This is a genomic window from Actinoplanes sp. CA-015351, from assembly GCF_050955685.1.
GTDB lineage: Bacteria > Actinomycetota > Actinomycetes > Mycobacteriales > Micromonosporaceae > Actinoplanes.
The window spans coordinates 3,424,937-3,482,607 of the sequence record NZ_CP192102.1; the positions used below are offsets into that span (position 1 = coordinate 3,424,937).

Here is a 57,671-nt window from a genome sequence, read left to right on the forward strand (position 1 = left end):
GTTGCGATGGTCGTCGGATGCCTGCTGGCGTCGCTGCTGGCGTTGTCGTTGCGGCCGCTGCTGTCCGCCGCGGAGGACGGCCGGGCATCACGCCGCGTTGGCGCTGATCCAGCCGTATAGCACCGCGGCAAGCACGAGGATAAGCAGGAAGGCGAAGCGCATCAGCGCGAAGAACGCGCCGTTCGCCTTCTTGCGTGCGCCCGCCAGGTCGGTGCCCTTGGCCTTCTTGTATCCGGCGCGAGCGCCCTTGTTGCCGTCGATCAGGCGAGCCAGTCGCATCCCGATGAAGAGCGCGATGGCTGCACCGAGGATGAATCCACCCATCCCAGGCCTCCCCTGTGGCTCGATCATCAGCCTTGCGCCCAGCCATCACGGGTGTCAATGCACCGTTGGGGTACGTGTCGCCAAACGGACAGCCGTCAGGTGAATCTGGGCGCCACGTCGCCGATCGCCTGGTCGAGGATCTCCAGGCCGAGATCCAGCTCCTCGGTCGTCGACGTCAGCGCCGGCGCGATCCGGAAAACACCGCCCATGCCGGGCAGCTGCACCACGTTCATGTGCAGGCCCAGTTCCAGGCAGCGCTGCGTGACCGCCGCGCCCATCTCGTCCGCCGGTCGCTTGCTCTGGCGATCGAGCACCAGCTCCAGCCCCACCAGCAGACCCCGGCCGCGCACGTCCCCGACCACGGCGTGCCGGTCCGCGATCTCGATCAAACCCTTCCTTGTGTACGCCCCCAGCAGGGCAGCCTGCTTGTCCAGCTGATCGGCCTCCAATACATCGAGGACGGTGTTACCGACCGCGGCCACGAGAGGGTCGGAGACGTGGGTGGTGAAGAACAGGTATCCCCGCTCGTGCGCGGTCTGCTCGATCTCCGGGCTCGTCACCACCGCGGCGAGCGGAAGGCCGGCGCCGAGCGTCTTCGAGAGCGTGAGGATGTCGGGCACCACGTTGTCCCGCTGGAACGCGTACCACTCGCCGGTGCGGCACAGGCCGGTCTGCGCCTCGTCGAGGATCAGCAGGCCGCCGCGCTCGTGCACCTTGTCGCGCAGCGCCGCCAGGTATCCGGGCGGCAGGTCGATCACCCCGCCGGAGCTGAGGATCGGTTCGACGATGCAGGCGGCGAGGCTGCCCACCGACTGGGCGTCGAAGAGTTCGAACGAGAACTCCAGCTGCCGCCGCCAGTCGAGTTCCCCGTCCGGTGTGGTGAAGTCCGGCCGATAGGCGTTGGGGGTGGGGATGGCGAAGTTCCCGGGGGCCGCCGGACCGTACCCCTTGCGCCCTGAGCTGTAGGTGGCGCTCGCCGCCGCCTGCGTCATGCCGTGCCACGACCGGCCGAAGGAGATGACCTCGTGGCGCCCGGTGACGAGTTTCGCCATCCGGATCGCCGCCTCGTTGGACTCGGCGCCGGTGGTGAGCAGCAGGACCTTGCTCAGCGGCTCGGGCAGCGACTCGGCGAGCCGGCGGGCCAAGTCGACCACCGGGCGGCTGAGCATGCCGCTGAACAGGTGGTCGAGGGTGGCGGCCTGCCGCTGGATGGTGGCGACGACCGCCGGATGCGAATGCCCGAGGATGGCGCTCATCTGCCCGGACGTGAAGTCGAGCAGGCGGCGGCCGCCGGCGGTGTGGACGAAGCTGCCCTCGGCACGCTCGATGATCTCTGGGACGAATCGTCCCGCCCCGATGTAGCGGACCAGGTGACGCTCGGCGTCGGACCAGAAGTTGTCAGCCATGAATCGACGCTAAATGCCGATCGCTGGGAGCGTCCATCTCACATTTCTCAAGGCTCTGTTAAGCAAACCAGTACAGTCGCTGACCGTGCCCCTCAATCCGTGGCGGTTGCGCCTGCTGGCCGACCTGGCGACGTACGGCACGGTCCGCGCTGTGGCGCAGCGCGGCAACCTGAGCCCGTCCGCGGTGTCCCAGCAGCTGGCCACGCTGGAGCGGGAGACGCGTACCGCGCTGATCGAACGCACCGGCCGCCGGGTCCGGCTCACCGCCGCCGGGGTGCTGCTGGCCGGCCGGGCCCGGGAGATCCTGGCCGCCATGGACGCCGCCGAGGCGGAGCTGCGCGGCCTGGCCGACGAGCCGGCCGGCACCGTCACGGTCGCCGCGTTCCAGAGCGCGGTCCACGCCCTGGCCGAACCGGCGGTGGCGCATCTGGCGGCCCGGCATCCGGACGTCTCCGTGGTCCTGCTGGAGCTGGAGCCGCACGAGAGCATGCCGGCCCTGCGCCGCGGCGACGTCGACCTCATCATCACGACGGCCGACTTCGCCGGCGCCGAGCTGGACCCGGCGATCGACCTGGTCCCGCTCGGCGAGGACGCGATCGTGCTGGTCCTGCCCGCGGAGCATCCCTTGGCCGGCGCCGAGGCGGTGACCCTGGAGTCCTGCGCCGACCAGCGGTGGAGCTTCGACGTGGCCGGCTCGTACATGTCCGAGCTGGCCACGAGGCTGTGCCGGGAGGCGGGATTCGAGCCCACGGTGATCTGCCGGTTCAACAACTACATGCTGGCGTTGCAGCACGTGGAGAACGGCCGCTCGATCGCCCTGCTCCCGAAACTGGCGGTGGACCCGCGTTACCGGGTGGCGACCAGGCCGTTGAGCCCGCCGCTGACCCGCCGGATCACCGCGGCGGTCCGCCGCCCGTCCACCCCACGCCCCGAGGTCACCGCGGTGCTGACCGCGTTGCGTACCCGCGAGGCCTGACCAGCGCCGCCGCAGCCGCCGGTTAGCTGCGATCTTGGCAAGCTCCGCCCGCATTTCGACCCCTCGACTTTCGCCATTTGCGCGGAGCCCGTAGGTCACGGGTCGTCCGGTGCGGCGCGGGTCAGGCAGTTTCGTGGCACGGGCCTCAGATATTTGCGGCTTTGTTCTGGCCGGCCAGAACGCAGGATTCACTGGTGCCGGATGGCCTGAGATGCCCGAATCTCGTAGAGGAACCACGCCGGCACCGGCTCGATGACCGGCTGCGCTGCGCACCAGCCGGACCAGTCGGGCCGGTCGGGGCCTGTCGCGCGGCGAAGCCTGTCGCAGGGTGGGTCAGGTCGCACGTAATGCCATCGTGTGCCCGGGTCAACGCCCTGGCCGTGGTGAGGTCACACGGACCGCGACTGTGCGACCCCGGCTACGCCCCACCGAGCGTGCGTGCGCTTCCGTCCACGCGTCACGTAGCTCCGAGCCCACGGTGGGCCGTCACCCCGGTTCTCGTAGCCGACCGTGATCAGCCGGCTCTCCGCGCCACATCGGCATGCTGAACTGGCGAAACTCGAGCGACCCGAGCTCGCCAAGATCTGCCAGGGTTGCGGATCGGCGCGTTGACAAATAGCCCGGGCCTCTCCGTTTGCCCGCTGAGATCCCGAGTCACGGACTACGGATCTTGGAGTCGTCGCGGCGAGCCGTAGCTCAGACGCGTAATCCGGGCCCCAGAACAGGTCTGGACTACGGCTCAGGCCATCGAGCCGTAGTCCAGACCTGTAATTCGGGTGCGAAAACCTATCTGAGCTACGGCTCGCCCGCGACAACCCCGCCACCAAGCAAGCGGCACCGGCCGGCCCGGGGTCGGCCGGCGCTTGCGGTCGCTGACAGGTCTCCACCACGACCACGAGCAACAGCTGAGCAACCGTGGTGTTCAGCCGGACGCCGGCTGTCGCGTATGGCTGCCGGCTGTCGGGTACGGCGACCATGGCGTACAGCCGTTCGGGCCGGGCCGTCGGCCTCTCAAGAAATCCGGCAGCCGGCCGCGATGGGTGGGGCGCGCTGCGGCCTGGAGTGGGCATGGGTGGTCGCGGCCGGGGGCTGACGGGCGGCGTGGTTGCGGTTGGGGCGCCCCGGACGCGTACCGAAAAGGAGCGGAAGCAGGCCGCTGAGGGTGACCGAAAGATTTTGTGGGGCGGGATGTCAAGGTGGGACGGATGGCTCCGACCACCGGGCGAAGGTTCTCTCACGTGAGGAGTGAGTCATGAAGTTCGTCATCAGCATGATTATCAATCCGGCGCTGCTGGAGGCGTTGACCGACGAGGAGCAGGCGGCTATCGGTGCCGGCCACGAGGCGTTCATCGCGGGGCTGAAGGAGTCCGGCGAGCTGATCACCACGCTCGCTCTGATCGATCCGTCGCAGGCCGCCGTGGTCACCGTGCGCAACGGGCAGACGGTGGCGACCGACGGGCCGTTCGTGGAGGCTAAGGAGTTCCTGGGCGGCTTCTACCTGGTCGACTGCGAGAGCCGGGAACGGGCGATCGAGCTGGCGGCGCGGATCCCGGACGCGAAGATCGAGGGGTTGGGCGTCGAGGTACGCCAGGTGATGTTCGCGGACGGGTCGCTGGAAGCGTGACCACGGTTTCGGGCGCGGTGTGACGGCCCACGCCTTCGAGGACCTGCTGCGGGAGATCACGCCGCAGGTCCTCGGCGCGCTGGTGCGGCGGTACGGCCAGTTCGACGGCGCTGAGGACGCGGTGCAGGAGGCCGTGGTCGCGGCGGCCGTGCAGTGGCCGGCTGAGGGGGTCCCGGACAATCCGCGCGGCTGGCTCATGACTGTCGCGTCCCGGCGGCTCATCGACCGCATCCGCAGCGACCAGGCACGCCGTGAGCGGGAAGAAGCGTTCCGGGTGGAGCAGCCGGACATTCCGGACACCGACGACACCCTGGAGTTGCTCTTCCTCTGCTGCCATCCGGCCCTGACCCCGGCGTCGCAGATGACGCTCACCCTGCGGGCCGTCGGCGGGCTGACCACCGCGGAGATCGCCCGTGCGTTCCTGGTGCCGGAGGCGACGATGGCGGCGCGGATCAGCCGGTCGAAGCAGAAGATCAAGGGGAGCGCCTTCGCCGTCGACGTCAGGCGGCTTCCGGTCGTGCTGCACGTGATCTACTTGATCTTCAACGAGGGGTACACCGCGGTGGACCGGGTCGACCTGGCCCGGGAGGCGATCCGGCTGGCCCGGCTGGTCCACGCACAGCTGCCGAAGGACGGCGAGGTCACCGGCCTGCTGGCACTGATGCTGCTCACCGACGCGCGCCGGGCCGCGCGGGTGACGCCGAGCGGTGACCTCGTTCCGCTGGACGAGCAGGACCGCTCCCGGTGGGACCGCGCCATGATCACCGAGGGTCTTCAGCTGGCCCGGACGTCGCTCGGCGCGGAGGCGCTGGGGCCCTATCAGATTCAGGCCGCGATCGCGGCCACGCACGCTGACGAGGGCCCGACCAACTGGCGGCAGGTGTACGCCCTCTACCTGATCCTGGAACGCCTCGCGCCCAACCCGATGGTGCGGCTGAACCGGGCCGTGGCGCTCGCCGAGATCGACGGGCCGGCCGCCGGTCTGGCGCTGCTGGCGACCCTCGACGACGACCCGCGGCTGGCGGGCCATCATCGGTTGCTCTCGGTGCGGGCGCACCTGCTGGAGAGGACCGGCGACACGGCCGCGGCTCTGCGGTGCTACCGCGAGGCGGCCAAGGGTACGGCCAACGCGGCTGAGCGGCGTTATCTGGAGGCCAGGGCCGCGAGGCTGCGATAGGCGTTCGTCCCTCGCTCGCGACGGCGGGTCAGCCAGAGGATCACGGCTGCGTACGCCAGGATCATCGCGACGTCGATGGCCGCCATCGACCAGGGCAGGTCGGCGGCGGTCTCGTCGATGGTCAGCTGGCCGAACGCGGCGGCTACCACGCTGCCCAGCAGGTTGTTGCAGACGTGCAGGGCGATCGCCGCCTCCAGGCCGCCGGTGCGGATCGTCAGCCAGCCCGTCACGACGCCGAAGATGAACAGGTCGGCGAAGCCCCACGGGGTGCCCCAGCCGTGCAGCGCGCCGAAGATGACGGCCTGCGGGAGGATCGCCACCCACGGGCTGCGGAACCAGGCGCCGACGCTCTGCAACAGCCAGCCACGGCAGACGTACTCCTCGGCGGCGGCCTGCACCGGGACCACGAGCAGCAGAACGATCGTTGCGGTCGCGAACGGGCCCCAGCCCGCGAAGTCAGTGGCGTCGTCGGGGGAGGAGCCGGGCAGCGAGGCCAGGAACGCCACCGACAGCACGGCCACCGCCGCCACGCCGAGGCAGATCAGCAGCCAGCGGATGCGCAGCCGCCCGGCGACCGACGACAGCGTCCCGGCCGGGCGGCGCTGGAACCAGCGGGCCGCCAGCAGCGTCGCCGGTAGGAACACCGCGATCATTGCGAACGCCACCGCCAGGTCGGTGAGCGGCCCGAAGCTCGGGAACCCGTCGACCTCGGGCTTGCCGGCGATCTCGGCGGCAAGCGTGACCATCAGATAGCCGCCGTTACCCACCACCAGTCCGGTGACGACGATGAACAGAGTGCCGAGAAGGGTGCGCCACCAGGAAGCGGGCCGGGCCAGGTGATGGTAGGAAGTCATGGGCCAAATCCTGTCCGCGCGGGCACCTCCCGGACATCTGGCCGCGGTCGGAAACCGGCCCCTAACCATGGATAGAGAAGCGGCCTCTACTGTGGGGCCACCATGTGGATCCTGCCCGCCCTGCTCGCCGCCGCACAGATCGTTTTCTGGCCGGTTCTACCGCTGCTGCGCGGCGATCCGGTGCCGGCCGGAGCCGCCGTGGCGGTCGTCGCCGCGACCCTGGTGACCGGCGCCGGGCTGGGCTTGCGCCGGGAACGCCCGCTGCCGGCCCTCGCGGTCGTGGCCGCCGGCATCACCGGGGCGACCCTGGCCGCGCCGGACGGGCATTACCTGTTCGTCGAGGGTGACGCCATCACGATCATCGCGGTCGCCGACATGATCGCGCTCTTCAGCGTCGCCGTCCGGGAACCGGCCCGCACCACGCTGCTGTCCGTCGCCGGCCTGGCGATCTGGCAATCGGTGGTCACCTGGGAGGGAGTGTTCGGTTCGATCATCATGGCCGGTGTCTACGTCGTCGTCGCCGCACTCGGCCGGGTCCGCGGCAGGTGGAACTCCGACCGTGCCGCGGCCGCCCGCCGCCTCGAAGCCGCTCGCCAGGCACACCGCGAGGCCGCCGACGCCGAACGGCACCGCCTCGCCCGTGAACTCCACGACCTGACCGCCCATCACCTCACATCCGTGGTGGTCAACGCGCAGGCCGCGCAACTGCTCGGCGATCAGCGCCCGGAACTGCGGGACGAGGCGTTGCGGTTCGCCGCGCGTACCGGCCGGGACACCCTCGGTGCGCTGCGCCGCCTCGTCACCATCATGCCGGCCGGCTCGGAGGCCGACGAGACCGTGCCGATGCTGTCCGATCTGGCCCAGGACTTCAGCACCCTCGGCCAGCAGGTCACGCTCAGCCTCCCGGACGGCGAGCCACCCGCCGACATCGCCGAGGCGATGCATGGCATCGCGCGCGAGGCGCTCACCAACACCCTGCGTTACGCGCCCGGCGGTTCGGTCACGCTCCATTTCGGGTACGCGGAAGCCGGCGCTGAGCTGCTCGTCGAGGACCGTGGCCCGGGCGCGGGCACGGCCGGGGCGACAGGGCTGGGCGGTGGACGCGGCGTCACCGGGATGCGGGAGCGGGCGGCGGCACTGGGCGGGACTTTGCGGGCGGGTCCGCGTACCCAAGGGGGTTGGGTTGTCAGCGCGCAGGTGCCGCGCGGCGTTCCCGGCGCCGCTGGCCGCCGGTTCCTAAGGCTGGCGGCCAGTCGCGGCGTGCTCGACACGGGGTTGATTCTGCTGGTCCTGCTGCTGCCGCTCGGCGGCCTGGCCTCGGAGGTGCTGCCGGCGACGGTGTGGTGGCCGGTGCTGGTGGCGATGGTCGTGCACGCGGCGCCGCTGTGGTGGCGTCGGCGTTTTCCCTGGCAGGTGCTCGGCGTGGTGATCGCGACGGCGTGGCTCGGCCCGCTGCTGTACTTCACCGGTGTCGTGTCCCAGGACCTCGGATGGCTGTTTTTGTTCAGCGCCGGCGCGGAGCTGGTCGCGGTGCACGCCGCCGGTGATCGCGGTGGGCGGCCCGGTCTGACCTGGATCGCGCCGGCGGTGACGGTGTTCTCGGTGCTGGCGCTCGCCACGATGATGGGATCAGGCTCGGCGGGTTTTCTTGATTTCGTGCTGCTCACCGCCGCTTTCACGATTCTTGTCGGTGTGGTGCTTGCTCCGGTGATGTTCGCGTCCTGGTGGTCCGGTGTCGCCACCCGGCGGCGCCGTGAGCTGCGCCGGAACCGTGAGGAAGGCGGGGTGGCGCTGGCGATGGCCGGCGCCGAGACTCAGGCGCTCGCCGAGCGGATCCGGATCGCGGACGGGCTGCGCGCGGAGGTTCTCCGGCATGCTGCGGAGCTGCCGGCGGCTGCTGAACGTGGCGATTTGAACGCTGTGCTGGGCGCGGCACGGCAGGCTCTCACCGCCATGCGATCGTTGCTCGACGGGATGTCTTCGTCGTCTTCGTCGTCGTCTTCTGCGTTGTCGTCTTCTGCGTCGGGGGTGCCGTCATCACTGTCCGGGTCCTGATCGTCGACGACCAGCTGATGGTCCGTGCCGGTCTCTGCGCCATCGTCGGCTCGCAGCCTGATTTCGAGGTGGTGGGGGAGGCCGGCGACGGCGCGGCCGGTGTCGGCCTGGCCGCGTCGCTGGAGCCGGACGTGGTGCTGATGGACGTGCGGATGCCGGGCGTCGACGGCATCACGGCGACGGCCCGGCTGACCGCCGGACCGCGGCCGCCTCGGGTCCTGGTGCTGACCACGTTCCACCAGGACGCCTATGTGTTCCAGGCGCTGCGGGCCGGTGCGTCGGGGTTCCTGCTCAAGGACGCCGAGCCTGCTGAGCTGGTGGCCGCGATCCGCACGGTGGCGTCCGGCGAGGCCATGCTGAGCCCGGCGGTCACCCGTCGCCTGATCGACGCGTTCGCCGCGGGGGCGATCAGCGAGGCGGCCGCGCCGGATCCGCGTCTGGATACGTTGACGCCCCGCGAGAGGGAGGTGCTGATGGCGATCGCCCAGGGCCGTTCGAACGCCGAGATCGCCGAGGATTTGGGCATCGGCACCGGAACGGTGAAGACGCACGTGAACGCCCTACTGGCCAAACTAGGCGTCCGAGACCGGGTCCAGGCCACGATCGTCGCCTACGACCTGGGCCTGGTCCGCCCTCGCTGACCACCCAGCAGCAAGCCCGCTGGCGTTCGCCGAGGCGGCAGATCTTGTGACGTTGCGCCGCCCTCGAGTTTCGCCATTTTGGCGTTCGTGTTCCGCAGGTCGACGCTGCTGGCCCGTTTCGTCCCGCTCTGCGGGGCGGTGAACGCGGTGAGCGCACGCGCAGGTGTTGTGTGTGAGTTCACCGCCCTCAAGCGCGCCGAGACAACCGTGAGAGCCAGCCCGTTCAACCGGCTGGCCGTCACTGCTGTCTCAAACGCTCGAAGCAGCAGTGACAGCCAGCTGGACTGAATCTTGAGCATCGCCCCGCCCCGGCGGGATACCTGATTCCGTTCCGGAGCGTCTTGACCTGCGGAACACCCAACGCGAAATGGCGAAACTCGAGCGCCGCCCGGCCAACCCGAAACTCACCGCGTCGCCGGGGCCCCGGTGCTCATCACCGAGTCGCCGGGGTCCCGTGGCTCATCACCGCGTCGCCGGGGCCCGGCGACTCCGCAGCGAGAGCCAGCCACTGCCGATCTCGCCGACCAGCTAACGCTCGGCCTCGCCCCCGCGAGCCGTAGCCCAGACCCGGAATGAGCGGGCCATACCGTGCCTCACCTACGGCTGACGCCGCTCGGCCGTAGCCCAGACCCGTAACAGCGTGCCAATAACGTGCCGGAACGACGGCTCGCCCCTCCCACGCACCCGGCGGCGCGCCCGCCGGGAGCGCCGCAGCGAGGCCCGGCATCCGGGTATGCCGTAATGCGGCACGGCCTCGAGCTGCCGCCGGCCACGGTACGGCCAGGGCCACGCAGGCAGCGTGAGCGGCGCAACGGCCCGAACGCGCGCCCACTCCGCCCCGGGAGCCGGAGCCGGGGCGGGGGCGGTGTCAGGTGGGGTCTTCGGTGACGGTGGGGCGGGTGAAGAGGGTTGTCGCGATGGCGGTGACGGTGGCGGCGATGGCTACCCGGACCCAGAAGTGCTGCAGGGGGCTGTCGGCGAACTGGTCGGAGCGGGCCATCAGCGTCAGCGCCAGGTGCACCGGAAGTGGGATCAGGATGTAGGCAATCCAGGGCTTCAACATGGGAAGAAGTCTTCCGGCGCTGCGACGGCGGCGGATCTGGCCGGGGGCGGAAACCGGGCTATACCTCAGGGCATAGAGGTCCAGCGGCGTTCGATGGTTACCAGGGTTCCGGTTGAGGTGGCGGTTACGCGTACGTCGCCGTAGGCGTTCATCAGGATGGCGCCCCGGCCTCGGTCCCGGGCCGGCGGGCGGGCTCGCCAGCCGCCGAAGTCCTGGATCTCGACGCGTACCAGTTCGCCGGTTACCCGCAGGCGCAGGCGTACCTCGGGGCGGCTCGGGCGCTGGGCGTGTTCGACAGCGTTGTTGATGGCTTCGGTGGCCGCCACCTGGAGGTCGTAGAGCAGGTCCGGGTCGACCGCGTCGCCACGCATCGCCGTCTGCAGGTCGCGGCGGGCCGACGCGGCGGCGGCCGGGCCGAGCGGATAGGACCAGGTCGTGTCGATCTCGGGCAGGCTGGCGGCCGGTGCGGCGGCCGGGTGGCGGCGGATCGCGACGACCGCGACGTCGTCGTGCTGGGGCTGCGGGATGTCGGCCAGGACCGCGTCGATCAGGGCGGTGACCGGGCGGCCGGCAACGAACTCCCGGTCGCAGCGGGCACGGAGGCGTTCCAGGCCTTCGTCGATCGGTTTCGGGAAGTCCTCGACCAGGCCGTCGGTGTAGAGCAGCAACTGGCCGCCCGGTTCCAGCGTGTCGGTGTTCTGCCGGTACGACGCCCGGGTCAGGCCGAGCGGCGGCCCGACCCGGCCGGGGAGCAGCCGGGCCGGTACGCCGGGCGCCGAGTGCACCGGCATCGGGTGGCCGGCGCTGCACCACTCGAAACGGCCGGTGCGCGGGTCGAACCTGATTATCAGCAGGGTCGCGAAGAACGGGGTGTGCAGCCGGCCGACCAGCGTGGCCACCCGGGCGATCACGTGCGCCGGCGCGGGGTCCTCGACCAGGTACGCCCGGACAGCATTACGAATCTGCCCGGTCGTGACGGCCGCGCCGAGTCCGTGCCCGGCCACGTCGCCGATGCTGACAACGAGGCTGCCGTCGGCCGTCTCGGCAACGTCGTACCAGTCGCCGCCGACCCGGCCTGATGCCGGGCGGTACGCCGTGTGCAGGTCCCAGCCGTCCCGTTCCGGAACACTTTCCGGCAGCACCGCCTGCTGAAGGGTGACCGTCATCTGCCGCTCGTGCTCGAGCTGCCAGCTGCTCTGGGCGAGCGAGGACAGCATGTCGGCCAGCGGCGTGAGGATGGTGCGGGACTGCTCGGTGGGCGGCGCGTCGGGGTCGATACGGACGGCGATGCTGCCGATCCGCGTACCGTCATGGCCTTTGATCTCGGCTTCGACGAGGTCGAGCGCGAGGTCGAGCGGGGCGCCGGCGGTGAAACGCAGCACCGGCCGGTTGCCACCGGCGTCCAGGACGGTGACGGCGGAGACGCCGTTCAGCAGGGCACGCGCCTGGTCGGTGGCGGTCTGGAACGCTTCCTCCAGAGCGCGACCGGAAGCGATCACCGCGGCGGTGTCCGCGAGCGCGGTCAGTTGTTCGGTGTGCGCGGCGCGCAGGCTGGCGAGTTCGAGGATGTTGCGGATCCGGGCGATCAGCTCGCGGGCGTGGAACGGCTTGACCACGTAGTCGTCGGCGCCGGCCGCGAGGCCTTCGACACCGGACTCCTGGCCGGCCCGGGCGGAGAGCATCACCACCGGCAGGCTGCGGGTGGCCGAGTCGCCACGCAGCTTGCGGACCAGGGCGAATCCGTCGAGGCGCGGCATCATCACGTCGGTGACCAGCAGGTGTGGCCGGATCCGGCCGATCGCTTGCAGTGCGGCCTCGCCGTCGGTGGCGGTCTGCACCTGCCAGCCCTCGGCGGTGAGCAGCCGGGACAAATAGGCGCGCATGTCGCTGTTGTCGTCGGCGACCAGGATCCGGATGCCGCCGGTCGCGGAGTCCGGCGAGGTCTCGTCGATCCAGCCGGCCGTCTCGGTCGCGGCCGCCCGCGCGGCGTCCAGCGGCTCCGGCGCGATCTCCCCAGAGGGAACCTCGGCCGAAGCGGACCCGAACGGCAGCGTCACCGTGAACGTCGTCCCGTCGCCCGGCGTGCTGACCACCCCGACGTCGCCGCCGGCCAGCCGGGACAACTCGCGGACCAGGGCCAGCCCGATCCCGGTGCCTTCGTGGCTGCGTGAGCGCGCACCGCGTACCCGATGGAAGCGGTCGAAGAGCCGGGGCAGCTCGCTCGCGTCGATCCCGATGCCGGTGTCCGAAACTGATAGGCGAATCACCGAGTCGTCGGCCTCCAGGCGTACCCGGATCTCGCCGACGAAGGTGAATTTCAGAGCGTTCGACAGCAGGTTCGTGACGATCCGCTCCCAGTGGCCCGGGTCGACCGCGACCGGCGCGGGCAGCGGGGGGCAGTCCACCACCAGGCGCAGCCCGGTGCGCTCGATCGCCGACCGGAAGACGCCGGCCAGCTCCGACGTGTACCGTGCCAGATCCACCACGTGCGGGCTGGCGCCGGACTGGCCGGATTCGATGCCGGTGAACGTCAGCAGCTCGTTGACCAGCGAGAGCAGCCGGGTGGCGTTGCGCCACGCCGTGTCCACGCGGGTGCGCTGCGCGGTGCCGAGCGGCTCGGCGCGGTCCGCGAGAGCATCGCCAAGAGGACCCAGCATCAAGGTCAGTGGGGTACGGAACTCGTGGCTCACATTCGTGAAGAAATCCGTCTTCACCCGATCCAGCTCGGCCAGCGCCGCTGCCCGATCACGCTCCTGTTGGTACGCCTGAGCGGTGCCGATCGCCGCCGTCACCTGCTGAGCCAGAAGTTGCAGGAACGAACGGTACGTCTCGTCCAGGGCGCGGCTCGGGCTGACCCCGGTGACCAGGGCGCCTCCGGGCAGGGGGTGGGTGACCGCGGTGCGTACCAAATCGTCCCAGGGACCACCGGTGAGGGTGAGCGGAACGCTGGTGATCTCGGTGGTGTCGCCGCCGGCGGCGGCGCGCAACCCCCAGGGGTCGTCCTCCGCGGCGTCGAGCAGGAGATGGCGCGGCAGGGCCGGCTCGTCCGCGCCGGCCAGGGCGTGCCGGCGCAGGACATTGCCGTCACGCAGGTAGATCGCGGCGAACGGCACGTCGAGCGGATGCTGGGCGAGCACCTCGGCGAGCCGGGCGCAGGTCCGCTCGACACCGGCCGGGCCGTCGCCGTCGGGCAGGGCGAGATCGCGGAGCAGCCGCAGCCGGCGTTCGCCGACGACCTGATCGGTGACCTCGCTGCACACGGTCAGGACACCGACCGTGACGCCGTCGTCGTCGCGGGCCGGCGCGTGCGAGACGCTGAAGTACGCCTCCTCGCGGTACCCGGACCGGTCGAGCAGCAGTTGCAGGGCGGGCACCCAGCTGGCGACGCCGGTGGCCATCGCGTCGTCGATCAGCGGCCGCAGCACGTCCCAGCCTTCGGCCAGGGTCTCCCGGACGTCGAGGCCGAGCGCGGCCGGATGTTTGTCGCCGATCAGGCCGGAGTACGCGTCGTTGTAGAGCTGGGTGAAGTCTGGGCCCCAGAGCAGCAGCATCGGGTACCGCGACGAGAGCACGATGCGCACCGCTGCCTTGAGACTCTGCGGCCAGGCCTCGATCGCGCCGAGAGGTGTTCCGGTCCAGTTGAGGCGTGCCATCAACCGGCCGGTTTCGCTCGCGGCCCCGAACAGGTCCTCGGCCGGCGTCATTCCCGCACTCAATTCCGCGCCAACCCCATCCCCGCCCAATACCCAGCCGCTGGACTCTTGCACACCACCCGGCGATAGTGCCTCGCCAGGGTCGTGTGTTGCCAGCTCAGCGACTTTGAAAAGATCAGGCGGCGAGCCGGTGCGCCTGCTCGAGCATCGCGTCGATCCCGGCCGGTGGCAGCGGGCGCGCGAAGTGGAAGCCCTGGACGAAGCGGTACCCCAGCTCGAAGAGCCGCTGCGCCTGCTCGATCGTCTCCACACCCTCAGCGACGGTACGCAGGCCCATCGTCTCCGCGATGCCGGTCAGCGCGATGGCGATGGCCTCCTGCTGAGGTGTGCCGTTGAGGCCGTCGACGAACGACTTGTCGACCTTGATGATGTCGACCGGGCAGGTACGCAGCAGCCCCAGCGACGAGTGCCCGGTGCCGAAGTCGTCCAGGGCGATGCTGACGCCCAGCTGCGACAGGGCGGTGACCGTAGCGAGGGCACGGCCGCCGCCGAACACGGCCGTCTCGGTGATCTCCACGGTCAGCTGCGCCGCCGGGACGCCGTGCCGGGCGAGCGCCGACGCCACGACGTCGACGAGACCGTGGTCGAGCAGCTGACGTGCCGAGACGTTCACCGCGATGGAGCGCAGGGCGTCGGGCCCGTGCCGGCGTCGCCAGGCGGCCGCCTGCGCGCACACCTCGTCGATGATCCAGGCGCCGAGCTCGACGATCAGCCCGGTGTCCTCGGCGACCGGGATGAAGTCGGCGGGGGAGACGATCGTGCCGTCCGGCCGGGTCCAGCGGATCAGCGACTCGACGCCGGTCATCCGGCCGTCGGGAAGCTCGACGATCGGCTGGTAGAGCAGGTGGAACTCGCCGGCGGTGAGCGCGCGGCGCAGGTCGGCCGCGATGGTCGCGCGCTGGGTGAGGCGGCGTTCCAGCGACGCGTCGTACCGGACCTGCTGCTGGCCGGGGCTGATCGTCGCCTCGCGCAGCGCCAGCTCGGCCCGGCGGAACAGGTCGTCGGTGCCGTCGGCGATCCCGATCGACAGGTCGACGACGACCTCGTGGCCGGCTGCCTCGATCGAGCCGTCCCCGATGACGAACTCGGGGTGTCCGGGCAGGAGCACGCCGAACTCGTCCCCACCAAGACGAGCCACGACGGCATCAGCGGCGGCACTTTTGGCAGCGCTTTTGGCAGCGCTTTCGGTGGCGCCTTCGGTGGCACTTTCGGCGGCCAGGCTTTCCAGCCGCTGGCCGAAAGCGATCAGCAGCGCGTCACCCACCTCCGGTCCCAGGCCGTCGTTGATCGACCGGAAGTCCTTCAGGTCGATCAGCACCACCGTGTGCGGCTCGGTGACGGCGGCCACCGCGGCGGTGAAGTACCGGCGGCTGTACAGCCCGGTCAGCTCGTCGTGCATGGCGTGGTGGGCGACCGAGTCCAGCAGCGTCGAGTTCTCCGAGAGCGCCATCGCCTGCCGGGCCACCACCAGCAGCAGCAACAGGGCGGTGCCGGCCACCTGGACGGTGCTCAGATGGCCGGTACGCAGGAACACGGCGGCGACCAGCACACTGGTCAGGCCGGTGGCGACGAGCGGGACGGCGGTGCTGCGCCGGTAGATCGCGAGATGTCTCCTGCGCTGCTGCGGCGGCTTCCGGAGACCGAAATGGGCCGCCGCCGCCCCGCACAGGCCGACGAACGGCAGAACCGCGGCGCTGCCGTTGAGGTGCGGCCACTGTTTCAGCAGCGTCATCAGAACCGTGGAGAGCGGCCCGGCCAGCCCGATCGGCGCCAGGCACCACAACGCCGACCGGGGCACCGGGCTCTCCCGGGCCGCCATGATCTTCACCACGACCACGACGCCGGCCACCGCGATCGCCATCATCGCGATGTTCAGCCACCACGCCGAGGTGCTGACGCCGAAGCGGTCCATGAACCAGCCGACGTACTGCGACGCCGCGATCCCGGCGGTCACCGCCACCACGGCGACGTCCAGCACGGCCGTGGTGAGCTGCCGCCAGCTGCGCCCGCCGCCCGGCAGCCGCAGCAGCGCCGCGATCGCGAGAATCGTGCCGATCACGTAGAGCAGCAGCGTCCGCGAGCCGATCGGCGGCATCCCGTCGGACGAGACCGTGGCCACGTCGACGGTCTGGCTGACCGCGGCCACGAAGACGACGCTCATCGCCACGCCGACACGCCGCCAGAACGTGTGCAGGGTGCCCTCGGTCGCCTTCGCGGCATGCAGGAAGGCGGCAGCGGCCATCGCCGGCCCGGCCACGGCGGGCACCCAGACCAGCAGGTTCGGGAAACCGGTGCGGGTACCCAGCACGATCAGGAGGGTCTCGGTCACGGCCATCACGACAGCGATCGGAAGGAACCAGGCGACCACGACCACCTCCCTCCGCACCCGAAATACCCGTCGAACGTCGAAATCGGCGGGGATTTGGCCGAATTGAGGATCGTTCTACAGTTGGGATCATGATTCGAGCCGTGGTCATCGACGTGGACGACACGCTGTGCATGACCGAGGAGGCCTCGTTCACGCTGGAGAACGAGGTCCTGGCCGAGATGGCCGTCCGCCGATGCCGCGTTCGCTGCACCTCGCGACCTGGGGCGCGCCGCTGGTGGAGGCGATGCGGCAGCGTTCGCCGGGCCTGGATCTCGAGGTGTTCGGGCCGCTGTTCCAGGCGGCGATGAGTCGGCACGTGGACGACGGGCTGCTCGACGTCATCCCGGCCGTGAACCTGCGGGCGCTCGACGAGCTCCTTTTGCGTGGGTACGCGGTGATGCTGCTCACCTCGCGTACCGAGGCCGAGGTGCGGCATATGGTCGCTCCCGATCATGTGCTCGCGTCCCGGATCAGCGCGGTCTATCACCGGGGCAACACGCGTTTCGGCAAGCCGGACCCGCGGGCGTTCGATGAGCTGCTGGATCAGACCGGATTGACGCCGGCGCAGTGCGTCTACGTGGGTGACTCGCCGGGTGACGCGCTTGCGGCCGGCGGCGCGGGCATCGCGTTCATCGCGTGCCTGCAGAGCGGGGTGCGCCAGCTGTCCGATTTTGATCCGAGGTTCGTGACGGCCGCGGTCGACGCCTCCCCGAGGTGGTGGGGGTAGTCGCGCGGATCACCGGTTCACGGGTCGTCGACAAATCCCAGGAGAACGGCACCAGGGCCCCGCGCCAGATTCCGTCCGATAACCCCCTCGGTGCAGATTCCTGAATTTCGGACGGCGCCACCCGCGCTGGCCGCGCTGCCCGCGCCACTGCCTCGCGCCGCCCTGCTGTCCCGATTGTTCAGCTTTGTCATATTGTCCCGCGCTTCTTCGCTCCGCGCCGCGCTTCTGCGCACTGCCCGGCGCCGCGCCGCGCCGCGCCGCGCCGGCTGGATCTTGTGGACTTCCCCGCAGACGTGGCCGCACAACTCCGCAAGATCGAACAGGTCTGGCCGATCTTGTGGAGTTGCGCGCAAACGGTTCGCCGAAGTCCACAAGATCTGCGAGGCCCCGCTTTCAACCCGTGCCCGGCGACCCGACAGCACGGCGGCCCGGCGACCCGACAGCACGGCGGCCCGGCGACCCGACAGCACGGCTGCCCGACAGCACGGCGGCACGGCTGCCCGACAGCACAGCGCGCGGCGGCGCGACGACTCCGGTCCTCGCCCGTTATGACCTGCCTGCGGCACCCGTCCCGCCGGATCGTCACGCAGGGTGAACGCCGCACCGCTGTTGCTGGCCGAACCTTGGAGACCTGTGGGGCATAGAACACCCACAAGTCGCCAAGATCCGGCGCTGTTGACCCGCTGCGGTGGCAGAGCGTCATCACAATGCTCGCTAACCACCCGAACCCGACACGCCACGGGTGGCCGTCCCGCAAACTCGTGCACTCGTGGTCGATCGGCCGGCTGAACTGCACGAGATCTCCAGACAGCGCCTCGCAACGAGAAACGACCACACCGCCACGCCGCCCCGAACCCGCTACTCCTCCACAGATGGCGAAACTCGAGTAGGCGGAACTTGTCAAGATCCGGCAGAGGAGGAGCGGAGGGCGGCGGGCGGTGCGGCGGCGGGCAGTGGGGGCCGGAGGTCAGGCTGCTGGGTTGAAGGTGATCCCGGCGGGTTTGGCCTCGGTCAGCAGGGCCACGAAGTTGGCGTCCTTCAGGCCGAAGTTGGCGCTGCCGAAGTCGTAGTTGCTCAGCGTCGTGCGGATCGCCGTGGACGGGAAGCCGGTCCAGCCGACAAGGGACGGGTACTGCCAGACGTGGTACGCGTTCTCGGCCGGCTCGTCACCCGAGTTCGCCAGCCGGAACGTGTGCGTGCTGGCGCCGTCCTTGTGATAGACGATCTTCGGGTGGTTCCCGGTCCAGACCGCGCTGCTCGCCGCGGCGATGCTGAAGTCGCCGTGCGCCGACGTCGAGACATAGCGAGCGACGTCGTTCTGCACCCAGACGACCACGTGCTCCCAGTCGTGGCGGTGGCCGCCGATCGAGCTGTTCGCCAGTGCCTGGTCCTTCTCGAAGTACAGGCCGTATGCGATGCCGCACCAGCCGTTGTTGCACTTGTACCGCGAGTACCCGTTGGTGTTGTCCAGGTCGGCAGCGTCGTGGCAGTCGCCGCTGAGTGAACCGGCCGGCTTGAGGCCGCCGTTCACCGTGCCGCTCGGGCCGATGGCCGGGGTGGGGTAACAGCCGTCGGTGTCGTAGTCGTACGCCGGCTGCCATTTCGTCTCGATGGCTTCGGCGTTGCCGGGGAGCTCGGCCGGGGGAGCAGCGAGCGCGGGGGTGGCCGTGGCGAGAACCAGGGCGAGTGCGGTGGCGGCGACCAGCGCCGTGCGGCGAACCATGAATCAGGATCCTGTTCGATCGCACACCAAGAATCAATAGACGATCATCAAACTGTAGGCGACGAGATCACGCCGATTTCGCGGCTGGGGATCCGGTAAGCGCGCACCTGGCCCTTGCCGGCGGCCTTCGCCTCGTAGAGCGCGGTGTCCGCTTCGTGCACCAGCTGATCGAGGGTGCGCCCCGGCTCGCTGGTCACGGTGACGCCGACGCTGCCGCGTACACACATCTGCTGGCCCGCGATCACCATCGGCCGGGCGAACTCTCGCAGGATTCGCTCACCCACGGCGACGGCGTCGCCGAGATCCAGGACCTGGGGTACGACCACCGCGAACTCGTCGCCACCGAGACGGGCCGCGATGTCGCCGGACCGCAGCGCTCGCGTGATCCGCTCGCCGGCCCCGGTCAGCAGGGCGTCGCCGGCGGCGTGCCCGAGAGTGTCGTTGACCTGCTTGAACCCGTCCAGGTCGAGCAGCAGCACCGCGGTGACCGTGCCGGGCGCGGCCTGCGCCAGGACGGCGTCGCCACGGGCGTGGAAGGCGGCCCGGTTGGGCAGTCCGGTCAGGTTGTCGTGGTGTGCCAGGTGGTCGAGCCGGTGCCGCTGCTCCTCCAGGTCGACGAAGAGCTGCCGGACCACCAGCGAGTTGAGGATCTGCCGGACCACGGCCAGGGCCGACGTTCCCAGCAACGTGCCGACCAGCACCGGGCTCAGCGTCCCGGTGGCCACGTACGGCACCGCTACCGACGCGAGCGCGATGATCACCGGGAGGTGCGGGAGCGTGCTCCACACCCCGTCGAGCTGGCTGCGTGTCCCGGTGTTCTGGTCCGCGTCCAGCGTGTCGCGGCTGGCCAGCGCGATGATCAGTCCGGCGATCAGGTAGACCGCGCCGAGGCCTGATGCGTACCAGGGCAGGCCCTGAGTCTGGTTGTGCATGCTGATCAGGGCGGCGAGGGCGAACATGCCCATGCCGGCGGCGAGCACCCGCATGGCCCGGTAGTGGCGGGAGTCGACCCGGGACATCACCATGAGCGCGATCGAGGCCGCGAGGATCTCGGCGACCACGGTGACCGCGAACTGCGCGCGCTGATTGGGCTCCAGCCGCTCGGCGACCGGTGCGAGAGCGAACTGCCAGGCCGTCGCGAAGATCGCTCCGGCCACGGTGGCGACGTCGATCAGGTACGTGCCGCGGGCCAGCCAACTGGTGAACGGCGGCACCGCCACCAGGATCGCCGGCACCGCGACGACCGCCGCCGAGACGCTGGCGAGGTCGGCCGCGGTTTCCAGCCACTGGTGGCCGCCGGCCAGTCCGGCGACCGTGTAGAGCGAGTACGAGCCGCCGAGCAGCGCGCCCGACGCCGCGCCGAAGAGCACGCCGGCTCGCTGCCGGCCCCGGTGCACGCGGGCCTGCCGCCAGAACGAGGCCGCGGCGTACCAGCCGGCGGCCGCGATCGGCAGACAGGCCACCACGAGACCGGCGGCCTCGGACAGATGCGGCAGGACGAGTTGCAGCAGCAGGCCCGCGACGCCGATGACGCCCAGACGCGTCAGCAGCCGGTTCCTCACGGCCTCCCCATCGGCACGCCGGGGTCCGGCTGAAGGGGTCAGCCGGCCAACTCGTCGGCGATGGCTGTGGCGATCGCCTCCAGCTCACCGCGGGTGACCAGTGGCACCGCGGTGACCGGTGCGCTGCCGTCCCCGCCGAAGTAGTTCACCACCGTCATGGACAGGTGCTGCTTTCCGCCCGGCATCCGGATGTCGACGCCGTAGAAGACCCAGCCCTTGCCCGGCTCGTCGACATATCGGACCAGGTCAAGACCCGATTTCGTACGCGTCGTCGTGCAGTCGGATGCCCCGCCGTCGCAGTCGTAGAGCTCGGAGCATGACTGGTTCTGGCCGCAGCCGATCGGGCGAAGCCACAGGTAGAACCCGCCCTTGCCGTCCATGCCGTCACGGGTGATGCCGGAGCGCCCGGCGAACGCGTCCTCGCCCTCGTCCCACATGGCCGGTTGCCCGTCCGGTGTCCGTTTCTCGCCCGGAACGTCCGGCATGTAGATCCAGTTGAGGCCGGTCGCGTGCTCGGCGGTGGCCGTCTCCCAGGCCTGCCGCACCCGGGCCAGAGTGATCTTCTCGGGTGTCTTCGTCGCTGCGGACGGCGAGGGCGCTGCCGGCGACGGCGAGGGCGCTGCCGCAACCGGCGGGGCCGGCTGCTGCGGGCTCGCGGTCAGGCTCACGCCGGCGAGCACGGCCACGACCACCGCCACGGCCGCGGCGCTGCTCGCCCCGATCCGGCGCAGCCGCTGCCGGCGCCGGGTGCGGACGATGACGGCGCCGACGTCGACCGTCGACGGTGGGGCGGCGCCGATGAGCTGGTCGAGCATGTCCTGGTTCACTGTGGTCTCCCCGTCGCGTAGGACAGCGTGCGCAGCATCTCGAGGGCTCGCGCGGACTGGCTCTTCACGGTTCCCGTGGAGATGCCGAGCATCTCGGCCGTCTCCTCGATCGAGTGGTCGAAGTAGAAGCGCAGGACGACCACGGCTCGCTGGCGGCGACCCAGCCTGGCGAGCAGGCGGATCAGCTGCTCCCGGTCGCCGGTGGAGTCCGGCGGTGTCCAGCTGGGTTCCGGCAGCACGTCGGCTGGGAGTTCGCGTTGCCAGGGGCGGCGGCGCTCGTCGATCCATGCATTGGTCAGTACGCGTTGGGCGTACGCATCAGGGTTGTCTGTTGCAGAGACCCGGCGCCAGTGCAGGAAGAGTTTGCCAACGACGGTCCCGACCAGGTCGTCGGCGAGATGCCAGTCGTGGCAGAGCAGGTAGGCCGCGCGCCGCCAGCGTTCCATCCGGACGCTGACGAACGCGCGGAACTCGTCCTCCTCGGAGCTGTCCAAGATCTGTTCCCCCCATTCGGCGCTTCTGGTGGCACGACGGGAACCTCCATCATCGGGGTTGCATGTGACTTCGTGGCTCTGCCGCTGCGGGCGTCACTGTCAGGAACCCTTCGTGATACACGGTGTTGACATTGAAAGAGCGTTCACGTCTACTTCTGACACGTTGTTGCGGCGCGGAAGATCCTTGGGCTGTGGGAACGTGCACGGACCCTGCAGAGAGAGCGAGCTCATGACGTCATCTCTGGCTCCGAACGATGTCGACCGGGTGGTGTTCCGGCAGCCGGCACCTGGTGGGCGCGGTTATCACGAGGGTGAGGTCGACGCGTTTCTCAAGGACGTGGCGGCCGAGATGCGACGCCTCGTGGAGGAGAACCAGGCGCTCAGCGAACAGCTTCAGCACGACGACCTCCGCGGCCATCTGCGCAAGCTCGAAGACCGCTGCGCCGAGGCGGAGGAACGCGCCCGAGCGGTGCAGGCCGAACTCGAACAGGCCCGCGCCGCCGCAGCCGCGACCAGGCCGGCGGCGCCGGGTAATCCGCAGGTGATCGAGCTGGCCGAACGCACCGCGGGGGAGTTCCTGGCCGAGGCCCGCAAGGAGTGCGACGACGTGCTGCACAAGGCCGGCACCGAGGCCGCGTTGCTGCTCAGCGACGCCGAGTTACGCGCGTCCACGATCGCCGCCGACGCTCGCCACCGCCACGCCGAACGCGTCACGGCCCTCCCGGCGAAGCGAGCAGCCGCCTTGGACCGCATCGAGGCCCTCCGCGAAGAGGCCCGCAGCCGCCGCGAAGCCATCAACGCCGAGATGGACCGGCGCCTCCAGGACCTGATCGGCGCGTGACGGCGCGCGCCCGCCGGACCGGCTGGCGGGGCTGATCGACACGCTGGAATGGTCGTCTCCGGCGGGGTATTCGGTTTGGGTGTCACACCCGTTGTGGGTGTGACTAAACCCACAACGGGTGTGGGGCATGCGGAAGAACATTGCCCAGTCCGCGCGCAACCAACTCGACACCGGCACGGGCGACGCCAAGCGGGCAGAGGCCAACCAGGTTGTGTCGATTCGGGGTGCGGATCGAACCCGAACTCGACACGCGCGCCGCGAACAGGCTGCCTGTGTCGACGTGAGGCGCGCATCGCGCCCCAACTCCACACGCATCCGGGCTACGGCCGTGCGGTGGGCTACGGCCGTGCGGTGGATTTCGGTCGTGGGGTGGGGGCCGGGGGCCTACGTCGAGGTCTCGCCGGACGGAAGGGCCCTCCCTCCAATTGCTGGGGGAGGGCCGCTTCGTTGACGGTTACTTCTTCTTGACGAGGGTCAGCTTGATGGGCTGGCTCGTGGTGGTGCCGGTGGCGTTCTCGAAGGTGACGGTCACCGTCACGTCGAGGCGGCCGGCCTTGTTCAGCTGGTCGCGGCCGGCGGTCGTCAGCGTGACGGGCAGGGTCACCGTGTCCGCCTTGCTGGGCTTCTTCGTTGCCGTGACCACCTTGTCGCCGCTGAGGGTGACGACACCGGCCGAGTTGACCGCCGCGGTGACCGACGCGTCCTTGGCGTCCACCTCGGTGATCTTCACGGTCGGGGCCGGGATGACCGGCTTGACGGTGACCGTCACGTCGTCGGAGACCCGGACGTTGCCGGACGAGTCGACGACCAGGGCTTCGAGGGAGACCTTCTTGCCGGCGTACTTGGCCGTCGGGGTCCATTCGAGCTGGTACGGCGTGGTGCTGACGGTGCCTGCCTTGGATCCGTTGACGAGCAGGGTCACTGACTTGACGCCGACGTCGTCGGTGGCGCGTACCAAGGGCTTGATGGTCTCACCGACGGTGATCTCCGTTTTGCGGCCCGGATCGGCCACGGTGGCCGACGGGCGCTTGTCGGTGACGCTGCCGGCGCCGGTCGGCACCGAGCGCGGCGCCGACGAGAGCGGCTTGCTGACGATCACCGAAGAACTTTCGGAGACGGCCGGCTTGCCCTTGCCGAAGTACGACTTCGACACCGTGATCGGCGCGTCGGTGCGGACCGCCGTGCCGGTGGCGTCGGCGTTGTAGACGGCGTAACCGTTGCCGCTGAGCACGTCGCCAGTGGCGGTGACGGTGCCCGAGTCGGCGAGCAGCAGGCCGACGCCGGTTCCGCTGATCCGGCTGGAGTCGACGTATCCGTCGGTGCCGCCGGTGTAGCGCACGCCCACCGAGGTGGCCGAACCCGAACCCGTGACAGCGGTGTCCTCGACGTATCCGTGGTAGCGGATGCCGCTGCGAACCAGGTTCTCCGGGGCGCCGTCCTTGCCCCGGGTGCCGTCGAACAGGATGCCGCCGGACTGGAAGCCGGTGACCAGGCTGTCCGACACCGTCAGTTCACTCTCGACGGTGCCGACACCCGTACCCTGGATGATTCCGGTCTTGATGATTCCCCAGCCGTGCGGATGCGCGGCGAGTTCGTCAGCACCCGCGGCCGTCTTGAGCGGGCCCACGACGCTGTCGGAGATGCTGCCGGCCGCGCCGAAGAACGCGACTCCGGCCTCGGCCCAGACGTCGCCGGAGGTGACGGTGACGCCGGAGATGTCGACGAACATCTCGTTGGTGTCGGTGGAGCCGAGCGACTGCCGGGACACGGTGATCACGTTGCCGCCGCCGTCGCGCAGGTACGGCTCGGTGCCGGCCAGGGTGCCGAGGCTCTGATCAGGCTCGATGGTCACCTTGTCGGCGCCGGCGCCCTTGATGGTGAGCGGCTTGGTGATGGTCAGGCCGTTCCTGGCGCCGGACTGCACCGGGTTGGAGGCGTGGTTCAGCGGGGTCGACGACTCCTGGTAGAGGCCGTCGCAGACCACGATGGTGTCCCACGGCGAGGCGAAGGTGACGGCCGTCTGGATCGACGTGAACTGCGCGGCCGGGCACTGGGCCTTGTCGTCGTCGACGGTCCAGACGTTGCCGGTCGCCTCGGCCGCCTCGGTGGAGGACGCACGAACCGAGTAGTCGAACGTGCCGTAACCGGCGCCGTTGGCCTTGGTGATGCCGTCCGACTGGATCTGCTTGCCGGACGCGCTCTCCTGGAACCGCACGTCGGCCATCTGGATCGAGCCGGACTGCGGCAGGTCACCGGTGCCGAAGCGGAACTCCAGCTTGGCGAGCGAGCTGACGTCGACACCCTGCGAGGCGAACTCGCTCAGCGGCACCCGGATCTGGTCGAGCACGATGTGCGTGTTCGGCGTGTTGGTGCCTGTCGACATGTGCAGGGCGTTGCCCCAGCGCGGGTCGCCGGCCTGCACGCTCGCCTCGTTGCCGTCCGTGTCGGACAGCACGATCTCGAAGTTCTGGCTGGTCGACGCCGGGTCGTACGAGGTCGGCTTCTCGTTCGGCCAGACCGGGTTCGCCGTGGTGCCGTTGACAGTGGTGTCCCGGGTGTTGTCACCGCGGTTGTCGGCGCCCGGGTTGCGGGTGTCGAAGAAGTTCACCGCGGCGCTCAGCGCGAGAGCCTCCAGGGACTTCATGTTCTTCGAGTCGGCCGGGATCTGCGCGGTCAGCGTCGCGTCCGAGCCCTGCTCCCAGGCGAGGGTGAGCTGCGGGCCGTACGAGTGGTTGATCGGCGCGTTCTCCCGGGTGCCGTTCTGTCCGCCGAGCGCGGTGGCCGCCGGAAGCGGGCACTGCTTGGCGGCGAGCGGTACGCCGGTCTTGCCGAGCTGGGCGGGCGCGAAGTCCTGCGGCTCGGGGTTGCACCAGTCGTACCCGCCGGTGGTCGTGGCCGGCTTGGGCGTGACGCCCGCTGCCTGGGCGTACGGGTCGGCGAAGCCGCTGCCGCTCAGTGAACCACCGAGGGCGTTGAGACCGAGCGGGTTCTCCACCTCGGGGGTGATCAGGTCGACGCGCGTACCCGAGCCCGCGTAGTAGTTGGTGTTGACCCGCTCCTCGCAGCCGATCCGGGTGCCGGACTCGCTGGTCGGGCACGCCGACGCCGGGACCTGGAGGTGGTCGGCGGTGTTGGCGAGCTCGCCGGTCATGTACGCCTCGAACGCGCCCTCACCACCGATGTAGCGCCGGAAGAACGCGGCCATCGTCGCGAGGCCGAGCTTCTCCTGGTCACCCATCCGCGAAGCGTCGCCGGAGATCTTCGTGTTCACGAGAGGGTTCAGCGGGTCGGTGTTGTTGATCTTGTAGTTCAGGGCGTCGTCGGTGGAGCTGGCCGCACCGGAGAGCCGCAGGTTGTTCGGGTGCACGTTGTTCGTGGCGAACGGCGCCGAGTTGCCACAGGCTGCGTCGTTGTTGGCCTGCCCGTCCGCGGCACCGTCGGCGTACCAGACGGAGTTGTACCAGTTGTGGATCGCGCCGAGCTGCTCCACCTGGATCCGCGGGTACGGGTCGTCGGCGTTCACGGTCTGGCCGCGCTCGAACTGGCGGGCGCCCATCAGGTTCGATACGTCGCCGTCACACATCGGCAGGATCGTCATGTACGGCATTCCGTACGGTGCCTTGCGCTCGTAATCGGTGGGCGCGAGCGAGATGACACCGCTGATCGGGTATCGCGGTCCGTCGGTGCGGATCCGGTTGTAGTCGATGAAGTTGGTGACCGCGTCACCACCGCGCGAGTGGCCCATCATGCCGATGCGGGTCATGTCGAGATGACCGGAAAGGACAGTGCCGATCGTGGTGTGCTCGTCGATCGGCAGACCGGCCTTTTCAGAGGCCGCGGTGATCGCGTCGAGAGCGGCGGCGATCAGCATGCGGCGGTTGTGCATGCCTTTGCCCTTGTTGCTGTCCTGCCGCATCATCAGCTGGTCCTGCGAGATGGAGAACGTGGTGTATCCCCAGGTCGCGAGGTTCTCAGCGAGGTAGGCGTAACCGCTCTCGTTGTGCTTGAACTCGGCACACGTGATGGTCGCCGAGACCTGCCCGGAGTCGCAGGAGCCGTGGTTGCCGTGCACCAGGACGATCAGCGGCGACGGCTTCGTGCGCAGCGACCAGTCCGGCATGTAGAGCTGTCCACGGATCTCGACCTGCTCGGACGCCTGAGAGGTGCCTGCGGTGGGCGCGGCGCCGTCCGAGTTCGGTTCCTGGATCGTGGCGAGACCGAATTTGGCCTCTTGGATGACCTGATGGCCGTAGGGACCACGCGCCGTCGGATCGGGCAGCGCGGTCGTGGGGGTGGTCTTCGTTTCGCTCGGCGCTGCGCTCGCCGGTGAGGCTATTCCTACCGGGATCGCAAGCGTGAGGACTACTGAGAGGAGTAATCCGCCTATTTTCATACAATGCTCCTAGGAACAGGAGTTGAATGATCAACTGGCGGGGACGCTAAACAGCAGAGATTTCTCAGCTGTTTCTAATCCGATTCCAAGCCACGCGAGCTGCTGCAACGCAGTGTGACGGCCGCGACGCGGCCTTTTCCCGTTATTTCCGGCGTACGCACTAATAGCCGCTCCATTGTGCTGAGCGTGCAGAATAGCGGCGTGCGCCCCCATCCCCGTGCCGATCTCCTGGTAGTCGGCGTCGCCGTCACGATCGTCGTGCTGATCGTCGTCACTATGCCCTACGTGCCCTGCTCGGCCGTGACCTGCGGTCCGGAGCCGTTGACCTCGGTCGGGATCAGCCTGCTCGCCGTCGTCCCGGTGATGTCCTATCTGCACCGCTGGTCCGCCGTGGTGGCGGCGGTGATCTGCGCGGTGCTGTGGCCGATCGCCGACCGCGCCGAGGACGTGGGGATGGGCTGGCACATGGCGCTGCCCCTCGCACTGGTCGCGGTCACGGTCGCGGTGGCGCGGCTGAAGCACCCGGTCGCCGCCAGGGTGGCCCGGGCGGGGCACTCGGCCGCCGGGGTGGCCCGGGTGGAGGACACGGTTGACTACGTGCGGCGTGAGCAGCCGCCCACGCTGGAGCGGCTGCCGTCCATCACCCGGTCCGTGCTGATCGGGACGATCCTCGTCGGCGCCGGGATCGCCGGGATCACCGCGACGCTGTGGCACCAGGCGGAGGTCACCGCCCAGGAGGCGGCGGCGCCGTCGATCAGCGCGGTGGTCCGTGAGCACCACGACACCCGGATCGGCGTGGACCTCGACAACGGCGACTCGTACTATCTGGAGGTCCTGGAACCCGCCGACTACCCGGTGGGCAGCCGGGTCGGCGTGCTCGTCGACGACGCCGGGCTGCGGCAGCTGAGCAGCGAGCCGTACGACATCACCGTCCTGCTGCTGCCCCTGGTGACCATGGCCGGCGCCGGTTTCGCGCTGCTGGTCAGGGCCGGGAGCCGGCGACGGGCGCTGCGCCGGTTCCTCGCCGGTCCGCAGCCGGTCCGGGCGGTCCAGGTGATCGACAGCGGCAACGAGATCGTGGTGATGGTGACCGAACCGGCGAACGCGGCCCGGCAGTTCACCGTCCGGGCCGAGCCCGTGCCGCAAGCCGGAGAGGCGGGACCGGCCACGCTCTACGGCGAACCGCAGCCCGGAGCCTGGTGTGTTGTCGTGATCGGCAGTCAGGTGCGGGTGCCCCGGCGGCCGGTGGGCAGAGTGACAAAAATCCCGCTCGAACTCGCCCTGCTGCTGGCGGCCTCCTGAGCTCCATACTGGCGCGCGAAACGCGCTGCGGTTCGGCACAGCGTCAGGGGTGACTGCACTTACTGCTCCTGACACCCGGGTTGATATGCGCCGGTGGTCCCAGCTGGCTCTGGTCGCGCCGCTGTTCGCCGGCGCACCGCCGAACCCTCTCGATCTTTCCGCGAACGTGCTGGTCTGCGTGCTGGCGCTCGGCGCGCTCGGCACCGGGCTGGCGTTCGTGCTGAACTTCCACGTGATCCGGGTGGCGGGCGTCAGCACGTCGTCGTCGGTGACCTACCTGATGCCGGTGGTCGCCACCGTGGCCGGCGTGCTGATCCTGCGCGAGCACCTGCACTGGAACCAGCCGGTCGGCGCGCTGATCGTCCTGATCGGCGTCGCGGTCACGCAGGACCTGGTACGACGTCTCGTAAGGAAGCCGGCTGCCACCGCGGACGCCGGTCCTTATCGATGATCTGCGCGCGGATGCCCTCGGCCAGATCCGGCAGCCGCAGCATGACCGCGCTCAGTCGCAGCTCCTCGTCGAGGGCCGCCCGCAGGTTCGGCAGGCCGGCCGCCGTGCGTAGTGATCGCAGCGTCAGGACCAGCGACGTCGGTGACTTCGTGGCGATCTCCTTGGCAGCGGCCTGCGCGGCCGGATGCGGGTGGTTCGTGAGCCGATCGAGGATGGTGGTGAGGTCGTCGCCGGCATAACACTCGTCGATCCATGTCCGATCCAGATCGGCTGGCGGCGGTTCCGTGGCGCCGATCGCCTGGTGCGGATCACTTTCGGCCAGCGCGGCGATGATCTCCGGCAGCCGGGCCGACGGCACGAAATGGTCGGCCAGCCCCGCCGCGATCCCGTCGCCCGCGCCGATCGCCGAGCCGGTCAGGGCCAGATGCGTGCCGAGCTCGCCGGGCGCGTGGCTGAGCAGCCACGATCCGCCCACATCGGGGTGGAACCCGATGCCCACCTCCGGCATCGCCAGCCGGGACCGCTCGGTCACCACCCGCACCGACGCGTGCCCGGAGATCCCGATCCCGCCGCCCATCACCACGCCGTCCATCAGCGCGATGATCGGTTTCGGATATTCGTTGATCGTCGCGTTGAGTTGGTATTCCTCTGCCCAGAACTCCAGCGACGCCGTCCCGCCCGACACGGCGTCCGCGTGGATGGCCCGGATGTCGCCTCCGGCGCACAACCCGCGCTCCCCGGCGCCGTCGATCGCGACAACTCGGACGCGATCTTCGACCGACCAGCCCGCGAGGGTACGCGCAACGAGCGCGACCATTTCCGCGGTGAGTGCGTTGATGGCAGCCGGCCGGTTCAGCGTGATATGACCGAGGTGCCCGGTCACCCGGGTGATCACCGGAGGTTCGCTCATCCCGTGATCTTCCCGGTTCGCCGGCGACCGGGCCAGCGTTTCCGGTCCGAGTTGCCGTTCCAAGTTTCTGTTCCGAGTTTCTGTTCCGCGTTTCGAACGAGCAGTACGTTTACCGATGGCTCACCGCTCGATATGCAGCACGATGTTCGCATGATGCGTGAGTGGTTCCGCCGCCTCGGCTGGGTGGCCGTCCTTGTCATCGGCCTGGCGCTCTATCTGTTGGTGCTGCGCACCCTGGTCAAAACTCAGAATCCGAACCTCGTACCGGCCCTGATCCTGCTCGGAGCGAGCACGGTGCCGGCGGCGTTCCTGACATTCGCGCAGGCCCGGACCGGTCAGTGGCAGGTACCGGCGTCGGTGCTGCTGCTCACCGCGTTCTTCGGCGGTGTGGTCGGCCTGATCGTGGCCGGCACCCTCGAATTCGACGCGCTGCACGACCTGGGCACCCTGCCGATGCTGTTCGTCGCGCTCATCGAGGAGACGGCGAAACTGATCGTCCCGGTGATCGTGCTGCTCACGGTGATCGTCCGGCACAAGCGCCGCCTGCCGTCGGACGGCCTGGTCATCGGTGTCGCCAGCGGCATGGGCTTCGCCGCATTGGAAACCATGGGGTACGCCTTCACCGCGCTCCTGTCGTCCAACGGCAACGTCGGTGCGCTCGAAGAGACGCTGCTGGTCCGCGGGCTGACCTCGCCGGCCGGGCACACCGCGTGGACCGGGCTGACCTGCGGGGCGCTGTGGATGCTGGCGAGTGCGCCGAGCGTACGCAACGGTCTGATCTTCCTCGGCACGTTCGCCGGGGCGGTCGCGCTGCACACGGCGTGGGACTCGTTCGGCTCGGTCGTGGCGTACGTGATCCTGGCGATCATCAGCCTCGGCTGGCTGGTGCTGCGGCTGCGCAAGTACCGCGCCTTCCACCCGGCCGGCCGGGTTCCGGTGCTCGCCGGCTGACAATTCGGTGGCGTGGTTGCGTACGCTTGTACACATGACCTCGACCACCGCGCCGCCGCCGGCAACGGTCCGTGCCGCCACCACGGCTACCTATGCCGCGTTCATCGGCTCGGGCTTCGCGTTCGCCAGCTGGGCGTCGCGGATCCCCCAGGTCCGCGACCATCTCGAACTCGACCCGTCGGCGCTCGGCCTGGTGCTGCTCGCCATCGCCGCCGGTTCACTGGTGGCGCTTCCGCTGTCCGGGCCGGTGGTCACCCGCATCGGCTCGTCCCGGACGGTCATCGGGATGGCGGCCCTGCTCGGCGTCGGCCTGGCGACGGCCGCGTTCGGCTCGGCCGTCAGCGTCGTCCCGGTGGTGATCGGACTGTTCCTGCTCGGATTCGCCAACGGCGCCTGGGACGTGGCGATGAACGTCCAGGGCACCGTCGTGGAACGGCACCTCGGCCGGTCGATCATGTCGCGTTTCCACGCCGGGTTCAGCTTCGGCACTGTCGCCGGCGCACTGCTCGGCGCGGTCATGGTCGCCGTGCACGTGTCGGTCGCCGTGCACCTGGCCGTCGTTGCGGTCGTGGTAGTGGCCGGGGTGGTCTGGCAGGCCCGCAAGTTCGTCCCCGATCACGACGAGACGGAACCGGGTGCCGAGGAGCTGCCACGGGTCAGCGCGCTTACTGCTTGGCGCGAGCCGCGTACGCTGCTCATCGGTCTCTTCGTGCTGACCTTCGCCTTCGCCGAAGGGGTCGGCAACGACTGGATCAGCGTCGCCGCGATCGACGGTTATCACGTTTCCCCGGCGCTCGGCACTCTCGCGTTCGCCGGGTTCCTGACGGCCATGACGATCGGCCGGTGGTTTGGTCCTGGACTGCTCGACCGCTTTGGGCGTACCCAAGTGGTCCGGGTCTTGACCGTGATCGGCATTGTCGGGGTGGTTCTGTTCGTCTATGGCCCGTCGCCGGTGTTCATGTATGCGGGCACGCTGCTCTGGGGGCTCGGCGCGTCGCTGGGTTTCCCGGTGGGGATGAGCGCTGGTGGTGACGATCCGCGCCGCGCGGCTGCCCGGGTGAGTGTCATCGCATCGATCGGATATTGCGCGTTCCTGGCGGGCCCGCCCACGATCGGCTTCCTCGGCGACCGGATCACCGTGTTGCGGGCGCTGATCGTGATCGCGGTGCTGTTCGGGCTGGCGGCGATGATCGCGGGGACCGTGCGCCCGCCGCGTGAGCTGGTCACGGCTCCCGAGTGATCTTCGCGTTGGCTTTCCAGATGTCGAGGGCCCGCCGGTCGCCGGTGGTGTCGAGCCGGTCGAGGCCGGTGCGGTTCCAGAGCAGCAGGTAGAGGTCGGAGGCGGACCCGCCGAGGGTGAGACCGGCCGGGTGGAGGCCGTCCCGGACGTGGAGACCGGTGTGGTCCAGCGTGAGTGTCCAGGCCACGCCGGCGTCGGTCGCTGCGAGCGCGATGCTGAGCGGTGGGTTCGCCGCGAGCCGGCTGGAGCCGGCGAACAGGTCTTCGACCAGCTCGTTGATGCCGTCCACGGCGAAAGCGGGCGTCCATGACGAGACCGCGCCCGTGGCCGCCTCGGCGTCGGCGCGGTGGATGGCGGTCTCGTGGGCCTGGCGGCGAGCCCAGAACGTCAGTGGCGACGGGGCAGGCAGGAAGGTCCAGCAGCGCATCGCCGGGTCGGCGGTTTCCAGGATGTCGACGAGGTCGTGGTGTCCGGCCCGGAACCAGTGCAGCAGGGCGGCGTCGTCGGGCGCCTCGAAGAAATCGCCGTCGGGCAGGGGGCCGGGGCTCGGGGTTCTGACGTGCGCGGCCGCCCAGCGGTGGACGCCGCCGAGGTGCGCGAGCAGGTCCCGGATCTGCCAGCCGGGACAGCCGGCGATCGGCGCGGTGAGCCCGGCGCGCTCTGCGGCCGCGGCCAGGGAGAGGCCATCCGACCGAAGAGTCTCCACGTATTCATCGACACGCATCATCGCAGCGTGGCACGGCGAGTTGAATGCGAGGCAACCAGACGCCGCTGGTGTCAGAACATCACTGTCACGCCGGCGGTTTTGCAGGCTTCGGTCAGGTCGGTGCCCAGCTTGTCGAAGTTTGAGTCGGCGGCGCTGCTGATCGGGTCGGTGGCCTTCGCGGCCTTGCCCAGCTCGTCGGCGATGGCCTTGGCGGCGGTGCTGACGTCGCTCGTCTCGGCGAACGCCAGCGCCTCGCTCACCGTCGTGTGGAACTTGGTGAAGGTTCGCTTCGCGTCGGCGGCCTTGACGCCGCCGCCTTCCTGCTGGGCTTCGGTGATGCCGGTTCGCAGGGCGGTCGCCGCCGTGTTCAGGGTCTTGCAGAGCGCTTTGTCCGCCACCGCTGTCGTGACAGCGCCGCCTGCCGCGGCGCCGGCCGCATCACCGGCCGCGGACGATGCGGTCGCCGATGATGCCGCGGTCGGCGACGCGGGGGAGGAGCTGCACGCCGTGAGCACGGACAGGCAGGCGCAGAACAGGGCGGTGGGCAAGAACCGGAAACGCGTCACGGGCACGGAGAGTAGCCGAACTTCCTGAGTGCCCGATGTCAGCCCGCCTCTCCGGCTGCCGGCGTCACACGGACCCCGGAGATAGCCGCACCCCACCCGGCCGAGGGGTGGGTGCAGTCCTGCTGGGACGGCTCGCCGGCCGGCTCCAAAGCTTGGGATGATCTCCGCGGGGTGAGTGACACGGGTTGCCTGGTCTGTGATGCTCCGGTGACATTAAGTGCGACGGGCTCTGTGTTTTTGGCGCGCGAACCCCTAGCCTCAGTCCCTACTGACGAGTAACAAGCGTTGAACCAACGACCCGCGCTCCACGTTGTCTTGGTCAACTTCAAACCGGGAGTCAATGATGATCATCGGTGTACCGCGTGACCCTCATCCGGGTGAGCGGCGGGTGTCAGCCACGCCCTCCACTGTGGCGCAGCTGGTCAAGCTCGGATACGACGTGGTCGTGGAGTCCGGAGCCGGAGCCGGTTCATCGTTCTCGGACGATGCCTACGCCGAATCCGGAGCGACCATCGGCGACCCCCTGGCCGCGGACATCGTCTTCGCGATCAACCCGCCACCCGCCGAGCAGCTCGACAAACTCACGCCCGGCAGCACGGTGATCGGCATGCTGAACCCGCGTCTCGACCCCGATCTGGTCGCCGATCTCGCCCGGCGGCCGATCACGGCGCTGTCGATGGACGCGGTGCCGCGCATCTCCCGGGCGCAGTCGCTCGACGTTCTGTCGTCGATGGCGAACATCGCCGGGTACCGCGCGGTCGTCGAGTCGGCGCACGCTTTCGGACGGTTCTTCACCGGGCAGGTCACCGCCGCGGGCAAGGTCGCCCCAGCGAAAGTCCTGGTCGCGGGTGCGGGAGTGGCCGGCCTTGCGGCCATCGGCGCGGCCGGGAGCCTGGGAGCCATCGTACGCGCGACCGACCCCCGCCCCGAAGTAGCCGACCAGGTCCGCTCGCTCGGCGGCGAATACCTGTCCGTCGAAGCCGCCGATGTGGAGGTGTCGTCGACCGGGTACGCCAAGGAGATGTCCGACGACTACAACGAGCGGGCCGCGCGGCTGTACGCGACGCAGGCCGGCGACGTCGACATCATCATCACGACGGCGCTGATCCCCGGACGGCCGGCGCCGAAACTGATCACCGCGCCGATGGTGGCGAGCATGAAACCGGGCAGCGTCATCGTCGACATGGCCGCCGCGAACGGTGGCAACGTCGAAGGGACCGTTCCCGGCGAAGTGGTGGTGACCGCCAACGGGGTGACGATCATCGGGTACACGGATCTGCCGGGGCGGTTGCCGGCGCAGGCTTCGCAGCTGTACGGCACGAACCTGGTGAACTTGATGAAGCTGATGACGCCGGAGAAGGACGGCCAGTTGGTCGTTGACTTCGAGGACGTGGTGCAGCGGTCGATCGCGGTGGTGCATGACGGTGCTCTGACGTGGCCGCCGCCGGCGGTGGCGGTGTCAGCGGCGCCGGCCGCTGCGGCTCCGGCCGAGAAAAAACCGGTCAAGGAAGTAAAAAAGCCGATAAATCCGTTAGCGCTTGTCGGCGGCGGCGCGGCTGCGTTGTTCCTGCTCACCGCCCTCGCCCCGGCCGCACTCCGTGGGCACCTGACCGTTTTCGCCCTGGCGATCGTCATCGGCTACTACGTGATCGGGCACGTGCACCACGCCCTGCACACCCCGCTCATGTCGGTCACCAACGCGATCTCCGGGATCATCGTGGTCGGCGCGCTGCTCCAGATCGGCCACGGCGACGCCGTCGTCACCGGACTCGCCTTCGTCGCGACCCTGCTGGCCAGCATCAACATCTTCGGTGGCTTCGCGGTGACGCGCCGCATGCTCGCCATGTTCTCGAGGAGCTGACCCGATGACAGTGGAGACCTCGGCACAGGCGGCCTACATCGTCGCCGCGCTGCTCTTCATCCTCGCGCTGGCGGGGTTGTCCAAGCACGAGACCGCAAGGCTCGGCAACAGTTTCGGTGTCGCCGGCATGGCGGTGGCGCTGGTGGCGACCGTTGCGCTGGCGATCACGAGTGACATCAGCGGGCTGGGCCTGGCCCTGCTGCTGGTGGCGACGCTGGCCGGAGCCGCCATCGGCCTCTATCGCGCGCGAAAAGTAGAGATGACGGGAATGCCGGAGCTGATCGCTCTGCTGCACAGCTTCGTCGGCCTGGCCGCGGTGCTGGTCGGGTGGAACGGTTACCTGCACGTCGAGGCTTCGCCGGGCGGCGAAGAGATCACATTGCTCACGGTGGAGGGCATGCTCGGCATCCACAGTGCCGAAGTCGTGATCGGCGTCTTCATCGGCGCTGTCACCTTCACCGGCTCGATCGTGGCGTTCCTCAAACTGTCCGCCCGGATCAAGTCGAGCCCGCTGATGCTGCCCGGCAAGAACCTGCTCAACGTCGGGGCTCTGGTCGCCTTCGTCGCGCTGACCGCCTGGTTCGTCATCGCGCCGAGCCTGTGGCTGCTGATCGTGGTCACGATCCTGGCCCTGCTGCTCGGCTGGCACCTGGTCGCCTCGATCGGCGGCGGCGACATGCCGGTCGTGGTGTCGATGCTCAACAGCTACTCCGGCTGGGCCGCCGCTGCGGCTGGGTTCCTGCTGGAGAACGACCTGCTCATCGTCACCGGCGCGCTCGTCGGATCGTCCGGTGCGTACCTGTCGTACATCATGTGCAAGGCCATGAACCGCTCGTTCCTGTCGGTGATCGCCGGCGGTTTCGGCATCGAGGCCGGCCCGGCGAGCGACAAGGACTACGGCGAGCACCGCGAGATCAACGCGGAAGGCGTCGCCGACCTGCTGACCTCGGCCGACTCGGTGATCATCACACCGGGGTACGGCATGGCGGTGGCACAGGCCCAGCACGGTGTTGCCGAGTTGACCCGGGTGCTGCGCGATCGCGGGGTCACCGTCCGCTTCGGCATTCACCCGGTGGCCGGCCGGCTGCCCGGGCACATGAACGTGCTGCTGGCCGAGGCGCGCGTTCCGTACGACATCGTCCTGGAAATGGACGAGATCAACGACGACTTCGCGGGCACGTCGGTGGTCCTGGTGATCGGCGCCAACGACACGGTCAACCCGGCGGCGATGGACGACCCGGCCAGCCCGATCGCCGGCATGCCGGTCCTGAAGGTTTGGGAAGCCGACCAGGTCATCGTCTTCAAACGCTCGATGGCGTCGGGGTATGCGGGCGTGCAGAACCCGCTGTTCTTCCGCGACAACTGCGCCATGCTCTTCGGCGACGCGAAGGACCGCGTCGACGACATCCTGCGCGCGGTCAGCGCATCAGCACCGGCTGTCGCCGGTCGCTAGACCCCAGGCCCCGGCGGGTCCATCACCTGCCGGGGCTTGCTCAACGACTCGCGTAGCCGGCCTATCAACGCGTCGCCCACCCGAGCGGTCTCACGCTTGTACGGCGTATCCGACAGCACGAAATGGCTGATCCCCAGTTCGGCATACTTCAGCAGCGCCGCACTCACGTCATCCGCCGACCCGACCAGCCACGTCGTCCCGGCACCGCCACCCCCATACCGGCCCGGCGCCGTGTACAGGCACGAGTCCAGCACGTCGCCACGTTCGGCCAGGTCGTGCAGGCGTTGCTGGCCTACCGCCGGCCCTCGATGCTGGTCCAGCTTGCGGTCGTGCAACGCCTCGGACTGCGCCGCCATCTCCGCGACCCTGGCCTCGGCGTCACGCCACGCCTCTTCGGTCGTGTCGCGCACGACAGTGGTGATGCGGAGACCGAACTCCAGCTCGGGCAAGTCCCGATCCAGGTCGTTGGTGAGTTTGCGGAGCCGTTCGACACGGTCGGCGATGCCCTCGAGCGGTTCGCCCCAGAACAGCTGGACGTCGGCTTCGGTGGCGGCCACCCGTTCGGCGGCGGGGGATGCCCCACCGAAATACAGGCGCGGCCCGTTGCCCACCACCCGAGGCGCGACCGTCGAGTTCGTCACCTGGAAGTGCGAACCCTCGAACGTCACGTTCTCCTCGGTCCACAGCCGTCGTACGAGACGCATGAACTCTTTCGTTCGTGCGTACCGTTGGGCTTGATCTCCTTCGACGTCGCCGTAGGCGGCCAGGTTGTCCTGGCCGCTCACGATGTTGACGAGCAGCCGGCCGCCGCTGAGATGATCGAGCGTCGCGGCCGCGCCGGCGAAATGCGCGGGCCGCCAGTACCCGGGCCGGATCGCCGCCAGGGGGCGGAACGTCGTCGTCCGGGCGGCGATCGCGGTGGCCACGGTGAACGTGTCCGGCCGGCCCCAGCCGGTGCCGATCAACGCACCCTCCCAGCCGTGCTGTTCAGCGGTCAGCGCCAGGTCGGTCGAGTGGTCGAGGCTGCCGTACCCGGCGACGGCGTCGTCACCGCGATGCCCCGCCTGCACGGTGTTCGGGATGTACCAGAGAAACGTCGGGCTCACTGGTATCCCCGATCACGGTTCGAGAGGGTGACGCCCGGCGGGACGATTTTGTCGATCTCGGCCAGGACGTCCGGGCTCAACCGCACCGACGCCGCGCCCAACTGATCCTCCAGCTGCGACAATGTGCGCGGCCCGATGATCGGCGCGGTCACCGCCGGGTGCGCCAGCACGAATCCCAGCGCCAGCTCGATCAGCGACAACCCGGACTGCGTGGCCAGATCGGCGAGCGCCGAAACGGCTTCCAGCTTCGCCGCGTTCTCCGGTGCGTCGATCTCGAAGCGACCCGGCTGCCTGCCCCCACGACTCGACGGCGGCTGTGCGGCGCCCTTGCGGAACTTGCCGGTCAGCCAGCCGCCGGCGAGCGGGCTCCACGGGATCACCGCGAGGCCGTACCGCGCGGCGACCGGTAGCACCTCACGCTCGACACCGCGAGCCAGCAGCGAGTACGGCGGCTGCTCGGCAACGACCCGTTCCCGGCCGCGCTTCTCGGCGATCCACTGGCCCTCGACGATCGCCGACGGCGGGAACGTCGACGTGCCGATGTACCGGATCTTGCCCTGGTGGACGAGGTCGGACAGGGCGCCGAGCGTCTCGTCGAAGTCGGTGTCCTCCTCGGGCCGGTGCACCTGGTACAGGTCGATGTGGTCGGTCTGCAGACGGCGCAGGCTGTCCTCGACCGCCCGGATGATCCAGCGGCGCGAGTTGCCGAAGTGGTTCGGGTTGTCGCCGATCTGGCCGTGGAACTTGGTGGCCAGGAAGATGTCGTCGCGACGGCCCAGCAGCGCCTTGCCGACGATCTCCTCGGATTCGCCCTGGCTGTAGACGTCGGCGGTGTCGACCAGGTTGATCCCGGCGTCGAGCGCACGGTGGATGATCCGGATGCTGTCGTCGTGGTCGGGGTTGCCCCGCGAGCCGAACATCATGGTGCCCAGCGCGAGGGCGCTGACTTTCACACCGGTGCGGCCGAACGGGCGCAGGGGGATGGTCATCGAACTCCGATCGGATCAAAGACATTCGAGGGGCGCGGCAACCCGTAGTGCTCCCGCAGGGTGGTGCCTTCATAGGAGGTACGGAACAGCCCGCGCTCCTGGAGGATCGGTACGACCTTGGTGGCGAACGCCTCGATACCGGACGGCAGCACAGCGGGCATGATGTTGAACCCGTCGGCGGCCCCGTTCTCGAAGTACTCCTGGATCGTGTCGGCGACCTGTTCGGGCGTACCCGTGAATGTGCGGTGGCCGCGGCCGCCGCCGAGCTTGCCGATGAGCTGGCGCACCGTCAGGTTTTCTCGTCGTGCCCAATCCACGATGAGCGTGCGGCGGCTCTTCGAGCCCTCGATCTCAGCCTCGTCCGGCAGATCGGCCGGCAACGGCTCGTCGAGCCGCAAGGAAGCAGCGTCGACCCGCAGCGTGTAGGCCAGCGTCGCGACGGCGTATTGCGGCGCGATCAGCCGTTCCAGCTCGGCTTCCAGCTCCCGGGCCTCGGCGGGGGTGTCGCCGATGACCGGCACGATGCCGGGCAGGATCACCACATGATCGGGGTCGCGACCGGCTGCGGCGGCCCGGCGTTTCAGGTCGGCGTAGAACGCCTGGCTCTCGGCGAGCGTCGGCTGGGCGGTGAAGACGGCCTCGGCCCATTTCGCGGCGAACTCCTTGCCGTCCTCCGACGACCCGGCCTGTACGAGCAACGGCCAGGCCTGCGGTGAACGCGGCACGTTCAGCGGGCCGTCCACCCGGAAGAAGGTGCCGTGATGGTCCACGCTTCGCACCAGAGAGGAAGAGGCGTGCACACCGGCCGCCTTGTCGGCCACGATCGCGTCGTCGCCCCAGCTGTCCCAGAGCTTCGTGGACACCTCGAGGAATTCGTCGGCGCGTTCGTAACGAGCCTTGTGCAGCGGCTGGTCGTCGAGACCGAAGTTGCGGGCGGCCGCGTCGCCGGCGGTGGTGACGATGTTCCACCCGGCCCGCCCCTGGCTCAGGTGATCGAGCGACGCGAACCGGCGCGCCAAATTGTAGGGCTCGTTGTACGACGTCGACGCCGTGGCGATCAGCCCGATCCGGCTGGTGCTGCCGATCAGCGCGGCCAGCAGCAGCGTCGGTTCCAGCTTGCCGGACGGCCGCCGGCCCGGATCACTCCAGAGCACCGGGCTGTCGGCCAGGAAGACCGAGTCGAACTTGGCGTCCTCCGCGATGCGCGCCAGGCGCTGATGCGCCTGCAAGGACAGATTCGCGTACGGGTCGGACTCCGGCAGTCGCCAGGACGCCTCGTGATGTCCGGTGTCGTGCAGGAACAGGTTGAAGTGCAGCTGACGGGTCATCGGTTCTCCTCCTCGACACCCAGCTCGTCCAGCAGGAACGTGCGCAGCTCGGCGAATCCGGCGCTGGATCGGGAGCGGTCCGGCAGGTTTACGCGTACGTCGGTGCGGACCACGCCGTCGTCGAGCAGGATCACCCGGTCGGCCAGCACGATCGCCTCGTCGACGTCGTGGGTGACCAGCAGCACGGCCGGCCGGTGCGCCTCGCACAGCTTGCGGAGCAGGACGTGCATCCGGATCCGGGTCAGCGCGTCGAGCGCGCCGAACGGCTCGTCGGCCAGCAGCAGCTGCGGCTCGCGGACCAGCGAACGGGCCAGCGCGGCCCGTTGCTGCTCGCCGCCGGAGAGCTGGTACGGCCAGGCCTGCTCCCGCCCGGCGAGGCCGACCTCGTCCAGGGCCTGTCGTCCGCGCTCACCGGCGTCGCTGCCCCGCAGGCCGAAGACGACGTTGTCCAGGATCCGTTTCCAGGGCAGCAGCCGGGAGTCCTGGAAGACCACCGACACGTTCTCCGGCACCGCGATCTGGCCGTGCCCGGCGACGCCGCGGTCGAGTCCGGCGAGTGCTCGCAGCAGGGTGCTCTTGCCGGTGCCGGAGCGGCCGATCAGCGCCACGAACTCACCGGCGGCGATGTCCAGGTCGAGGCCGTTGAGCACGCCGCCGTTCTTGCTGAAGCTGCGATGCAGGTTCCGCACCCTTACCGCAGTCTGGGTGCTCAGTCTTCCAACGTCCGGCGCCATGCCAGCACCTTCCTTCCGGTCAGCCGGACGGCGCTGTCGGCGCAATATCCGAAGACGCCGTAGATGACCAGGCCGACCACGATGACGTCGGTCTGGCCGTACTGCTCGGCGAGGGTGATCATGTGACCGATGCCGGCGACCGCGTTGTACTGCTCGACGACGACGAGGCCGAGCATCGACGAGGTCACCGCGAACCGCATGCCCAGCAGGAACCCGGGCAGCGCGCCGGGCAGCACGATGTGCCGGATGAACTCGCCGCGCCCGATGCCGATGGTCTCGGCGAGTTCGGCGTACTTGCCGTCGATGCTGCGCAGGCCGTTGTGCGTGTGCACGTAGATCGGCACGAGGGTGATCAGGGCGATGGTCACGATCTTCATTTCCTGGCCGATGCCGAACCAGGCGATGAAGAGCGGGATCAGCGCGAGCGTCGGCACCGACCGCTTGATCTGGATCGGCCCGTCGATCAGCGACTCACCGATCCGGGACAGGCCGGAGATGACCGCGAGCACCGCGCCGGTGATCACGCCGAGAGCCAGGCCGATCACGGCCCGCTGCAGCGAGGAGAGGATGTTGCCGAGCAGGTCGTGGTTGACCCACTGGTCCTGGAACGCGATCGCCACATCCCACGGCGCGGTCAGGATGGCGGGGGAGATGACGCCGGTCGCCGAGCCGGCCGCCCAGACGGCCAGGAACAGCGCCGGGCCGATCCAGAACGCGAACGGGATCCGCTTGCCAGGACCCAGCCTCTTGCGGACGACTCGACGATCGTCAGTCGACGTCGCCAGTTCCGGAGGCGCGTGGACTGTCGTTGTCATGCCGCATCCCCGGTGACCACTGCAGCGCCGGCCGCCTCGGCCTGCACCTTCTCGAACCGCCGGTCCACCAGGGTGTTCACGTCGAGCTTGTCATGCTTCTGTTCGGTGGCGAGCAGGTCGGCGGTCTCCTGGAGACGCTTGATCGCGTTGTCCCAGGTCGCCGGGATGCCCTTCGCGCCGTCGGTGGCGACGACGTCCTTGGCATCGGCCTCGTTGAGACCCTGGACGCCCTGGTAGTAGGCCTTCGCGTACTCGTCCGGGTGCTCGTTCGCCCAGAGCAACGCTTTGGTACGCACAGCGACATAGGCCTTCAGCGCCGCCGCCTTGTCAGCGTCCTCGACCGACTTGGTGAGGCAGTACAGCGTGGACGCGTCGTCCCGGATACCCGTGTTGATCGCGGTGGCGCCCGGGTACTTCGCGTTGTAGATCTTCACGTTGGCCGCGGCGATCGGCGCCACGTCGACGGCCTTGCTGCCCAGCGCGGTCACGTACGAGTCACCGTTGCTGGTCAGCTCGACCAGGGTGACGTCGGACTGGCTGAGCCCGGCCTTCTGCAGGACCCGCAGCACCAGCGCGCCCTGTGCCTGGCCGGCGCTGTAGGCGATCTTCTTGCCGCGCAGGTCAGCGAGGGAGGTGACGCTGACGCCCGGCGCGACGCCGAGCTGGTAGATCGGGAACTTCAGCGGGTCGATCGTGACAGCCTGGAAGACGATCTTCGTGGCGGTGCCGGTCCAGGCCGCGAAGAGCGACGGGATGTCAGCGACGGCGCTGCAGTCGAGCTTGTCGGCGCGGAACGCCTGGATGCTTTTCGGGCCGCCGCTGATGTTGGCCCACTCGACAGCGACACCGGCGTCGGTGAGTTCTGAGTCCAGGCCGGACGCCTGGATGACGGACTGCAGTTGTGGGTCGCCGAGCCGGAGCTCGGTGCCGCTCGGCACGGTGTCGGGCAGCGCCGAGGTCAGTTCGAGGCTCGCGCCGGCCTCGTCCTTCGCGCAAGCACTCACCGAGCTCAGAGCCAGAAGGGCAGCGGCGGCGCCGGCGAGCACGGCTTTGCGGGGTGGTGTGATCATCGGTGGTCCTCCGTTCATGTGTGGAGGAGGGCAGGGGGAAGTCGCAGGTCAGCGAGTGCACCGCCGTCCTGAACTCATACTATGCATATAGGATTAAGAGGCAAGCATGCACCGCGTTGAATTAAGTAACGGCTGGTTACAGCGGTGCCGCGTAGACGTGATCGAGGGCGACCGCTCCGCCGGCGGTGGCCAGCACATGCGACGGGAAACTCGATGCCCGGACGGTGTCGGCGACGCCGGGGCGCATCTGTGCGCGTACCGTCTCGAGGGGTTCCGGAAGGCGGTTCGCGCCGCCCTCGGCGACGAAGAGGACCTCCGGGTCGAAGAGGTCGTGCAGCAGCGCGGCGGCCCGGCCGACCAGGCGGGCGCGTTCCTCCAGCAGCGCGAAGGCCGCGGCGCTGCCGTCCCGGGCCGCGTCGACGATCCCGTGGATGTCCGGCCGCGCGATCAGGTTCGCCGCCAGGGCCCGCCGCACCAGAACCCGCTCGGAGACCGCGGCCTGCAGACAGCCGGTACGCCCGCACGAGCACACCTCGTCGCATCCCTCGACCGGCAGATGGGCCACCGCACCGGCCGCCGACCGCGGACCCTGATGAATCACGCCACCGCTGGAGAACGCCACGTCCACCACGTTGCCGACGAACAACAGCACCGCACTGCCCCGGGCCTGCGCGGCCGCCGCGCCGAACAGCTGCTCGGCGCGCAACAGCGCCCGGGAATTGCTGTCGATGCGGACCGGAAGCCCGGTCGCGCCGGCCAGCGCAGCGCCGATCGGCACGTCGTTCCAGCCCAGGGCCGGGTGCTCGACGACCGTACCCTGGAAGGAATCGACCCAGCCGCCGGTCGCGAGACCGAGAGCGAGCACCCGGCGCCTCGCGCCGTGCTCGCGGCGCAGCGTGGCGACGCCCTCGATGAGCGCCGCGATCACGCTGTCCGGATGCTTGTCCCGGTGCAGGTCCTGGCGTTGCGCGAGCACCCGGCCGCGCAGATCGAGGAGCGCCACAGTGGTCCGTGGCACCGCGATGTGCACCCCGATCACCGCGACCGCATCACCGTCGATGTCGAGCGGGACATGCGGACGGCCGATCCCCGGCGGCCCGGCCGCCTCCGGAACCTCCCGGATCAACCGGTGCTCCAGAAGGGACGCGGCCAGGCCGGTCACCGAGGCGGCGGAGAGCCGCGTGGCGCGGGCGATCGAGCTGCGGGCGATCGGGCCGTAATCGAGAACCGCGCGCAGCACCGCGCCCGCGGAGTCGCTCTGCCGGCGCTGACCGGGAACCGGCAGGTCACCGCGCCGAGTGGTGCGCGCGGCAGGTTGGATCATTTCAGCAGGCTAGCGCGGGTTCCGCGCAGAGTCGGGCTGGATTACCGGACGTTGTTGGGTCGGTAACTCTTTTGCTCGCGCATCGCCCAGGGGGAGCCGTACGCGGTCAGCAGATCCAGGAACGGTTTCGGCGGGAACGCCTCCGGCCCGAGCACGCCGGCCCCGGTCCACGTCCCGTTCGCGATGAGTTCCAGAGCGACCACGGGGTTGATCGCGGTCTGCCACACGACGGCCTGGCTGCCGTACTCCGCCATGGTCCACTCGTTGTCGACCACGTGATAGAGGTAGACCTCGCGGTCCTGCCCGTCCTTGACGCCGCTGACCCAGGTGCCCGCGCAGGTCTTGCCGCGCATCCGGGCACCGAGACTCGCCGGATCCGGCAGCCCGGCGGCGACGACGTCACGCGGGGAGACACTCACCGGCCCGGCCGGTCCGGGAACGATCACCCCTTCGGTACGGTCCAGGCCCAGCGCGTGCAGGGTCTGCAGGGTACGGATGAAGTCCTCACCGAGGCCGTACTTGAAGGTGACCCGCTTCGCACCGACCCACCGGGGGATCAGCAGCACCTCCTCGTGCTCCACGTTGACGCACTGCACCGGCCCGATGCCCTCGGGGAAGTCGAACACCTCGGGCTCGCTGAACGGCGCCGTGGTGAACCAGCCCCGTTCCTTTTCCCAGACGATCGGCGGGTTCAGGCACTCCTCGATCGTCGTCCAGATGTTGAAGCTCGGCGCGAACTCCAGGCCGTCGACGGTCAGGTTCGAACCGTCCCGGATGCCGATCTCGTCGATCTCGTCGAACAGTTCGTCGGCGGCGTACCGGGCGAAGACGTCCGAGAGACCCGGCTCGACACCCATGCCGACCAGCGCAAGCCTGCCGGTGCGTTCCCACTCCGGGGCCTGCGCGAACTGCTCGTCGCCGAGCATCACGCCGACCTGCTCATAGGGGCGCTCGGGGTGCGGCCGGGACAGCGACATAGCCATGTCGAGATATCCGGTTTGGGTTTCTTGCGCCGCGGTGAAGAGCGTCATCACGAAGCGGGGGTCGGTGGCGTTGAGCAGGTAATCCGCTTGCACCTGCGTGATCAAGTTTTTTACGGCCTCGACATCGCTCGCGTCGATCCGCTCGGCGCGGAACCGGGGGTCGTTCGTCGCGGCGGCCGCGGCCTGCGCCCGCCCCAGGTCGTAGTCGGCGACCACCATCTCGTCGAAGAACGGGCGCCGGGCGGCGATCCGTGTGATGGCTGTGCCGACACCGCCGGCACCCACCAGCAGGATACGCATGAGAAGTTCCTTTCCTCGGGTTGCTTCCCTGATCAAACGTCGTTGTCATCACTATGGTCAACTGCGTTGGCATAAGAGTTACTGTGGTTCCATGCCGAAGCCCGTCGTCCCCGAGGACCGCCGCCGCCGTCGCCGGCCCACCCGCAGCGGCACCGTCCTGTCCGAGGAACTGATCATCACGACGGCTCTGCGCATGCTCCGCGAGCACGGCAGCACCGGCCTCACCGCCCGCCGCCTCGGCCTCGCCCTGGACTGCGATCCGAGCACGCTCTACCGCTACTTCCGCGGCATGGACGAGCTCACGCTCGCCATCGGCAACACCCTCATCGGTCAGGCTCTGCACGGTTGGTCACCCTCCGGATCATGGAGAGACGACCTGGGTACGCTCGGACGGCGCATCCATGCCGCGTACGTCTCCCATCCCCAGGCGGCGGTGCTGACCACGAGCCGGGTGACCGGCCGTGCGAACGAGCTGGCAGCGGACGAGGCGGTCCTGGGTGTCCTGCGGGGAGCGGGTTTATCGGTGACCGAGGCGGTGCCGGTCTATCACGCCTTCATCGACCAGACGCTGGCCTTCGCAGCGCTGGACGCGGCGTCGCTGGCGCTGCCGAACGCGGCGCTGCACTCCGACGAGGAGATGTGGCAGTCGACGTACCGCCGGCTGCCGGCCGCGACCCACCCGCACCTGGCCGAGGCAGCTCCGCTGCTGGCGGCGGAAATGGTGGCCAGCGCCTATCCGGCGGCACTGACCCTGCTGCTGGACGGCATAGCCGCGCGGCTGATCTCCCGCAGTTGACGTCACGGGGTTGACGTCGCGGGGTTGACATCGCGCGGTTGACGTCGCGGGGTGTCGTCGCGCGGTTGACGTCGCGGGGTGTCGTCGCGCGGTTGACGTCGCGGGGTGTCGTCGCGCGTTTGCTGACGCGATCGGCGGTGAGGAGCCTGGTCGACCTGACCTTTCATCTGTCGACTTTCGCCATCCGCCGGGCCGACTGCGGGTTCGAGCGGGGCGGCAGCTCTCGCTGCGAGGCGTTGCCCGCAGATCTTGTGCGGTTCAGCCGTCCCGCCGCCCGCAGACTCACAACGTCCCGGCGGCCGCCGCCGCAGGCGGTCGTTTTAGGGTGGTTCGCGAGGTCTCGGGTGACGCGTTGTCACCACGATGGTGGATGGTGCTGGCTTTGTGGAGACCGCCGGGGGTCAGAGCACCCACAGGTTTCCAAGATCGAGCCTGAACGCGGGCAGCATCCCGCAGCGCTCTCACCGTGCGTGACGATATTCGGCCCGCATCGGTGCTGCACTCGTGCGGCGGCTGCGGCCCCACCCTCGGCTGCCCGACCCGCGAGAACGTCGGCGCAGGAAATCGCCGGCGCAGGCGCGATGAACTCACGTAGGCGCCGGTTCAGTCGCCGCGCCCGCCGCATCCTGGCACCCGGGTACGACAAATTCAGAACAGCCGGTCGAGCTGAGCGTCGAGGGCCGCCACGGCCTCGCCGTCCGTGTACTGCCCGCCGAGCAGGTACATCCCCAGCCCTTCCATCAGCGCCAGCAACCCCGCCGCCGCCTTCTCGTCGCCGTCCGGGAGCAGGCCCGCCATGAAGGACACCATCTGGGCGGTCTCCTCCCGCAGCGCGGGTGTCGCCGCCGGGCGGACCGCTCGGTACGCCAGAAACGCCAGCGCCACCCGCCCGTCCGCCCGGGACTCGTCGCCGAGCGGCAGCACCGTCACCAGGAAGGTCCGCAGCAGATCCCGGGGCTCCGGAGCCGGGCCGAGCGCCCCGAGCGCCGCCGTGATCCGGGCCTCGTTGCGGTCCCGGACCACGTCCATGGCGAACGTCATCATCTCGTCCTTGGTGCGGAAGTAGTGCTGCACCATGCCCGCCGACACCCCGGCCTCGGCGGCGACGTGACGCAGGCTGACCGCTTCCAGCCCCTGCTGGGCGGCGACCCGCATCAGCGCGTCGGCGATCTGCGTGCGCCGCTCCTGACGGTCCACCTTCTTCGGCATGCCAGCGATGCTTTCACGAGCCCCCGACAGAACCACCCGCGCCCGCATCACCCGCGCCCGCATCACCCGCGCCCGCATCACCCGCGCCCGCATCACCCGCGCCCGCATCACCCGCGCCCGCGCCGACCGCGCCCGCATCACCCGCGCCCGCGCCGACCGTGCCCGCATCGCCCGTGCCCGTGCCGACCGTGCCCGCGCTCGCGTCGCCGGCGCCCACGACCGCGGCGGCGACGATCACTGTCCCGGCCGCGCCGTCGACGGTGATCAACTCGCCCTCGGTGATCAGCGATGTCGCTCCCGGGACGCTGATCACCGCCGGAATCCCGTATTCGCGCGCCACCGTCGGCCCGTGCGCCATCACCGCGCCGGTCTCGCTCACCAGGCCACCGGCGGTCAGGAACAGCGGCGTCCACGCCGGATCGGTCGTCGACACCACCAGAATGTCGCCGGGCTCGATCCGCGCCACCGCCGGATCATGGACGATCCGCGCCCGCCCCGTCACTCGTCCGGGAGAAGCGCCGACGCCCTGCCACCCCGCGCCCTGCGAGCTGTTGCCCCGCCATCTGCTGCCGTGCCCGTCGCCCTGCCCGCTGTGGCCCGCGACGGACGCGGGCAGCGTCGTCTCCACATCGGTCCCGTCGGACAGCAACGCCACCGGCACATGCCGCCGCCGCGACTCGGCGCGATAAGTTGCCCGCCGCTCCGCCACCAGCGCGCGCTGGTCAGCGCCGGATCCCGCCGCCCCCTCCGCCTCGTCCAGCGTCAGAAACATGATGTCACCGGCCTCCGACAAAACCCCGAGCCCAACAAGATCAGAACCAATCAACATCAATTGCTTCCGTACGCTGGAAAGGCGGTACAACCCGGCGAACTTGCCGTATTCGCGGAGTCCCGACAACGCCCGTGCACGACGCAGAAGGAACACGGCGAGCCGTCCACGGATCGGGCGCTGCCGCCGGACGCGCCGGGCCAGATGTTCCAGGGCGGCCTCCCCGGCAGCGGCAGCGGACGCGAACCGGGCCTCCGGTGACTGGTCCATATCGGTCACGCGCAGGTAGTTGGCGATCGCGGCGAACAGCCCCGCCGGGTCTTCGGACCAGCGCGGCACGCCCAGGTCGGCCTCGGCCGGGCCACGATGCCCGTAGGTCCCCAGGAACTCGGACAGGCCGATCTCCGGCAGTGAGCCGTCGCGACACCGAGCGGCCAGGTCCGCAGGCGGAGTCTCCAGCAGCAGGTCACGGTGGGCGGCCGCGCCCTGTGCCAGCCGCCACAACGCCAGGTCCATCTCGATCGTCACGTTGTGGGGCATCCCGCCGAGCACGGTCTGGATCTCGTCGGTGGCGGCGATGCCTTTCAGCAGTTCACCGGGTACCGCGCTGGCCAGCAGCCCGGCGACGATCGGCCAGGTCAGGTCGTCAGCGAGGGTGTCGTCGGGGTCGTCCGCGCGTACCCAAGCAAGCCTGTCGGCGAGCGTGGTCACACCTGCCGGAGCCGGAGCGCTCAGCCTGAGCCGGTCCACGGCGTCGAGGACACGCAGCCGCGCCGCATCGGGGCTGGTAAGTGCGCGGAGGATTCCGGTGACCGCGCGGAAAGCCGTACCCAAGGCCGATTTTGATCTGTCGGCCCGCAGGGCCGGAGCGTCCTGGACGGGAGCGAATCGCGGGTCGGCAAGGACGTGTTCCATGACGGCCTGTGCGCGGGGGCCGAAGTCGACGGCCATCAGCTTGACCAGGCGTTTGCGCGCTGACGGGTGCCGGGCCAGGTCGGACAGGTCACCGTAGAGTCGCCCACCGATGTCGATGATCTCCGCGTGTACGCCGAGCGACGCCAGCATCCCAGTGATCATCCGTTGAAGGGTGGACATGCCCATCGGCGTGACCGGGCGCAGCATGCCCTGAACGTGACCGAATTCGACATAGATCCGCGGCAGCGGTCCGTCGTGTGCCGGCGGTGCCGGGAAGAGCGTGGTGATCGGCCGCGACTGCAGCAGCCAGAGCTCGCCGTCGGCGTCGATCGCCCATTCGATGTCCTGCGGGACCGCGAAGATCGCCTGCAGTCGCTCGCCGGCCTGACGCAGCGGGCTGTCCTCGGCGGGGACCGATCGGACGACCGGCGCGGTGCCGTCGACAACGCCGCTGCCGGGCCCGTTCGTGGCCTCCACCAGCATCGACGCGCGGCTTCCGGTAACCGGGTCGGCGGTGAATAGCACGCCGGCCGTCGATGCCTGAACCATCCGCTGCACGATGACGGCCATCAGTGGTTCGTCGACGTCGTGCGTCTCGCGGTACGCCACGGCGCGCGGCGTCCGCACCGAGTCCCAGCACTTCGCGACAGCGGTGAGGAGGCTGTCAATATCGGTCACGTCGAGGAAGGTGTCGTGCTGCCCGGCGAAGCTGGCCTCCGGACGATCCTCGGCGGTGGCACTGGACCGGACAGCTACAGCCCCGGCGCCAAGCCTGTTGTAGGCGGCGTTGATCTCGTCCCGGGGGAGCGTCTGCTGCCGATGTGCCTCGGTGGTGATCACAAAGCCGTCCGGAACGTTCTCCCCAGCCCGGATCATCTCCCCGAGCGCCGCGGCCTTACCACCGACGATCCCGGCGTCCGCGGCCTGAGCAAGAGGGACGACAAGCATGGGAGCCTCCAGGTGAAGCAATACGACTGCATTGCCAACGATGCTAGCCTGTATGGCAATGCAGTTGCAATGCTTCAGGGTGCGTGGGTTCGGCCGCCTGGGATCGCGGCGTCGGTGCTTGGATCCGGACCTCCTGGCCGCGGGCTGCCAGGGGTGACAGGCGCACACGGTGCTGTTCCGGGAACGGCGATGAGCGCCCACGGTGGGCTCCCGGGAACGGCGATGAGCGCCCACGGTGGGCTCCCGGGAACGGCGATGAGCGCACACGGTGGGCTTCCGGGAACGGCGATGAGCGCACACGGTGGGCTTCCGGGAACGGCGGTGAGCGCACACGGTGGGCTTCCGGGAACGGCGATGAGCGCCCACAGAACGCGTTCGCCTGCGTTCACCGGAAAGTTCGCGGCCAGGGTTGTGTCGAATTGGGGCGTGGATTAGACCCGAAGTCGACACGTTCTCTGTGCGGCTGGCGGATTCGGAGCTTGTGTGTCGAGTTCAGATGCGCTCGACTCTCGCCATCGTGGTGGTGGGTGCCCTCGGGGTCAGGGGCGTTTCGACAGGAACCTGGGGTTCGTCCCGGCGGCGCGATGTCCAAGATCCCGCCCGCTGTGGCTTGGTATCCGGTCGGCGTTACTCGTCTCACCGGACCGTCACGGAGGATGAGCGCCGGGCGAGGAGTGTCGTCGCCGGCCGGTTCTTGGAAACTCGTGGGTGTTCTGGGCATCACAGGTTTCCAAGATTTGGCGCTCTCATCCATTGTGGTGGCACCGCGTGACGAGGGCGCTCGCGGACCGTCTGAAGCCGACGTGTCGCGGACGGCGGACGGTCGCCCTGGAACTCGTGCGTTTGCGGTCGATCTGGCGGCTGGGTCGCACAAGATCTCAACGGCGCTTCGCAACGAGAGTCGCCGCGCCGCCCGAACCCGCTGCTCATCCGCAGGATTGCTGCGGATTGCGCCCCAACTTCACACGCACCAGGGCGCGACCCGGGGCGTGTCGACTTCGGGCGCGGATGGAACAGCGCGGATGGAACAGCGCGGATGGAACAGCGCGGATGGAACAGCGCGGATGGAACCTGAAGTCGACTCGTTTCCGGACTGCCGCCCGATCTTGGGCACGAACCGGAGGACACCGGAGGGCCATCAGTCCCGGGTCGACGCGACGGTGGTGAAGCGTGCGGCCGAGCCGGGCGACAGGGATGGACGGCGCGGCGGCGGGCGGGTGGGTCAGAGGTGGGCGTGGCAGCGGCGGACGGCGAGGACCGCGAGGGAGCGGGTGGTACGGATCAGCTCGTCGATGTCGACCAGCTCGCGAGGCGCGTGCGCGAGGCGAACGTCGCCCGGGCCGTAGTGCAGTGTCGGAATTCCGCCCAGACCCGTGTAAAGCCGCAGGTCACTGCCGTATGGCGCTGCGCTCGTCGCGGCCGCGCGACCCTCCACCGCCTGGATCGAACCCAGGACCTCGCCGATCAGCGAATGACCGGCCGGGATGTGCCCGCTCGCGAACTGACCGCCCGGCCAGGTCACCGAGACCGGATGGTCGCGCAGCCACGGGTCGCGGCGGCAGACCTCCGCGATCGCCGTTTCGAGCGCGGCCCGTGCCGACGCCGGCGGCTCGCCCAACTGGACGCCGAGGCGGCCCTCGGCGATCAGCAGGTCCGGGACACTGCTGGCCCAGTCGCCGGCGCGGACCGTGCCGATCGAGATCGGGTACGGCAGCGTGTTGCCGTCGAAGATCGGGTCCGGCTGGGCGTTGCGAGCACGTTCCAGTTCGCCGATCGCCGCGTGCACCGGCAGGAACGCGTCGATCGCGCTGTGCCCGGCGAGCCGGGTGCTCCCGTGCCCGGCCCGGCCCGGTACCCGCAGTTGGAAGGTCAGCGCGCCGGCATTCGCCACCACCACGTTGCCGCTGGTCGGCTCGGTGATGACGGCCGTCTCGGCGCGGTGGCCGCGCAGCATCGTGGCGAACGCGCCGAGACCGCCGTCCTCCTCGCTGACCACGGTGTGCAGCGCGAAGGGGCGTTCCAGGGTGACGCCGGAGGCGACCAGCGCGCGGGCCACGGCCAGGTTCGCGACCGCGCCCGCTTTCATGTCACAGGCGCCCCGGCCGTGCACCGCGTTCTGCCGGATCGACCCGCTCCACGGGTCACCGTCGTCCCATTTGCCGAGGTCACCAGTGGGTACGACGTCGACGTGGCCCTGCAGCACGAGGGCCGGCACCCCGGAGGGGCCGAGGGTGCCGGCGACGCCGTACCCCTCGGTCCGGGGCGCCTCGGTGCCGGGGTGATCCGGGTGGGCGGCGAGTTCGGTCAGGTCCAGCTTCCAGGTGTCGACGTCGAACCCGAGTGTCGTCAGCTGTCCCGCGTGCCAGTGCTGAAGCTCGGACTCGGCGTCGGTGCCGGTCACGCTGGGGACGCGGATCATCGCGACCAGCTCGTCCACCAGGCTCTGCTCGTTGATGGCGTCGAGCACACGGACCTCGGCCCGCGACAGTTCAGTGTGCGTCACACGCGCTGTTATACCTGGCCTTTTGTCTCCTCGTAACCGGCCGGGGCGGGCGGCTCGGCCGGAACGTAGATCACCCGGATCACGCCGGTCGGGAACGCCTCGGTGGCGGAGACCTTCAGGTGGTACGCGACGTCGCCCTCGTCGAACAGCTTGCGGCCCTTACGCGCGGCCACCGGGTGGACGAGCAGGCGCAGCTCGTCGACGAGCCCCGCGGCGAGCAGCTGCTGCACCACCGAGATCGAGCCGGGGATGAGGATGCCCTTGACGTCCGGCGAGGCCTTGAGTGCGCGGACCGCGTCGGTCAGCTCGCCGTCGATCAGCTCAGAGTTGCGCCAGGTGAACTCGAGGTTCTGCCGGGAGGCGACGACCTTGCGCATGTCACCGATCTGCTTGGCGAACGGGGCGTCCTCGCCGCCGGCGCTCTCCCGGTCGGGCCACGCGCCGGCGAAGCTGTCGAACGTCGACCGGCCGATCAGCAGCACGTCGGCCGTCTCGTAATCCTCGGTGACGGCCCGGCCCATGTTCTCGTCGAAGTACGGGAAGTGCCAGTCCGGGTCTATCTCGGCAACACCGTCGGCCGAGATGAAGAGGGTGGAGATTACCTTTGCCATCGCAGTGATCCCTTCAAGCAACGTATCAACAAATCGGTAGACCGGCGCCGGGGCCGAAACTCATCGGATCGGTTCTCTACGGTCGGGCGCGGGCGGTACGCCCTCGGCCAGGCTAGTGGGCGAAGGGAGGCCGGGATGATTGCAGCACTCAACCGAATCGTCGACCTGGTCGAGGACGGCGAGTTCGACCTCGCCACACTGGCCCGGTCGGCCGGCACCACCGAATATCACCTGCGCCGGATGTTCTCGTCGCTGGCCGGCATGCCGCTGTCCGAGTACGTGCGCCGCCGCCGGATGACCGTCGCGGCCGCCGCCGTGATCCGCGGCGAGGAGGACTTGCTGAGCATCGCGGTGCGGCATGGGTACGCCTCAACCGAGGCATTCGGGCGAGCGTTCCGAGCCGTGCACGGCGCCGGCCCCGGTGACGTACGCCGTGACGGCGGCCCCCTTCGTTCACAACCGCAGCTCAGGTTCCGCCTGACCGTCGAGGGGAGCACCCCCATGAATGTCCGCATCGCCGACCACCCGGCGTACCGCCTGATCGGGCACGCCGCCCGCGTTCCGTTGATTCATCGCGGCGTCAACCCGCACATCCAGCAGCACATCGCCGCGCTGCCGGTGTCGGAGCACGCCCGGCTCAAGGCGCTCAGCGACACCGAGCCGGCCGGGCTGCTCCAGGTCACCGACGGCACCGACCCGGACGCTGCCGAGGGCAGTGAGCTGACCTATCTGCACGGGGTCGCGGTCACGAACGCGACGGCGGTGCCGGACGACCTCGACGTGATCGAGGTGCTGGCCGGCCGGTGGGCGGTGTTCCACACGAGCGGGCCGTACCCGGACGCGCTCCAGACGGCGTGGGCGGCCACCGCCACCGAGTGGTTCCCGTCGAACCCGTGGCGGCTGCGGCCGGGCCCGTCGATCGTGGCGATCCTGGAGCTCGCGGCCGACTTCTGCACCGCCACCTGCGAGCTCTGGCTCCCGGTCGAGCCCTCCTGACCCCGACGAACGGCGTACCCAAGGGATGGAAGCCGGCGGCTCCGGCAGCCGCCGGAGCCGATCGGGGTTTTGGTTACCAACTGTGACGAATTCGGCTTGAGCTGCGTGCTGGCGATCTTGGTGGTTAGCCTGGTTGGGGTGACTGCCCGCAACAAACCTCATCCGCTCCGCAGCGCCGGCGTCCTGGTCATGTGTGGCCTGCTCGCCGCGCTCGTGGTCTCCGCCGCCTCACTTCCGGCTGTCGCGATCGCCGGTCTGGCCGCCAAGGTCGGCAGCGACGAGCTGGGTGAGCTGCCGGCCGAGCTGATCACGCAGGCATCGCCGCAGGTGTCGCGGGTCTACGCCTCGGACGGCAAGACACAGCTCGCCGTCATGTACGACGAGTTCCGCAGCGACGTCGCGCTCACCAAGGTCTCGCAGAACATGCAGGACGCCATCGTCGCGGCCGAGGACCACAAGTTCTACGAGCACAACGGCGTCGACGTCAAGGGCGTTGCCCGGGCGTTCGTCAACAACAACCAGGGCGGCGGCCGGCAGGGCGCCTCCACGCTGACCATGCAGTACGTGCGGATGGCTCTCGCGTATTCGGCGACCGATCCGCAGGAGGTCGTGAACGCGACCAAGGACACGGCGTCGCGCAAGCTCAGCGAAATGAAATACGCCATTCAGGTCGAGAAGGAACTGACGAAACAGCAGATCCTGGAGCGTTATTTGAACATGGCGCCGTTCGGCAACGGCGCCTATGGCATCAACGCCGCCTCGCAGGTGTATTTCAGCAAGAAACCGGCCGATCTCACGGTGGCCGAATCCGCGCTGCTGGCCGGCATGGTGAAGGCGCCGACCGCGTTCGACCCGACCACCGACAGCGGATATCCGCAGGCCCTGACCCGGCGCGACTACATCATCGACAACATGGTGAGCATGCAGCAGATCACCGCCGCCGAGGCCGCCACGGCCAAGAAGGTGAAGATCAGCCGCACCACGAAACGGCCGAGCAGCGGTTGCGTCAACGTCGCGAAAAACCAGTGGGGCTTCTTCTGCGACTATTTCTACCGCTGGTGGCTGGGCCAGAGCGCCTTCGGCGAGACATCGTACGATCGTGAGCGCCTGCTGAAAAGCGGCGGATACCGCATCGTCACGACTCTCGACATCGATGCCCAGGCGGATGCCCGTAAGGAAATCACCGCCCGGACCAACGACACCAATCGCAACGCGTTGATGCTGGCGGCCGTCGAGCCGGGCACCGGAGCTGTCCGGGCCCTGTCCGCGAACCGTAAATACAAGATCGACGACACCGACGATCCGCAGAATCCGCTGTCGTCGAATCCGTCGCTGGCCAAGCAGGGCGTACGGGCGACCTACCCGAACACCACGAATCCGATCATCACCGGTAGCTCGGACATCGCCGGTTATCAGGCGGGTTCGGTGTTCAAGATGTTCACCATGGTCGCGGCCCTCGAAGCGGGAATGGGCCTGGACACCACGATCAACTCGCCGGCGAAGTACAAGTCGCAGTACCGGGACAACTCCTCGTCGTCCTGCGGTGGCTATTGGTGCCCGAGCAACGCCTCGGCCAGTGAAGCCGGCAACTTCAACATGTGGACGGGCTTCGGCAAGTCGGTGAACACGTACTTCGTGCCGCTGCAGGAACGGGTCGGCGCGGACAAGGTGGTGGACGTGGCGCAGAAGTTCGGCATCACGTTCCGCAATGCCGACGACGCCGACCTGGCGAAGAACTCGGCGGCGGACTGGGGCTCCTTCACCCTGGGCACGTCGGCGTCGACACCACTGGACATCGCCAACGCGTACGCCACCCTGGCCGCCGACGGCAAGTACTGCACGCCGACCCCGATCGCGTCGATCACCACCTCCGAAGGGGAGAAGATCAGTACCGGCAAGTCGAAGTGCACTCAGGCGACCACCGCGACGGTGGCCCGCGAGGCGCTCGACGCGGCCCGGTGCCCGGTCGGCGACCGCGCCCAGCTGGGCAACTGCGCCGGCGCGACCGCGCCGCAGGTGCGCAGCGTGGTCGGTCACCCGGTGTTCGGCAAGACCGGCACCACCGACAACGACAAGACGGCGGCGCTGGTGGTCGGCACCCGGTCGCTGGTGGTGGCCGGTTACCTGGCGAACCCGGACTGGGCCAACCACACCGACCGGATGTCGCACGACATCGTGAACCCAGCCGTCTATCAGACCCTCGCCGACTATATGGAGGGCAAGGCGGTCGAGGAGTTCCCGACACCCTGAACTCGGACACTAAGACCGGCACGGTGATTGCCGATGAGCTCCTGGCAAGCCAGAGAGGGGTCAGGACCGTGGCAGCACCTATTTATGTTCAAAACCGGCGTATCTTTCATCGGCGTGGGGGTCGCACACAGACCGTCAACATCTGCACGCCGGAAAATCGTCAGGGTATTTATGAGAGCGTATTCAGGCTCGACGCCCGCACGCCCATCACGGCGAACAGGATCGCGGCAAACGGTTCGATCGAGGCGCTTACCGGCTGGCTGATGGCCTCGGGTGCCCAGCCGGAAGGTCCGCGGTTCTCCGAGTTCGAACCTGAGATGAACGGCTCGGAAGATCATAAAGGCAGCGAGTCCGTCGGTAACGCCTACAAGCAGACTGGGCGACCGGGGCCGGTCTCGAGTCCGGGAGCAACTGTGCATTCTTCCGAAACCGTATTCTTGGTTCACGGCCACGACGGCGCGGCAAAACACGAGGTTGCTCGCTTTGTGGAGCGGATGACCGGCAAGTCGCCGGTGATCCTGGACGAGCAAGCGAACAGAGGCAGGACCCTTCTCGAAAAATTCGAGGAGATCGCCGGAGCGGCGAACTATGCGATCGTCCTCGCGACGCCCGACGACATGGGCCGCCCGAAGTCCTTGGACTTCGACAAGGGTTCTCCGCGGGCTCGGCAAAACGTGGTGTTCGAACTTGGATTCTTCTTCGGCCGGTTGGGGCGCGGCCGCGTCGCCGTGCTCAACGCCGGCGTCGAGAAGCCCTCTGACATCGATGGGATCGCGTACTTCAGTTATCCCGCCGGTAACTGGAAAATCGAGTTGGCCAAGGAAATGCACGCGGCAGGGATAACCGTGGACATGCATCGGCTTCTCGACTGAACGACTACTGGCGCCACGCAGAACGGCCCGCACCCCCGGCTCTCGGGATGCGGGCCGTTCGTCGTTGAGGGCGTCGTTCGCTGTAACGGGACGCGCGACTCCTTGTAACAGAGATTCTGTTCACTCTTGCGAAACAGAGTTTCTTGTGAAGAATCATCTCCAGGGAGGTCACGTGTCACAAGCATCGGAACTCGCACGGCTTGCTGAGGCGGCCGATGTGCGGTTCATCCTGGCGCTCTTCGTTGACCTGCGCGGCAAGCCCTGTGCCAAGCTCGTTCCGGTCGAGGCCGTGGAGACCCTGGCGAGCGAGGGGGTCGGCTTCGCCGGGTACGCCGTAGGCGCCATCGGCCAGCAGCCGAAGGACCCGGATCTGATGGCCATCCCGGACCCGTCGTCGTTCACCCCGGTGCCGTTTCTCAAGCCCGGCCTCGCGATCGTGCACTGCGACCCGCACGTGAACGGCGTGCCGTGGAAGTACGCGCCCCGGGTGATCCTCAAAGCGATGCTGGCCCGCGCCGCCGAGGCCGGTTTCACCCCGTGGGTCGGTGCCGAGGTCGAGTACTTCCTGGTGGAGCGGGACGGCAAGGGTGGACTGCGGCCGGCCGACGCGCTCGACACCGCGGCGCAGCCCTGTTACGACGCGCGCGGCGTGACCCGGATGTACGACCACCTCACCGAGATCTCCCGGGCCATGAACGAGCTGGGCTGGGGCAACTATGCCAACGACCACGAGGACGGCAACGGCCAGTTCGAGCAGAACTTCGAGTACGCCGAAGCGCTGACCACCGCCGACCGGGTGATCACGCTGCGGTACCTGCTGACGATGCTGGCCGAGCAGCGGGGGATGACGGCGACGTTCATGCCGAAGCCGTTCGCGGACCGTACCGGCAACGGGCTGCACCTGCACATGTCCCTGACCAGCAACGATAAGCCTATATTTCCCGC

45 protein-coding genes (2 of these 45 running past the window's edge) are annotated in these 57,671 nt (G+C 69.2%); 19 read left to right on the forward strand and 26 right to left on the reverse strand.

Annotated features, from left to right (window positions below; genetic code table 11):
* Nucleotides 1-120 carry the 3' portion of an MFS transporter gene (locus ACQP2E_RS15450; RefSeq protein ID WP_433832174.1) on the forward strand. The gene continues 1,158 nt to the left of window position 1, outside the view, so the window shows 120 of its 1,278 coding nt (coding positions 1,159-1,278); its start codon lies off the left edge, out of view; the stop codon is at nt 118-120.
* Here the strand turns inward: ACQP2E_RS15450 and ACQP2E_RS15455 are convergent.
* The gene (locus ACQP2E_RS15455; protein WP_433832176.1) at nt 88-324 is read right to left on the reverse strand and encodes a hypothetical protein; all 237 of its coding nucleotides are present in this window, start codon (nt 322-324) and stop codon (nt 88-90) included. The two genes, ACQP2E_RS15450 and ACQP2E_RS15455, sit on opposite strands and share 33 nt — an antisense overlap.
* Before the next feature lie 95 nt (nt 325-419).
* A complete protein-coding gene (locus tag ACQP2E_RS15460) occupies nt 420-1,730 on the reverse strand; it encodes an aspartate aminotransferase family protein (protein ID WP_433832178.1) in 1,311 nt (436 codons plus the stop codon).
* Between the two features lie 85 nt (nt 1,731-1,815).
* Here ACQP2E_RS15460 and ACQP2E_RS15465 point away from each other — a divergent pair, with 85 nt between their 5' ends.
* The 3 genes from ACQP2E_RS15465 to ACQP2E_RS15475 all read left to right on the forward strand — a co-directional run bounded on the left by ACQP2E_RS15465 (nt 1,816) and on the right by ACQP2E_RS15475 (nt 5,507).
* A complete protein-coding gene (locus ACQP2E_RS15465) occupies nt 1,816-2,706 on the forward strand; it encodes a LysR family transcriptional regulator (protein WP_433832180.1) in 891 nt (296 codons plus the stop codon).
* Nucleotides 2,707-3,958: 1,252 nt separating this feature from the next.
* Nucleotides 3,959-4,330 carry a YciI family protein gene (locus ACQP2E_RS15470; RefSeq protein WP_433832182.1) on the forward strand — a complete coding sequence of 124 codons (372 nt, stop codon included), beginning with the start codon at nt 3,959-3,961 and terminating at the stop codon, nt 4,328-4,330.
* 19 nt (nt 4,331-4,349) lie between these two features.
* Nucleotides 4,350-5,507 carry an RNA polymerase sigma factor gene (locus ACQP2E_RS15475; protein ID WP_433832184.1) on the forward strand — a complete coding sequence of 386 codons (1,158 nt, stop codon included), beginning with the start codon at nt 4,350-4,352 and terminating at the stop codon, nt 5,505-5,507.
* Here the strand turns inward: ACQP2E_RS15475 and ACQP2E_RS15480 are convergent.
* The gene (locus ACQP2E_RS15480; protein WP_433832186.1) at nt 5,474-6,361 is read right to left on the reverse strand and encodes a lysostaphin resistance A-like protein; all 888 of its coding nucleotides are present in this window, start codon (nt 6,359-6,361) and stop codon (nt 5,474-5,476) included. The genes ACQP2E_RS15475 and ACQP2E_RS15480 overlap by 34 nt on opposite strands.
* 102 nt (nt 6,362-6,463) lie before the next feature.
* On the opposite strand from ACQP2E_RS15480, the gene ACQP2E_RS15485 reads away from it, so the two are divergent.
* Together ACQP2E_RS15485 and ACQP2E_RS15490 are read left to right on the forward strand one after the other, a co-directional pair.
* Entirely contained in the window at nt 6,464-8,416 is a 1,953-nt protein-coding gene (locus ACQP2E_RS15485) for a sensor histidine kinase (RefSeq protein WP_433832188.1), read from the forward strand.
* Nucleotides 8,417-8,433: 17 nt separating this feature from the next.
* A complete protein-coding gene (locus ACQP2E_RS15490; RefSeq protein WP_433832190.1) occupies nt 8,434-9,057 on the forward strand; it encodes a response regulator in 624 nt (207 codons plus the stop codon).
* An 868-nt stretch (nt 9,058-9,925) separates the two neighbouring features.
* Here the strand turns inward: ACQP2E_RS15490 and ACQP2E_RS15495 are convergent.
* From ACQP2E_RS15495 to ACQP2E_RS15505, 3 genes are all read right to left on the reverse strand, one after another.
* Entirely contained in the window at nt 9,926-10,120 is a 195-nt protein-coding gene (locus tag ACQP2E_RS15495; protein WP_433832192.1) for a hypothetical protein, read from the reverse strand.
* A 65-nt stretch (nt 10,121-10,185) separates the two neighbouring features.
* Nucleotides 10,186-13,824, reverse strand: coding sequence for a SpoIIE family protein phosphatase (locus ACQP2E_RS15500; protein ID WP_433832194.1), 3,639 nt, complete (start codon nt 13,822-13,824; stop codon nt 10,186-10,188).
* Nucleotides 13,825-13,948: 124 nt separating this feature from the next.
* The gene (locus ACQP2E_RS15505) at nt 13,949-16,201 is read right to left on the reverse strand and encodes a putative bifunctional diguanylate cyclase/phosphodiesterase (RefSeq protein ID WP_433832196.1); all 2,253 of its coding nucleotides are present in this window, start codon (nt 16,199-16,201) and stop codon (nt 13,949-13,951) included.
* A gap of 193 nt (nt 16,202-16,394) precedes the next feature.
* Between ACQP2E_RS15505 and ACQP2E_RS15510 the strand changes: the two genes are divergently transcribed.
* Entirely contained in the window at nt 16,395-16,928 is a 534-nt protein-coding gene (locus tag ACQP2E_RS15510; RefSeq protein ID WP_433832198.1) for an HAD family hydrolase, read from the forward strand.
* Nucleotides 16,929-17,895: 967 nt separating this feature from the next.
* Here ACQP2E_RS15510 and ACQP2E_RS15515 read toward each other — a convergent pair.
* The 4 genes from ACQP2E_RS15515 to ACQP2E_RS15530 are packed head-to-tail and all read right to left on the reverse strand — an operon-like array spanning nt 17,896 to nt 21,534.
* Nucleotides 17,896-18,651, reverse strand: coding sequence for an NPP1 family protein (locus ACQP2E_RS15515; protein ID WP_433832200.1), 756 nt, complete (start codon nt 18,649-18,651; stop codon nt 17,896-17,898).
* Nucleotides 18,652-18,698: 47 nt separating this feature from the next.
* A complete protein-coding gene (locus ACQP2E_RS15520) occupies nt 18,699-20,213 on the reverse strand; it encodes a diguanylate cyclase domain-containing protein (protein ID WP_433832201.1) in 1,515 nt (504 codons plus the stop codon).
* Between the two features lie 38 nt (nt 20,214-20,251).
* Nucleotides 20,252-21,040, reverse strand: a complete 789-nt coding sequence (locus tag ACQP2E_RS15525; protein ID WP_433832203.1) for a hypothetical protein — start codon at nt 21,038-21,040, stop codon at nt 20,252-20,254.
* Nucleotides 21,037-21,534, reverse strand: coding sequence for a SigE family RNA polymerase sigma factor (locus ACQP2E_RS15530; RefSeq protein WP_433832205.1), 498 nt, complete (start codon nt 21,532-21,534; stop codon nt 21,037-21,039). The genes ACQP2E_RS15525 and ACQP2E_RS15530 overlap by 4 nt, the downstream gene beginning before the upstream one ends.
* 229 nt (nt 21,535-21,763) lie before the next feature.
* On the opposite strand from ACQP2E_RS15530, the gene ACQP2E_RS15535 reads away from it, so the two are divergent.
* On the forward strand, nt 21,764-22,375 hold the full coding sequence (locus tag ACQP2E_RS15535) for a DivIVA domain-containing protein (RefSeq protein WP_433832207.1): 612 nt from the start codon (nt 21,764-21,766) through the stop codon (nt 22,373-22,375).
* A gap of 454 nt (nt 22,376-22,829) precedes the next feature.
* Here the strand turns inward: ACQP2E_RS15535 and ACQP2E_RS15540 are convergent, their stop codons facing one another.
* A complete protein-coding gene (locus ACQP2E_RS15540) occupies nt 22,830-26,768 on the reverse strand; it encodes an Ig-like domain-containing protein (RefSeq protein WP_433832209.1) in 3,939 nt (1,312 codons plus the stop codon).
* Nucleotides 26,769-26,969: 201 nt separating this feature from the next.
* Between ACQP2E_RS15540 and ACQP2E_RS15545 the strand changes: the two genes are divergently transcribed.
* On the forward strand, nt 26,970-28,070 hold the full coding sequence (locus ACQP2E_RS15545; RefSeq protein WP_433832211.1) for a hypothetical protein: 1,101 nt from the start codon (nt 26,970-26,972) through the stop codon (nt 28,068-28,070).
* A 49-nt stretch (nt 28,071-28,119) separates the two neighbouring features.
* Nucleotides 28,120-28,521, forward strand: a complete 402-nt coding sequence (locus tag ACQP2E_RS15550; RefSeq protein WP_433832213.1) for an EamA family transporter — start codon at nt 28,120-28,122, stop codon at nt 28,519-28,521.
* Here ACQP2E_RS15550 and ACQP2E_RS15555 read toward each other — a convergent pair.
* Nucleotides 28,451-29,431: an enoyl-CoA hydratase/isomerase family protein gene (locus ACQP2E_RS15555; protein WP_433832215.1), complete on the reverse strand. Its 981-nt coding sequence runs from the start codon at nt 29,429-29,431 to the stop codon at nt 28,451-28,453. The genes ACQP2E_RS15550 and ACQP2E_RS15555 overlap by 71 nt on opposite strands.
* Before the next feature lie 150 nt (nt 29,432-29,581).
* Here ACQP2E_RS15555 and ACQP2E_RS15560 point away from each other — a divergent pair, with 150 nt between their 5' ends.
* Nucleotides 29,582-30,382, forward strand: a complete 801-nt coding sequence (locus tag ACQP2E_RS15560; protein WP_433832217.1) for a PrsW family intramembrane metalloprotease — start codon at nt 29,582-29,584, stop codon at nt 30,380-30,382.
* Nucleotides 30,383-30,416: 34 nt separating this feature from the next.
* Nucleotides 30,417-31,622 carry an MFS transporter gene (locus ACQP2E_RS15565; protein WP_433832219.1) on the forward strand — a complete coding sequence of 402 codons (1,206 nt, stop codon included), beginning with the start codon at nt 30,417-30,419 and terminating at the stop codon, nt 31,620-31,622.
* Here ACQP2E_RS15565 and ACQP2E_RS15570 read toward each other — a convergent pair.
* The gene (locus tag ACQP2E_RS15570; protein WP_433832221.1) at nt 31,606-32,346 is read right to left on the reverse strand and encodes a maleylpyruvate isomerase family mycothiol-dependent enzyme; all 741 of its coding nucleotides are present in this window, start codon (nt 32,344-32,346) and stop codon (nt 31,606-31,608) included. The two genes, ACQP2E_RS15565 and ACQP2E_RS15570, sit on opposite strands and share 17 nt — an antisense overlap.
* Before the next feature lie 53 nt (nt 32,347-32,399).
* The gene (locus ACQP2E_RS15575) at nt 32,400-32,894 is read right to left on the reverse strand and encodes a hypothetical protein (protein WP_433832223.1); all 495 of its coding nucleotides are present in this window, start codon (nt 32,892-32,894) and stop codon (nt 32,400-32,402) included.
* A gap of 343 nt (nt 32,895-33,237) precedes the next feature.
* Between ACQP2E_RS15575 and ACQP2E_RS15580 the strand changes: the two genes are divergently transcribed.
* Together ACQP2E_RS15580 and pntB are read left to right on the forward strand one after the other, a co-directional pair.
* Nucleotides 33,238-34,755, forward strand: a complete 1,518-nt coding sequence (locus tag ACQP2E_RS15580) for a Re/Si-specific NAD(P)(+) transhydrogenase subunit alpha (protein ID WP_433832225.1) — start codon at nt 33,238-33,240, stop codon at nt 34,753-34,755.
* A gap of 4 nt (nt 34,756-34,759) precedes the next feature.
* The gene (gene pntB, locus ACQP2E_RS15585) at nt 34,760-36,208 is read left to right on the forward strand and encodes a Re/Si-specific NAD(P)(+) transhydrogenase subunit beta (RefSeq protein ID WP_433832227.1); all 1,449 of its coding nucleotides are present in this window, start codon (nt 34,760-34,762) and stop codon (nt 36,206-36,208) included.
* Here pntB and ACQP2E_RS15590 read toward each other — a convergent pair.
* From ACQP2E_RS15590 to ACQP2E_RS15625, 8 genes are all read right to left on the reverse strand, one after another.
* Nucleotides 36,205-37,314: an LLM class flavin-dependent oxidoreductase gene (locus ACQP2E_RS15590; protein WP_433832229.1), complete on the reverse strand. Its 1,110-nt coding sequence runs from the start codon at nt 37,312-37,314 to the stop codon at nt 36,205-36,207. The genes pntB and ACQP2E_RS15590 overlap by 4 nt on opposite strands.
* Nucleotides 37,311-38,297 (reverse strand): aldo/keto reductase, encoded by a 987-nt coding sequence (locus ACQP2E_RS15595; RefSeq protein WP_433833934.1) that lies wholly within the window; start codon nt 38,295-38,297, stop codon nt 37,311-37,313. The genes ACQP2E_RS15590 and ACQP2E_RS15595 overlap by 4 nt, the downstream gene beginning before the upstream one ends.
* Before the next feature lie 2 nt (nt 38,298-38,299).
* Entirely contained in the window at nt 38,300-39,631 is a 1,332-nt protein-coding gene (locus ACQP2E_RS15600) for an LLM class flavin-dependent oxidoreductase (RefSeq protein ID WP_433832231.1), read from the reverse strand.
* Nucleotides 39,628-40,365 carry an ABC transporter ATP-binding protein gene (locus ACQP2E_RS15605; RefSeq protein ID WP_433832233.1) on the reverse strand — a complete coding sequence of 246 codons (738 nt, stop codon included), beginning with the start codon at nt 40,363-40,365 and terminating at the stop codon, nt 39,628-39,630. Before ACQP2E_RS15605 ends, ACQP2E_RS15600 begins: the two co-directional genes overlap by 4 nt.
* Nucleotides 40,341-41,180 carry an ABC transporter permease gene (locus ACQP2E_RS15610; protein WP_433832235.1) on the reverse strand — a complete coding sequence of 280 codons (840 nt, stop codon included), beginning with the start codon at nt 41,178-41,180 and terminating at the stop codon, nt 40,341-40,343. The genes ACQP2E_RS15605 and ACQP2E_RS15610 overlap by 25 nt, the downstream gene beginning before the upstream one ends.
* Complete coding sequence (locus ACQP2E_RS15615) at nt 41,177-42,250, reverse strand: ABC transporter substrate-binding protein (protein WP_433832237.1); 1,074 nt, start codon at nt 42,248-42,250, stop codon at nt 41,177-41,179. The genes ACQP2E_RS15610 and ACQP2E_RS15615 overlap by 4 nt, the downstream gene beginning before the upstream one ends.
* A gap of 136 nt (nt 42,251-42,386) precedes the next feature.
* Nucleotides 42,387-43,574, reverse strand: coding sequence for an ROK family protein (locus ACQP2E_RS15620; RefSeq protein ID WP_433832239.1), 1,188 nt, complete (start codon nt 43,572-43,574; stop codon nt 42,387-42,389).
* A 41-nt stretch (nt 43,575-43,615) separates the two neighbouring features.
* Complete coding sequence (locus ACQP2E_RS15625) at nt 43,616-44,857, reverse strand: saccharopine dehydrogenase family protein (RefSeq protein WP_433832241.1); 1,242 nt, start codon at nt 44,855-44,857, stop codon at nt 43,616-43,618.
* A 91-nt stretch (nt 44,858-44,948) separates the two neighbouring features.
* On the opposite strand from ACQP2E_RS15625, the gene ACQP2E_RS15630 reads away from it, so the two are divergent.
* Entirely contained in the window at nt 44,949-45,653 is a 705-nt protein-coding gene (locus ACQP2E_RS15630) for a TetR/AcrR family transcriptional regulator (RefSeq protein WP_433832243.1), read from the forward strand.
* 648 nt (nt 45,654-46,301) lie between these two features.
* Here the strand turns inward: ACQP2E_RS15630 and ACQP2E_RS15635 are convergent.
* From ACQP2E_RS15635 to ACQP2E_RS15650, 4 genes are all read right to left on the reverse strand, one after another.
* Nucleotides 46,302-46,862 (reverse strand): TetR/AcrR family transcriptional regulator, encoded by a 561-nt coding sequence (locus ACQP2E_RS15635; protein ID WP_433832245.1) that lies wholly within the window; start codon nt 46,860-46,862, stop codon nt 46,302-46,304.
* A 13-nt stretch (nt 46,863-46,875) separates the two neighbouring features.
* Complete coding sequence (locus ACQP2E_RS15640) at nt 46,876-49,494, reverse strand: PEP/pyruvate-binding domain-containing protein (protein ID WP_433832247.1); 2,619 nt, start codon at nt 49,492-49,494, stop codon at nt 46,876-46,878.
* 1,222 nt (nt 49,495-50,716) lie between these two features.
* The gene (locus tag ACQP2E_RS15645; protein WP_433832249.1) at nt 50,717-51,997 is read right to left on the reverse strand and encodes an ArgE/DapE family deacylase; all 1,281 of its coding nucleotides are present in this window, start codon (nt 51,995-51,997) and stop codon (nt 50,717-50,719) included.
* A gap of 8 nt (nt 51,998-52,005) precedes the next feature.
* Complete coding sequence (locus ACQP2E_RS15650; RefSeq protein ID WP_433832250.1) at nt 52,006-52,608, reverse strand: dihydrofolate reductase family protein; 603 nt, start codon at nt 52,606-52,608, stop codon at nt 52,006-52,008.
* Nucleotides 52,609-52,743: 135 nt separating this feature from the next.
* Between ACQP2E_RS15650 and ACQP2E_RS15655 the strand changes: the two genes are divergently transcribed.
* The 4 genes from ACQP2E_RS15655 to glnT all read left to right on the forward strand — a co-directional run.
* Complete coding sequence (locus ACQP2E_RS15655) at nt 52,744-53,604, forward strand: AraC family transcriptional regulator (RefSeq protein WP_433832252.1); 861 nt, start codon at nt 52,744-52,746, stop codon at nt 53,602-53,604.
* Nucleotides 53,605-53,793: 189 nt separating this feature from the next.
* Nucleotides 53,794-55,854: a transglycosylase domain-containing protein gene (locus ACQP2E_RS15660; RefSeq protein ID WP_433833936.1), complete on the forward strand. Its 2,061-nt coding sequence runs from the start codon at nt 53,794-53,796 to the stop codon at nt 55,852-55,854.
* 68 nt (nt 55,855-55,922) lie between these two features.
* The gene (locus ACQP2E_RS15665) at nt 55,923-56,726 is read left to right on the forward strand and encodes a TIR domain-containing protein (protein WP_433832254.1); all 804 of its coding nucleotides are present in this window, start codon (nt 55,923-55,925) and stop codon (nt 56,724-56,726) included.
* Between the two features lie 172 nt (nt 56,727-56,898).
* Nucleotides 56,899-57,671 carry the 5' portion of a type III glutamate--ammonia ligase gene (glnT, locus tag ACQP2E_RS15670; RefSeq protein ID WP_433832256.1) on the forward strand. Its footprint extends 544 nt past the window's final position, so 773 of the gene's 1,317 nt are visible here — the first part of the coding sequence; the start codon lies at nt 56,899-56,901; its stop codon lies off the right edge, out of view.

Coding starts and splice junctions, on each gene's coding strand:
- ACQP2E_RS15555 (WP_433832215.1), bottom strand. CDS start 29,431: ATGAGCGAACCTCCGGTGATCACCCGGGTGACCGGGCACCTCGGTCAT.
- ACQP2E_RS15570 (WP_433832221.1), bottom strand. CDS start 32,346: ATGCGTGTCGATGAATACGTGGAGACTCTTCGGTCGGATGGCCTCTCC.
- ACQP2E_RS15630 (WP_433832243.1), top strand. CDS start 44,949: ATGCCGAAGCCCGTCGTCCCCGAGGACCGCCGCCGCCGTCGCCGGCCC.
- ACQP2E_RS15495 (WP_433832192.1), bottom strand. CDS start 10,120: ATGTTGAAGCCCTGGATTGCCTACATCCTGATCCCACTTCCGGTGCAC.
- ACQP2E_RS15605 (WP_433832233.1), bottom strand. CDS start 40,365: ATGGCGCCGGACGTTGGAAGACTGAGCACCCAGACTGCGGTAAGGGTG.
- ACQP2E_RS15500 (WP_433832194.1), bottom strand. CDS start 13,824: ATGACGCCGGCCGAGGACCTGTTCGGGGCCGCGAGCGAAACCGGCCGG.
- ACQP2E_RS15635 (WP_433832245.1), bottom strand. CDS start 46,862: ATGCCGAAGAAGGTGGACCGTCAGGAGCGGCGCACGCAGATCGCCGAC.
- ACQP2E_RS15620 (WP_433832239.1), bottom strand. CDS start 43,574: ATGATCCAACCTGCCGCGCGCACCACTCGGCGCGGTGACCTGCCGGTT.
- ACQP2E_RS15655 (WP_433832252.1), top strand. CDS start 52,744: ATGATTGCAGCACTCAACCGAATCGTCGACCTGGTCGAGGACGGCGAG.
- ACQP2E_RS15470 (WP_433832182.1), top strand. CDS start 3,959: ATGAAGTTCGTCATCAGCATGATTATCAATCCGGCGCTGCTGGAGGCG.
- ACQP2E_RS15540 (WP_433832209.1), bottom strand. CDS start 26,768: ATGAAAATAGGCGGATTACTCCTCTCAGTAGTCCTCACGCTTGCGATC.
- ACQP2E_RS15460 (WP_433832178.1), bottom strand. CDS start 1,730: ATGGCTGACAACTTCTGGTCCGACGCCGAGCGTCACCTGGTCCGCTAC.
- ACQP2E_RS15510 (WP_433832198.1), top strand. CDS start 16,395: ATGCCGCGTTCGCTGCACCTCGCGACCTGGGGCGCGCCGCTGGTGGAG.
- ACQP2E_RS15640 (WP_433832247.1), bottom strand. CDS start 49,494: ATGCTTGTCGTCCCTCTTGCTCAGGCCGCGGACGCCGGGATCGTCGGT.
- ACQP2E_RS15535 (WP_433832207.1), top strand. CDS start 21,764: ATGACGTCATCTCTGGCTCCGAACGATGTCGACCGGGTGGTGTTCCGG.
- ACQP2E_RS15650 (WP_433832250.1), bottom strand. CDS start 52,608: ATGGCAAAGGTAATCTCCACCCTCTTCATCTCGGCCGACGGTGTTGCC.
- ACQP2E_RS15565 (WP_433832219.1), top strand. CDS start 30,417: ATGACCTCGACCACCGCGCCGCCGCCGGCAACGGTCCGTGCCGCCACC.
- ACQP2E_RS15480 (WP_433832186.1), bottom strand. CDS start 6,361: ATGACTTCCTACCATCACCTGGCCCGGCCCGCTTCCTGGTGGCGCACC.
- pntB (WP_433832227.1), top strand. CDS start 34,760: ATGACAGTGGAGACCTCGGCACAGGCGGCCTACATCGTCGCCGCGCTG.
- ACQP2E_RS15455 (WP_433832176.1), bottom strand. CDS start 324: ATGGGTGGATTCATCCTCGGTGCAGCCATCGCGCTCTTCATCGGGATG.
- ACQP2E_RS15560 (WP_433832217.1), top strand. CDS start 29,582: ATGATGCGTGAGTGGTTCCGCCGCCTCGGCTGGGTGGCCGTCCTTGTC.
- ACQP2E_RS15610 (WP_433832235.1), bottom strand. CDS start 41,180: ATGACAACGACAGTCCACGCGCCTCCGGAACTGGCGACGTCGACTGAC.
- ACQP2E_RS15490 (WP_433832190.1), top strand. CDS start 8,434: ATGGTCCGTGCCGGTCTCTGCGCCATCGTCGGCTCGCAGCCTGATTTC.
- ACQP2E_RS15515 (WP_433832200.1), bottom strand. CDS start 18,651: ATGGTTCGCCGCACGGCGCTGGTCGCCGCCACCGCACTCGCCCTGGTT.
- ACQP2E_RS15580 (WP_433832225.1), top strand. CDS start 33,238: ATGATCATCGGTGTACCGCGTGACCCTCATCCGGGTGAGCGGCGGGTG.
- ACQP2E_RS15615 (WP_433832237.1), bottom strand. CDS start 42,250: ATGATCACACCACCCCGCAAAGCCGTGCTCGCCGGCGCCGCCGCTGCC.
- ACQP2E_RS15485 (WP_433832188.1), top strand. CDS start 6,464: ATGTGGATCCTGCCCGCCCTGCTCGCCGCCGCACAGATCGTTTTCTGG.
- ACQP2E_RS15600 (WP_433832231.1), bottom strand. CDS start 39,631: ATGACCCGTCAGCTGCACTTCAACCTGTTCCTGCACGACACCGGACAT.
- ACQP2E_RS15660 (WP_433833936.1), top strand. CDS start 53,794: ATGTGTGGCCTGCTCGCCGCGCTCGTGGTCTCCGCCGCCTCACTTCCG.
- ACQP2E_RS15625 (WP_433832241.1), bottom strand. CDS start 44,857: ATGCGTATCCTGCTGGTGGGTGCCGGCGGTGTCGGCACAGCCATCACA.